50 protein-coding genes and 1 pseudogene are annotated in these 57,671 nt (G+C 53.2%); 16 read left to right on the top strand and 35 right to left on the bottom strand.

The window, feature by feature from the left end:
* Positions 1-11: 11 nt before the first annotated feature.
* Positions 12-554, top strand: coding sequence for a YaeQ family protein (locus ACF8PK_RS12375; protein WP_392441584.1), 543 nt, complete (start codon positions 12-14; stop codon positions 552-554).
* 6 nt (positions 555-560) lie between these two features.
* Here ACF8PK_RS12375 and ACF8PK_RS12370 read toward each other — a convergent pair whose 3' ends face one another.
* The 3 genes and pseudogenes from ACF8PK_RS12370 to hmpA form a co-directional block, all read right to left on the bottom strand.
* Entirely contained in the window at positions 561-1,076 is a 516-nt protein-coding gene (locus ACF8PK_RS12370) for a hypothetical protein (RefSeq protein ID WP_392441583.1), read from the bottom strand.
* A 162-nt stretch (positions 1,077-1,238) separates the two neighbouring features.
* Positions 1,239-1,684: pseudogene (gene tnpA, locus ACF8PK_RS12365) on the bottom strand (IS200/IS605 family transposase).
* Positions 1,685-1,851: 167 nt separating this feature from the next.
* Positions 1,852-3,036 carry an NO-inducible flavohemoprotein gene (gene hmpA, locus ACF8PK_RS12360; RefSeq protein ID WP_392441581.1) on the bottom strand — a complete coding sequence of 395 codons (1,185 nt, stop codon included), beginning with the start codon at positions 3,034-3,036 and terminating at the stop codon, positions 1,852-1,854.
* Positions 3,037-3,278: 242 nt separating this feature from the next.
* Here hmpA and norR point away from each other — a divergent pair, with 242 nt between their 5' ends.
* On the top strand, positions 3,279-4,865 hold the full coding sequence (norR, locus tag ACF8PK_RS12355; RefSeq protein WP_014257651.1) for a nitric oxide reductase transcriptional regulator NorR: 1,587 nt from the start codon (positions 3,279-3,281) through the stop codon (positions 4,863-4,865).
* A 60-nt stretch (positions 4,866-4,925) separates the two neighbouring features.
* Here norR and ACF8PK_RS12350 read toward each other — a convergent pair whose 3' ends face one another.
* The 5 genes from ACF8PK_RS12350 to ACF8PK_RS12330 form a co-directional block, all read right to left on the bottom strand.
* Positions 4,926-5,795: a mechanosensitive ion channel family protein gene (locus ACF8PK_RS12350; RefSeq protein ID WP_004727115.1), complete on the bottom strand. Its 870-nt coding sequence runs from the start codon at positions 5,793-5,795 to the stop codon at positions 4,926-4,928.
* Between the two features lie 277 nt (positions 5,796-6,072).
* Entirely contained in the window at positions 6,073-7,308 is a 1,236-nt protein-coding gene (pepT, locus tag ACF8PK_RS12345; protein WP_004727116.1) for a peptidase T, read from the bottom strand.
* Positions 7,309-7,521: 213 nt separating this feature from the next.
* Positions 7,522-8,730: a NupC/NupG family nucleoside CNT transporter gene (locus tag ACF8PK_RS12340; RefSeq protein WP_014257652.1), complete on the bottom strand. Its 1,209-nt coding sequence runs from the start codon at positions 8,728-8,730 to the stop codon at positions 7,522-7,524.
* A 632-nt stretch (positions 8,731-9,362) separates the two neighbouring features.
* A complete protein-coding gene (locus tag ACF8PK_RS12335; RefSeq protein WP_154179582.1) occupies positions 9,363-10,322 on the bottom strand; it encodes a DUF4382 domain-containing protein in 960 nt (319 codons plus the stop codon).
* A gap of 240 nt (positions 10,323-10,562) precedes the next feature.
* Positions 10,563-11,936 (bottom strand): alpha-amylase family glycosyl hydrolase, encoded by a 1,374-nt coding sequence (locus tag ACF8PK_RS12330; RefSeq protein WP_392441579.1) that lies wholly within the window; start codon positions 11,934-11,936, stop codon positions 10,563-10,565.
* Positions 11,937-12,251: 315 nt separating this feature from the next.
* On the opposite strand from ACF8PK_RS12330, the gene ACF8PK_RS12325 reads away from it, so the two are divergent.
* Complete coding sequence (locus ACF8PK_RS12325) at positions 12,252-12,905, top strand: DsbA family oxidoreductase (protein WP_004727121.1); 654 nt, start codon at positions 12,252-12,254, stop codon at positions 12,903-12,905.
* A gap of 106 nt (positions 12,906-13,011) precedes the next feature.
* Here ACF8PK_RS12325 and ACF8PK_RS12320 read toward each other — a convergent pair whose 3' ends face one another.
* Together ACF8PK_RS12320 and ACF8PK_RS12315 are read right to left on the bottom strand one after the other, a co-directional pair.
* Entirely contained in the window at positions 13,012-13,212 is a 201-nt protein-coding gene (locus ACF8PK_RS12320; protein ID WP_004727123.1) for a restriction endonuclease subunit S, read from the bottom strand.
* 62 nt (positions 13,213-13,274) lie between these two features.
* On the bottom strand, positions 13,275-15,191 hold the full coding sequence (locus tag ACF8PK_RS12315; RefSeq protein ID WP_014257655.1) for a methyl-accepting chemotaxis protein: 1,917 nt from the start codon (positions 15,189-15,191) through the stop codon (positions 13,275-13,277).
* Positions 15,192-15,492: 301 nt separating this feature from the next.
* Here ACF8PK_RS12315 and ACF8PK_RS12310 point away from each other — a divergent pair, with 301 nt between their 5' ends.
* The 7 genes from ACF8PK_RS12310 (at position 15,493) to ACF8PK_RS12280 (ending at position 23,214) form a co-directional block, all read left to right on the top strand.
* A complete protein-coding gene (locus ACF8PK_RS12310; protein WP_014257656.1) occupies positions 15,493-16,449 on the top strand; it encodes a MoxR family ATPase in 957 nt (318 codons plus the stop codon).
* 9 nt (positions 16,450-16,458) lie between these two features.
* Positions 16,459-17,382: a DUF58 domain-containing protein gene (locus tag ACF8PK_RS12305; protein ID WP_392441576.1), complete on the top strand. Its 924-nt coding sequence runs from the start codon at positions 16,459-16,461 to the stop codon at positions 17,380-17,382.
* A 7-nt stretch (positions 17,383-17,389) separates the two neighbouring features.
* Positions 17,390-17,875 (top strand): DUF4381 domain-containing protein, encoded by a 486-nt coding sequence (locus ACF8PK_RS12300; protein WP_014257658.1) that lies wholly within the window; start codon positions 17,390-17,392, stop codon positions 17,873-17,875.
* Positions 17,862-18,830 (top strand): vWA domain-containing protein, encoded by a 969-nt coding sequence (locus ACF8PK_RS12295; RefSeq protein ID WP_392441573.1) that lies wholly within the window; start codon positions 17,862-17,864, stop codon positions 18,828-18,830. Before ACF8PK_RS12300 ends, ACF8PK_RS12295 begins: the two co-directional genes overlap by 14 nt.
* On the top strand, positions 18,823-20,760 hold the full coding sequence (locus ACF8PK_RS12290; RefSeq protein WP_392441572.1) for a VWA domain-containing protein: 1,938 nt from the start codon (positions 18,823-18,825) through the stop codon (positions 20,758-20,760). Before ACF8PK_RS12295 ends, ACF8PK_RS12290 begins: the two co-directional genes overlap by 8 nt.
* 2 nt (positions 20,761-20,762) lie before the next feature.
* The gene (locus ACF8PK_RS12285; protein ID WP_392441570.1) at positions 20,763-22,421 is read left to right on the top strand and encodes a BatD family protein; all 1,659 of its coding nucleotides are present in this window, start codon (positions 20,763-20,765) and stop codon (positions 22,419-22,421) included.
* 73 nt (positions 22,422-22,494) lie between these two features.
* Positions 22,495-23,214, top strand: a complete 720-nt coding sequence (locus ACF8PK_RS12280) for an SIMPL domain-containing protein (RefSeq protein ID WP_004727131.1) — start codon at positions 22,495-22,497, stop codon at positions 23,212-23,214.
* A gap of 25 nt (positions 23,215-23,239) precedes the next feature.
* Here the strand turns inward: ACF8PK_RS12280 and ACF8PK_RS12275 are convergent, their stop codons facing one another.
* The gene (locus ACF8PK_RS12275; RefSeq protein ID WP_392441568.1) at positions 23,240-25,366 is read right to left on the bottom strand and encodes a diguanylate cyclase domain-containing protein; all 2,127 of its coding nucleotides are present in this window, start codon (positions 25,364-25,366) and stop codon (positions 23,240-23,242) included.
* A 303-nt stretch (positions 25,367-25,669) separates the two neighbouring features.
* Between ACF8PK_RS12275 and ACF8PK_RS12270 the strand changes: the two genes are divergently transcribed.
* The 3 genes from ACF8PK_RS12270 to ACF8PK_RS12260 all read left to right on the top strand — a co-directional run bounded on the left by ACF8PK_RS12270 (position 25,670) and on the right by ACF8PK_RS12260 (position 31,181).
* Positions 25,670-26,149: a murein L,D-transpeptidase family protein gene (locus ACF8PK_RS12270; protein ID WP_014257663.1), complete on the top strand. Its 480-nt coding sequence runs from the start codon at positions 25,670-25,672 to the stop codon at positions 26,147-26,149.
* 288 nt (positions 26,150-26,437) lie between these two features.
* A complete protein-coding gene (locus ACF8PK_RS12265) occupies positions 26,438-30,244 on the top strand; it encodes a response regulator (protein WP_392441565.1) in 3,807 nt (1,268 codons plus the stop codon).
* Entirely contained in the window at positions 30,234-31,181 is a 948-nt protein-coding gene (locus ACF8PK_RS12260) for a diguanylate cyclase (protein ID WP_038151690.1), read from the top strand. The genes ACF8PK_RS12265 and ACF8PK_RS12260 overlap by 11 nt, the downstream gene beginning before the upstream one ends.
* 110 nt (positions 31,182-31,291) lie before the next feature.
* On the opposite strand, the gene astE is transcribed toward ACF8PK_RS12260, so the two are convergent.
* The 12 genes from astE to ACF8PK_RS12200 all read right to left on the bottom strand — a co-directional run bounded on the left by astE (position 31,292) and on the right by ACF8PK_RS12200 (position 44,639).
* A complete protein-coding gene (astE, locus tag ACF8PK_RS12255; RefSeq protein WP_392441564.1) occupies positions 31,292-32,284 on the bottom strand; it encodes a succinylglutamate desuccinylase in 993 nt (330 codons plus the stop codon).
* A gap of 9 nt (positions 32,285-32,293) precedes the next feature.
* Positions 32,294-33,643: an N-succinylarginine dihydrolase gene (gene astB / locus ACF8PK_RS12250; protein ID WP_392441562.1), complete on the bottom strand. Its 1,350-nt coding sequence runs from the start codon at positions 33,641-33,643 to the stop codon at positions 32,294-32,296.
* Positions 33,644-33,666: 23 nt separating this feature from the next.
* A complete protein-coding gene (gene astD, locus ACF8PK_RS12245) occupies positions 33,667-35,139 on the bottom strand; it encodes a succinylglutamate-semialdehyde dehydrogenase (RefSeq protein WP_392441560.1) in 1,473 nt (490 codons plus the stop codon).
* Positions 35,126-36,169: an arginine N-succinyltransferase gene (astA, locus tag ACF8PK_RS12240; RefSeq protein WP_172562608.1), complete on the bottom strand. Its 1,044-nt coding sequence runs from the start codon at positions 36,167-36,169 to the stop codon at positions 35,126-35,128. The genes astD and astA overlap by 14 nt, the downstream gene beginning before the upstream one ends.
* 37 nt (positions 36,170-36,206) lie before the next feature.
* Positions 36,207-37,220, bottom strand: a complete 1,014-nt coding sequence (locus ACF8PK_RS12235) for an arginine N-succinyltransferase (RefSeq protein WP_392441558.1) — start codon at positions 37,218-37,220, stop codon at positions 36,207-36,209.
* A 3-nt stretch (positions 37,221-37,223) separates the two neighbouring features.
* The gene (locus ACF8PK_RS12230; protein ID WP_392441556.1) at positions 37,224-38,438 is read right to left on the bottom strand and encodes a bifunctional succinylornithine transaminase/acetylornithine transaminase; all 1,215 of its coding nucleotides are present in this window, start codon (positions 38,436-38,438) and stop codon (positions 37,224-37,226) included.
* Positions 38,439-38,568: 130 nt separating this feature from the next.
* Positions 38,569-39,534 (bottom strand): GlxA family transcriptional regulator, encoded by a 966-nt coding sequence (locus ACF8PK_RS12225; RefSeq protein ID WP_392441554.1) that lies wholly within the window; start codon positions 39,532-39,534, stop codon positions 38,569-38,571.
* Positions 39,535-40,267: 733 nt separating this feature from the next.
* On the bottom strand, positions 40,268-41,254 hold the full coding sequence (gene dgcA / locus ACF8PK_RS12220; protein ID WP_392441552.1) for an N-acetyl-D-Glu racemase DgcA: 987 nt from the start codon (positions 41,252-41,254) through the stop codon (positions 40,268-40,270).
* On the bottom strand, positions 41,247-42,269 hold the full coding sequence (gene dgcN / locus ACF8PK_RS12215; protein ID WP_392441551.1) for an N-acetyltransferase DgcN: 1,023 nt from the start codon (positions 42,267-42,269) through the stop codon (positions 41,247-41,249). Before dgcN ends, dgcA begins: the two co-directional genes overlap by 8 nt.
* 82 nt (positions 42,270-42,351) lie before the next feature.
* Complete coding sequence (locus ACF8PK_RS12210; protein ID WP_014257674.1) at positions 42,352-43,071, bottom strand: ABC transporter permease; 720 nt, start codon at positions 43,069-43,071, stop codon at positions 42,352-42,354.
* A 10-nt stretch (positions 43,072-43,081) separates the two neighbouring features.
* Complete coding sequence (locus ACF8PK_RS12205) at positions 43,082-43,798, bottom strand: ABC transporter permease (RefSeq protein ID WP_014257675.1); 717 nt, start codon at positions 43,796-43,798, stop codon at positions 43,082-43,084.
* 61 nt (positions 43,799-43,859) lie between these two features.
* Positions 43,860-44,639, bottom strand: a complete 780-nt coding sequence (locus tag ACF8PK_RS12200; protein WP_392441549.1) for a transporter substrate-binding domain-containing protein — start codon at positions 44,637-44,639, stop codon at positions 43,860-43,862.
* 233 nt (positions 44,640-44,872) lie between these two features.
* Here ACF8PK_RS12200 and ACF8PK_RS12195 point away from each other — a divergent pair, with 233 nt between their 5' ends.
* Positions 44,873-45,871: a LysR family transcriptional regulator gene (locus ACF8PK_RS12195; protein WP_392441548.1), complete on the top strand. Its 999-nt coding sequence runs from the start codon at positions 44,873-44,875 to the stop codon at positions 45,869-45,871.
* Positions 45,872-45,900: 29 nt separating this feature from the next.
* Here the strand turns inward: ACF8PK_RS12195 and ACF8PK_RS12190 are convergent, their stop codons facing one another.
* The 5 genes from ACF8PK_RS12190 to ACF8PK_RS12170 all read right to left on the bottom strand — a co-directional run bounded on the left by ACF8PK_RS12190 (position 45,901) and on the right by ACF8PK_RS12170 (position 48,333).
* Positions 45,901-46,503, bottom strand: a complete 603-nt coding sequence (locus tag ACF8PK_RS12190) for a DJ-1/PfpI family protein (RefSeq protein WP_154179567.1) — start codon at positions 46,501-46,503, stop codon at positions 45,901-45,903.
* Complete coding sequence (locus ACF8PK_RS12185; protein WP_392441545.1) at positions 46,478-47,056, bottom strand: GNAT family N-acetyltransferase; 579 nt, start codon at positions 47,054-47,056, stop codon at positions 46,478-46,480. The genes ACF8PK_RS12190 and ACF8PK_RS12185 overlap by 26 nt, the downstream gene beginning before the upstream one ends.
* Positions 47,053-47,490, bottom strand: a complete 438-nt coding sequence (locus tag ACF8PK_RS12180; RefSeq protein WP_392441544.1) for a GNAT family N-acetyltransferase — start codon at positions 47,488-47,490, stop codon at positions 47,053-47,055. Before ACF8PK_RS12180 ends, ACF8PK_RS12185 begins: the two co-directional genes overlap by 4 nt.
* Before the next feature lie 35 nt (positions 47,491-47,525).
* Positions 47,526-47,924, bottom strand: coding sequence for an SRPBCC family protein (locus ACF8PK_RS12175; RefSeq protein ID WP_172562617.1), 399 nt, complete (start codon positions 47,922-47,924; stop codon positions 47,526-47,528).
* Positions 47,925-48,000: 76 nt separating this feature from the next.
* On the bottom strand, positions 48,001-48,333 hold the full coding sequence (locus ACF8PK_RS12170) for a YggL family protein (RefSeq protein WP_154179563.1): 333 nt from the start codon (positions 48,331-48,333) through the stop codon (positions 48,001-48,003).
* Positions 48,334-48,569: 236 nt separating this feature from the next.
* On the opposite strand from ACF8PK_RS12170, the gene ACF8PK_RS12165 reads away from it, so the two are divergent.
* Complete coding sequence (locus tag ACF8PK_RS12165; RefSeq protein WP_004727156.1) at positions 48,570-48,989, top strand: universal stress protein; 420 nt, start codon at positions 48,570-48,572, stop codon at positions 48,987-48,989.
* Positions 48,990-49,070: 81 nt separating this feature from the next.
* Here ACF8PK_RS12165 and arfB read toward each other — a convergent pair whose 3' ends face one another.
* Together arfB and ACF8PK_RS12155 are read right to left on the bottom strand one after the other, a co-directional pair.
* Positions 49,071-49,484 carry an alternative ribosome rescue aminoacyl-tRNA hydrolase ArfB gene (gene arfB, locus ACF8PK_RS12160; RefSeq protein WP_004727157.1) on the bottom strand — a complete coding sequence of 138 codons (414 nt, stop codon included), beginning with the start codon at positions 49,482-49,484 and terminating at the stop codon, positions 49,071-49,073.
* 4 nt (positions 49,485-49,488) lie between these two features.
* Complete coding sequence (locus ACF8PK_RS12155; RefSeq protein WP_004727158.1) at positions 49,489-49,704, bottom strand: DUF3820 family protein; 216 nt, start codon at positions 49,702-49,704, stop codon at positions 49,489-49,491.
* A 106-nt stretch (positions 49,705-49,810) separates the two neighbouring features.
* Between ACF8PK_RS12155 and ACF8PK_RS12150 the strand changes: the two genes are divergently transcribed.
* Positions 49,811-50,215, top strand: coding sequence for a cystatin domain-containing protein (locus ACF8PK_RS12150; RefSeq protein WP_392441541.1), 405 nt, complete (start codon positions 49,811-49,813; stop codon positions 50,213-50,215).
* A 103-nt stretch (positions 50,216-50,318) separates the two neighbouring features.
* Here ACF8PK_RS12150 and lhgO read toward each other — a convergent pair whose 3' ends face one another.
* The 5 genes from lhgO to ACF8PK_RS12125 form a co-directional block, all read right to left on the bottom strand.
* A complete protein-coding gene (gene lhgO / locus ACF8PK_RS12145) occupies positions 50,319-51,554 on the bottom strand; it encodes an L-2-hydroxyglutarate oxidase (RefSeq protein ID WP_392441539.1) in 1,236 nt (411 codons plus the stop codon).
* A 9-nt stretch (positions 51,555-51,563) separates the two neighbouring features.
* A complete protein-coding gene (locus tag ACF8PK_RS12140; protein WP_392441537.1) occupies positions 51,564-53,684 on the bottom strand; it encodes a TRAP transporter permease in 2,121 nt (706 codons plus the stop codon).
* A gap of 105 nt (positions 53,685-53,789) precedes the next feature.
* A complete protein-coding gene (locus tag ACF8PK_RS12135) occupies positions 53,790-54,797 on the bottom strand; it encodes a TAXI family TRAP transporter solute-binding subunit (protein ID WP_014257683.1) in 1,008 nt (335 codons plus the stop codon).
* Positions 54,798-55,160: 363 nt separating this feature from the next.
* Entirely contained in the window at positions 55,161-56,549 is a 1,389-nt protein-coding gene (locus ACF8PK_RS12130) for a sigma-54-dependent transcriptional regulator (RefSeq protein WP_392441535.1), read from the bottom strand.
* Positions 56,550-56,835: 286 nt separating this feature from the next.
* Complete coding sequence (locus tag ACF8PK_RS12125) at positions 56,836-57,507, bottom strand: LuxR C-terminal-related transcriptional regulator (protein ID WP_004727620.1); 672 nt, start codon at positions 57,505-57,507, stop codon at positions 56,836-56,838.
* Positions 57,508-57,671: the final 164 nt, after the last annotated feature.

Genomic DNA, 57,671 nt, shown 5'->3' with positions numbered 1-57,671 from the left:
GAGCCGTATTCATGGCATTGAAACCAACCATTTATAAATCCCGTATCGCTCTGACGGACATGAACCGTGATCATTACGATACACTTAACCTGACCGTTGCCCTGCATCCTTCGGAGACTGAAGAACGCATGATGGCACGCGTATTGGCCTACTGCCTGAACGCCCATCCGCAATTGCAGTTTACAAAAGGCATTTCCACCGCCAACGAACCCGATATCTGGCAACAGGATTTATCCGGTCATCATGAACTGTGGATTGAATTGGGTGAACCGGATGTGGAGCGAGTGAAAAAAGCCACCCGTCTCGCTGACACCGTGAAAGTGTACACCTATCAAAATCGCTCAGACATCTGGTGGCAACAAAACAAAGGCAAGCTTGGCTACCTCAAGGCCGAGATTGTTCGCTTCGACCCAGAAACGATCAGCGCCATGGCGCAACATCCTAAACGCACCGTGGACCTGTCGGTCATGGTGACAGGTCACACGCTGTTTGTGGAAGGTGATTTAGAGAGCCACGAGATCAACTTCGATCTGCTGCAAGCGTTACCAGACTGACTGTATTTACTTCCAGTGGATTGTTCCATCACCACTAACTTCGCGGAACACAAAGAGATTATCTACACCAAAATGACGCAATAATTTGTAATCGAAACCTCTTTTCTGCAAATAAGGGATGATCCATCGTTTATATAAAACAATATGCTCTTTGGTTTCAGGTTCAGCGAGAAATGTGCAATTAGGATAAGAACGATGAACGGCTCTCACCTTTTCACTAACTTGAATACAAAGAGCGCGTAATTGTTGAACTGATAGCTTGTTGTCTGAAGATTTGGCAAATGGAGTCAAGTTTCTCAAGTTTTCGTCTGTGTCAAAATCAATCACAAAGCTAGGTACTGTCTCAAGATTGATTTCTTGTCTCACTCGGTCAAAGTCGACCTTAGTTTTTTCTATTGTCGGTACATAAGAGAACCAACAGACATATTTATGTTCATCAATTGAAATGGGATATTCAAATGTCATAAGTGTTGAGTCTTTAGACTTTTCACCATCATCCAAATCATTAGAGCTATTAAACAACTTCTGTTCCTAACCTAAATATATACTTATTTATGGAGCGTTTAGTCAAAATAATACGCCTTGCATAAATTATTACAACTCTATATTTTTCATTAGATTAGAAGTAAAAATCCACCTGCATAGCAGGTGGCTTTGAATAGCCCCCTATAAGGGGGCTCACTGTTAGTTATCTAACCCTAAAAGCATTTGTCGCTCTTCTTCTTCCTTTCCCACACGATCTTGGTGCCCGACATATCTTCGTATAATTTCCTCATTAATTCCTACCGAATCAACAAAGTAACCTCGTTGCCAGAAATGATTTCCCCAAAGCTTTTCTTTCTCAAATACGGAAATTTGTTAAATAAACGTATCGCTGTACGCCCTTTCACAAACCCCATGTAGCCTGAGATGCTTAAGCTTGGTGGGAGCCTTACGACTAAATGCACATGATCTATCTGTACATTCAACTCAACTACCCTGCAATTCTTCATGTTGCTGTATACGTAGATACTTTTGTACAGCTCTTTGGCTATATTGCCCTTGAGAATCTTCAGCCTATATTTAGGCGTCCAAACTATGTGATACTGACATCTATAGTAAACATGTGAGCTTGAATCATATCTGCTCATGTTCTTTATCTCCTTGATTTGCTGGTTACAAACACGGATATATTGAACATGAGCGTTCTTCGGGCATAGCCCAAAGGAACGATCACCACCTTCATAGACGGTGGTTTAGGGATAGAACCCCAAAGGCCCTACTGGGCCTTTTGGGGTTCTTGATGATGCCTCAATAATTAGGCATTAAGCGTAGCGTGGGGGCCAAACACTTCGTAGTGTATACGCTCGCCACTCACGCCCAAGGACATCAGTTGTTTGACGATGCTTTCCATGAACGCCAATGGGCCACATAGGTAAAAATCGGCCTCAGCCAGCGGTAAATCCACGGCGTTGAGATCCATCGCACCCCGGCGCGATTTTCCCTGTTGACCGTCGAGGTACCAAACGTGCTGCTGCCACTTTTGGGCTGCAATCAGGGTCGCCGTTTCATCCACAAACGAGTGTTGCGCAGGAGAATTGCAAGCATGCAAATACGTCACAGACGGCTTATCGCCCTGCGCCAGCGTTTGTAGCATCGCTTGTACGGGCGTTGCGCCTACACCAGCGGAGATCAGCACCACAGGCCGCTCACGTTCAACGTAGAAGAAATCCCCCGCGGGTGCGTACAAAAATACGCTGTCACCTGTCTGCACATGATCGTGCAGGTAGTTCGACACCAGCCCTTCCACCTCACGGCCTACGCCTTCGCGTTTCACTGAAATTCGGTAGTCCTTTCCATTTGCGGCCTGCGACAGTGAGTACTGACGAATCTCTTTGTATGCGCTGTTCGTCGGTGTCACCTCTATCCCGATGTACTGACCCGGTTGGTAGCCCAGCACCGGCTGACCATCTTTCGGCACCAGTATGAAACTGATGACCAACTCAGATTCCACGCGTTTGTCGGCCACGATAAATTCACGTGCGTTCGCCCAGCCGCCCACCGCGTGTTTACGCTGTAGGTACAACTCCCCTTCGCGGTCGATAAACACTTGGGCGAGAAACAGATACGCCGCCGTCCACGCCTCTTCAACCTCGCGTGTAAACGCTTCGGGAGCCAGCTCACGCAGGGTTTCAATCAGGTGATGTCCCACGATTTGGTAATGCTCTGGCTGAATGTTAAAACTGGTGTGTTTGTGCGCGATTCGCTCTACCGCTGCGGTTAATGCCGCCAAATTTTCAATATGTTTGGCGTACGCAGCAATCGCTTCAAACAGCGCAACACTTTGACGCCCCGTTTTCTGGTGCGTCATATTAAAGATGTCTTTCAGTTCCGGATTGTGGTGAAACATACGCTGATAAAAATGCTGTGTCAGAGCCGGGCCGGCCGACTCCAGCAATGGAATGGTACTTTTAATTACAGCAATCGTGTGGTTGTTGAGCATGAATCCAAATCTCCTCACTCTCGGATAATGGTATTAAAGGTGGCTACAGCCACTCTGTTTGAGGTCAAGCATGACTTTCTCAATCTGACATTGCACTATCCGTACCAACAAGCATAAAAAACTATCTTATTGATTTTAATTGATTTGGTTAGATACCTACCTCTTTATTCGTGTCAAATTAACCCTTTTCAATCGGGTCACTTTGACACTAAACTATCCAAAACGAACAGTTGGACGCAACGATGCAAGATTTCTCTATTTCAACCTTAGTCGACATGACCATTGGTTTGGCGAGCGGGCTCAATGATGAAGACCGTTTCAACCGCCTGCTCGATGCGGTACGAAAAACCATTCAGTGCGATTGCGTGGCGCTGATGTCCCTGCAAGGCGACACCTTGGTGCCACTGGCCATGCAAGGGCTCACGCGGGATACGCTCGGCCGTCGCTTTTTGATTCACGAACACCCGCGCCTTGATCAAATCTGCGCCTCCACCACGCCGGTGCGCTTTGACGCAGACAGCCCACTGCCCGACCCGTTTGATGGCCTGTTGATGGATCACGATGATGACCTGCCGATGCACTCGTGTATGGGATTACCCTTGATCTTCGGTGACAAGTTGCTGGGTGTGCTCACGCTCGATAGCCTCATGCCCAATGCGTTTGAGCACATTCCGTTGCGCAGCTTAGAAGTGCTCGCGGCCATCGCGGCCTCAACCCTCAAAATGGCGCTGACGTTTTCTCAGTTAGAAACGCAAGCCAAGCAAACGCAGCAACGCTTGGAAGAGCTCAATGAAGAGGCATGGGTGCGAGATGGCGGCGAAATCATTGGCTCCAGTGAAGCCATGCAAGTGATGAAAGCAGACTTGGAAGTGGTAGCACCGTCGAATTTTAATATTCTGATCCACGGTGAAACAGGCGTGGGGAAAGAGCTGGTTGCCCGCACGATTCATCATCTCTCTCCCCGCAAACGTCAGCCGCTGATTTACGTCAACTGCGCCGCAATTCCCGAGAATCTGGTGGAAAGCGAACTGTTTGGCCACGTGAAAGGCGCCTTTACCGGCGCGGATCGCAATCGCTTGGGTAAGTTTGCCTTAGCCGATGGCGGCACGCTGTTTATGGATGAAATTGGCGAACTGCCACTGGCGGCGCAAAGCAAAATTTTGCGGGCGCTGCAAAACAACGAAATTCAGCCTGTGGGTCAGGATCAGGTCCAAACCATCAATGTGCGAATTCTGGCCGCCACCAACCGCGATTTAAAACAAGAAGTCGACGCCGGACGCTTTCGCGCCGACCTGTATCACCGCCTCAGTGTCTACCCGATTCACGTACCGCCGCTGCGCGAGCGCAATGGCGACGTGACGTTGCTGGCGGGCTACTTTCTGGAAGTCGCGCGGCGCAAACTGGGGATCGTACAACTGAAGATTCATCAGCAAGCGTTGAGTCATCTGATTTACTACACTTGGCCGGGCAACGTGCGAGAGTTGGAACATGTCATCAATCGCGCGGCTTTGAAAGCACGTGCCAAGCACCCGATGCAAACGCTCATCACCGTGAGCGCCGAAGACATTGGCGTGTTGGAAGGTGATGCACACACCCCCGCCAAAGCGGTGCCATCTGCCCAAACTGAGCCGGTGATTGATTTGTCGAAAGGGTTACGTGACGCCACCGATGACTTTCAGCGCCGCCTTGTCAGTGAAGCGCTGACGCAAGCCGAATTCAACTGGGCAAAAGCCGGGCGATTGCTGCAAGTCGACCGAGCCAACTTAACACGCTTGGCAAAACGCTTGGGCATCAACGTTACCAAAACCCACAAGATTGAACCCCGTTAACTCGCGCGCACAAAAAAGGGATAACTGCGGTTATCCCTTTAAGCGATCGACGCGTCGAACTTACGCCGCTGCGGATGATTCGGCCACCACCGGCTGACGCGGAAACGCCTTCTCGTACTCTTCCATAAACGCGCAGCGAATCAGTTGCTCCAAATGCGTGGCGCGCTCCGTCGGGCAGAAAATCATAAAATGCACAATCTGCTCGCCCGCTGGCGCGCTGGAGATCTCGATGTGCGGTTCAGCGTTCGGCAAATCGACGCCCGCGTGCTTTTCAATCATGCTGTTGTAACGGCGCGCGACATCGATAAAGTGCGAAAAGTGCTCTTCAATACGTTCATGCATCACCGGCAACAACGGGTATAGATTCACAAACTCGGGCACCACAACATGAAAGTTATGGAACACGTAACGCTTCATGAAGTTGAGATTTTTGACCGGATAAGTGAAAAACATGCTGTTGGGCAGCGTCGCCGTTTTGCCAGTGTAGTGGTACTGGCCGTGTTGCAGGTCAATCTCTTGAATCACCGTCGCCATCATATTGTGTTCAATCACTTCACCGCTGAGTTTGCCCACTTCAATCCAATCGCCAATGCGAAACGAACGCGAACTGGCGCGTTGAATCGAGCCGGTAAAACACAAAATGATCTCTTTTGATGCGACCACAATGGCAACCGCAATCGCCGTAACCGATAAGGCGAACTGGCTGATCTCTGGCTGCCACAGGACAAACATGACCAACAAGGTGGCCGCAAACGTGCCGTTTTTGGTGCTCGACATCCATTTACGCTGATGCTCGGTTAAAAACGCCGCGTCACCACGGATCTGAGACAGCACCATGCGACGCATCATCACCGCAAACAGCAATATCAATAAAGTAAAAATCAGTTTATGCGTTAGCAGATAATCGATGACCGCGTTGAGCTTCTCCATTACCCTCTCCTACTTCGTCATGTACAGCAACTTGCCTATTCATCTCTGCGGATGATGAAACGCTGTGATTCAGTCAAATGTGCGACATTGTAACCAAGCATCGCGGGAGTGTCGGTACAGGCTGCTCGTTCTATGCGCCCTGTCAAAAGTTTCTGCCTCTGCCGCCTAAGTTGTGTACACCCACGGGCGAGCCGCTTGCGCCAGAATGTCATTGGCACAAAAAAGCCGCCATGCGTGAGCACAGCGGCGTTGAATCAAACTCGAAGATGGCGGTGAATTAGGCGTTGTGATAATGGCGCGCAGTCTGCTCCGCCAATTTCACGATCACTTGTACGGCCTGTTCCATGCCTTCGATGGTGATGAACTCATGGATACCGTGGAAATTGTAGCCACCGGTAAAGAGGTTCGGACATGGCAAGCCCATGAACGAAAGACGCGCACCATCGGTGCCGCCACGAATCGGTTTGATCAGCGGTTGAACATCGCACGCTTCCATCGCAGATTTCGCCAGCTCGATGATGTGCGGATGCGGTTCAATCATCTCTTTCATGTTGGCGTAGTTGTCATTGATCACCAGCTCAACATGGCCTTTTTTCAGCTGACGATTCAACTCATCAACGGTTTTTTGCAGGAATGCTTTGCGCGCTTGCAAGCCGTCGCGCTCAAAATCGCGGATCAGGTAATCCAGTTGCGTCTTCGCCACACCCATTTTGGCCGATTTCAGATGGTAGAACCCTTCGTAGCCATCAGTGCATTCCGGTGTCTCTTCTTCCGGCATCATCAAGGCAAAACGCGCGGCGATGTGCATCGCATTGACCATCTTGCCTTTGGCCGTGCCCGGGTGAACGTTCACCCCATGGCAGATCACTTCTGCGCTGGCAGCGTGGAAGTTTTCGTATTCCAGCTCTCCCACAGGGCCACCATCAACGGTGTAAGCCCACTGCGCGCCAAATTTTTTCACATCAAAATGATTCGCGCCGCGGCCAATCTCTTCATCCGGTGTAAAGGCAATACAGATGTCGCCATGCGGGATCGATGGATCCGCAATCAACATCTCAACAGCAGTCATGATTTCCGCAATGCCGGCTTTGTCATCTGCGCCCAGTAAGGTGTTGCCATCGGTGGTGATAAGGTTGTGGCCGTGCAGTTGGTGCAGATCCGGGTATTGAATCGGAGACAGCACTTCATCGCCTTTGCCCAGCGCAATGTCGCCGCCCTGATAATCTTCAACGATCTGAGGCTTTACATTCTTGCCTGACGCATCGGGTGCGGTGTCCATGTGTGAAATAAAGCCGATCGGCGGCACCGCGTAATTCACATTGGACGGCAGTTTCGCCATGACATAACCATGTTCGTCCACACTGACGTCGCTCAAGCCGAGTTCCAGCAGCTCATCATGCAGTGCTTGAGCAAAGACCTTCTGCCCCGTCGAACTTGGGCAGTGGTGGTTTTTCGGCTTCGATTGAGTGTCGTAGGTTACGTAGCGCAAAAAGCGCCCAACAAGATTATCCATAGCAAGTCTCACTGTCTGTCAAAACGCAGTTGAGCTTCTCCTCAACTGAAAGAAAACGCGGTCTATCCCTGTTGGCAAGGCGCCGAAACAGAGATACGCAGTCAATTGCAATCCATAGTACGGATTCTTCAGAGTGATGATTTGCTATAAATCAGTTTTTGGTGGATTAAAAAGAGAAACGCCCTACTCACAAATGAGCAGGGCGTGTCAGCATTACAGCGAGATAAAGATGCCTGCCAAGCAAGCGCTCATCAGGTTGGCAAGGGTGCCTGCCAGCACCGCTTTGATGCCCAGATTCGCCACTTCGGAGCGGCGCTCTGGTGCAATCACCCCAATGGAACCCAACTGAATTGCGATCGAACCGATGTTGGCGAACCCGCACAGCGCAAAGGTCACAATCACTTGCGAGTGCTCGGTCAACAGTGCGCGGTGGTCGACAAAGTCAATGAAGGCCACGAACTCGTTCATGACAATTTTCTGGCCAATGTAAGACCCCGCCAGCAACACATCACTGCTTGGCACACCAATCACCCACGCCAGTGGTGAGAACAGGTAACCAAACAGCGCTTGCAGCGTGATACCGCTAAAGCCCAGTACTTCGCCCAAACTTTCTAAGCCCGTGTTCACCATGGCAATCACGCTGACAAACGCGATCAACATCGTGCCCACAGCCACCGCCACTTTCATCCCGTTCATGGCACCGCTCGCCAACGCGTCAATCACGTTGCTGTCGTTCGCGCTGTCCATTTCGATGTCGCTTTGATCGACGGGTGTATCGCGCTCCGGCACGATGATTTTTGCCATCATCAAACTACCCGGCGCCGCCATAAAGCTCGCCGCAATCAGGTATTTCAAATCAACCCCTAAACCGGCGTAGCCACCCAGCACACTGCCAGCAACTGATGCCATCCCGCCAGCCATCACCGCAAACAGTTCAGAGCGCGTCATACGTGACAAAAATGGACGTACCAACAGAGGCGATTCGCCCTGCGACAGGAAAATATTCCCGGTGGCCACCAGCGATTCCGCTTTACTGGTGCCGAGAAACTTTTGAATGCCGCCACCGATGAACTCAATCACCTTTTGCATGATGCCCAGATAGTACAGGGCTGAAATCAGCGCGCTGAAGAAAATGATGATTGGCAACACGCGAATGGCGAAGATAAAGCCTGAATTGGCAAGGTCACCGAACAGGAAACTAATGCCCGCATCAGCAAAGCCCAGCAAGCTTGATACGCCGCTACTTAGCGATGCCAGCGCGCTCTGCCCCCAAGGGAAATAGAGCACCAGCGCGGCGAAACCCACTTGCAGCAACAGCGCGCGCGAGACGGTTTTCCAATTGATTGATTGACGGCTTTCAGACAGTGCGAAAGCGCACAGCACCAGCACCAGGACACCGATGAATCCAAATAAAATTGTCATTGTTTTACCCAGTTAAAAGTTTGTAATAAAAGGAAAAACCAAAAACTTGGTAAAGGAGGAAACATGCACGTCATCGGCACGGTCAGCAGACAGCGCACCGTGAAGTGTGAACAGTGTGTTCATAGAGAGATCACCTTATACAAGCGTTGGATGGATCGTAGCTGGTCCGGTCCGTGGGGTCATTCACAGTTCCATGTGACGGCTTGTATTGGCTGAGCACCGGCTCATAGCCGGGCGGAAAGTATAGCGATCGAAAATAGAACTTCATCACATTTTTTGACGCAAACGTTCAAGCGTTCAATGTATGAACAATCGATCAACAAATTAAGTAATGGGAGAACCCATCACGCAGCGTGATACCACCGAAGTGCCACCTTGCTTCCAGAAGTGAACAAAAAAGACGCGATCGCCACACGGACATTTGCAGTCTGGCTGATCGCGTCTACGCTTATCGGAGTCTCTCTAAATCCCTTAGATACTAAAACGCTAACAACGTCATTGCCTCTTGTGATCTGTCTTCAGGTCCTTGAGGCGTTTTTATATGTCGTCATCACGACCGCACTCCAATTTAAGTGCCCCACTTTTAGCGATTCAACTTTAGCGCCTCAATGTAAGCACTTCAGTCTCAGCGCTTAGATCACCGGGGAGAAATCCACGGTTTCCGCACCGCTCGACAACGTCACTTCCGCAACTTGGTCTGCTGGTAGTGGCAGCGTTAACCCATCGTACTGCACCGGATCATCGTCATCCCCGTTGCACGTAAAAGCCACGGTGTAATCGCCCAGTGGCAGGTAACCAAACGCATAACTGCCATCATCCCCCACCGCAGTGGAGGCATACGGCGTCACCACGCCATCGGGCACCGGAACATCCGTGTCAAAACTCGCATCGCTTTCATCCACCAAGTCGCCCAGCGTTGACGCCGCGACGCTGCCTTCATACAAATACACGTAATTGCCAGTATCCACGGTGCAGCCCGTACCTTCGGTAAACAGGGTTTGGTCCACCGTACCAGACAAGCTGGCGACATCGCTGTTGTTCAGAATCGAAACACCGTGAGGTTTGAGAATGTAGCCATTGCTCGACCCGCTGTTCCCGCGCATCACCAGCGCATAGCGGAGGTCAAACTCGATGGTAAATGCCTGCGTCGATTCGTTGCTGACGGTAAAGCTACCCAAACGCAACTTATTGCTCGGCTGTTTGAGCGCCTGCGTGCCATCACCATCCACCACAAAATTGACGTTCGATTCGGTACTGACATGCAAAATCAGGTTCTGATACGTCCCGACCGGAATTGACTGGTCGCTGATAATCAGCGCAGCATCGCTTCCCTGATACGCCATCAAGTCAATCTGCTCATAATCCATGCTCGGATCCGACGGATTCACATCAAGGAAAATCGACGAACCGTCAGACTGCACCAACTCGACCTGTGTAAAGCCGACCGTGACAGAACTCGCGCTGTCAACCGGCGCATCCGACACCGAAAAAGAGACTTTAGACGTCTGTGTGGACGTGTCGCCATCACCGCCACCACAACCGACCAAGAGAAGTGCGGCACTGCTGAGTGCCATCCAAGGTAAAGTTTTCATGTTCACACCACTTATTGACATACAGCTCAATTATAGAACAGTAATTTTGTGATTCATGGAAACAATAAATAAACTGGCAGGAGCCTGACAAATTGACGCTTTTTAACAGAACGCTGTCACTAATAAAGCACAAACCATTTTTCAGACGAATAAAATCAATCACCTATCCTCGCTGATAAGGATATGACCTCCCTGTCTTTTCGATCGTTGTCGAAATTTAAGCCGCAGCCACCGCCGCGGCTATTTTTTTGTCTGCGCGTCCGGCGCAACCCACAACATGCGACTCGTCATGGGCGCGGTGTCAATCTGCACGTGTGTACCGTTCGATGCGAACACGTCATCACTCAACACATCGGTTAACGCCTGTGGCCAATTCAATTCAACCGTCTGGCTGCGGGACGATTTATTGATGATCACCACCCCTTGCTCACCTCGGCTGAACACCAACAAATCATCATTGGCTTCAAGATTGACCATCGGCAGTCCGTGCATGCGGTTATGAAACGCAATTCGCGCCACCATGTCTGCCTCGTGCCAGCTCTGTTGCCAGCGCGGCTCACCTTGCGCATTGCGAATGCCGCTCGGATCCAGATCGGTGTAGATCAACGGCACCCCGCCATCTCGTCCCAACACATAGCTGTAAGCCAACGCTTCGCGTTCAGGAGACATCACCAAATTGGCGAACACGTCGTTGTTGGGAATGTCATGGGTAATCGCAAACGTGATCGCCCGCTCTTTCGACAACGCATCCCCGAAACAATACGGATCAATCAACCCTTTTAAGCTACCGCTCGGTTGCAGAGCATTAAACAGCGTTTGAAATAGCGGAAAGTCATACGCACCCAAGCGCGTCTCGGCCAAATATGGCTGCAAGAACAGTTGATACTCTTCTTTGGTCGCCCCACCATCGGTGATGATCTCGCCGAAAATATGCACATCGTGCGCAATCGCGTCGGTCCAAACCTTCTTCAAATGCGCAATGGTCATGTGTTTTGCGGCATCAATGCGAAAGCCTTTGACGCCCAGCTTTTTCAATGCCACCAAGTAATTTTGTTGCTGCGCGACCACATGGTCGTTATCACGCAGCGTTGGCAGACCTTGGTCATGCGGGCCGCCCGTGATCCGTCCGTTTTGCACCTGCCATTTGTCTTTCCAATCGTTGATGCCAAAGGCTTCGACGAAGTCGTCTTCTTCAAACAGCGGCTGAGACAAATCGCCAAACAGGCACTGGTTTTGGTAGTAATCCGGCCGCTGGCGATAGGCCGCCATGTCCGCGTCACTCGGGTATTGTAGATCCAAACGCTGTTTGGATTCGTTGGCCATGTGGTTAAACACCACATCAGCGTACACCCACAAGTCTCGCGCGCGCAGCGCATCCACCATGCGAATGAAGTCTTGCGTGTCCCCCAGCTGATTGTCGATAACGCGATAATCCTGTGGCTGATAGCGCTGCCACCACGGTGTGCCCGATGGGTGTTGGTAAGATTTCATCGGCGGTGACACCAACACGGCTTTATAGCCCGCCTGTTCAATCGTCTCGGCACGTTCTGCAATCAGAGAATATGGCCAGTCGAACGCATGCAAAATGACATCCGTTGGATGAGAACTGATCATGATTTATGCTCCTTCTACGTCAGCAAGCGAAGAATACGGAAAATAATGAATGCAGCTTGCTAATATTGTTGCTGATTATAAATCGACCAATCGCGGCGCAATCCCCCTTGCACAAATAATTTGTGGGTGAGCGACAGGGCGTAGACTCACTCGATTGCACCGATTTGGTTAAACTTTGACTCACTCCCAAGTAACGCATGATGCAAAAGCTATACTGAGTTGCAAGCTTCTAACCCTTTCTGGCCGCCAATTCTGCTCATCATTGAGTCAATTCAAGCGGTTAGGGTTTCATTCATGGTTACGACGGAGATGGCTATGCGTACACTTCGAATTGACATCGTCTCCGATGTTGTTTGCCCTTGGTGCATCATCGGTTACAAAAGGCTGCAAGCCGCACTCAGCATCCTGTCAAACGAAGTTCAGGCCGAAATTTATTGGCATCCTTTTGAACTCAACCCGACACTGGCGCCGGGCGGCGAAAATCTGCGCGAGCATCTGGCGCGCAAATACGACACCACACCGCAAGCGAGCCAGCAGGCGCGCGACTCGCTCATCCGTTTTGGGCAAGAAGTCGGCTTTACCTTTCACTTTCACGATGACATGCGCATCTACAATACCCGCAAAGCACACCAATTATTGATGTGGGCCAACCGGCATTATAAGCAAGCCGCCTTAGAAATGGCCTTATTTGAAGCCTATTTCTGCCACGGGCTGGCAATGGATGAGGACGACGTGCTACTCAGCCTTGCCGAGCAAGTCGGCCTCAGCCGCAGTGAATGCGCGCAAGTGCTGGCCGATGAATCGTGGGCCACCGCGGTGGCCAACACCGAGCAGCAGTGGTTACAAGCCGGGATTCACGCCGTGCCCGCGATCATCATTGAGCAGCGGCACATTGTCTCTGGCGCGCAAACGACCGAGAGTTTACTCAAACTGCTGCGCGAAATCCTGAGCAAGTCCCCCACGCATTAAGGGTGATTCACCGCCGGTTGAGTCGCGCTCGCGCACACCCTGCCCCTGCGCTGAAAAAGAAAAAGGCACCGCGAGGTGCCTTTTCAATTCAAACGTGCCACTTCGCTTAGTGAACTGGTCGGTCTGATTTTGCGAAGAACTGACCGAAGTACTGTTCCATCACTTCCGGGGTCAGTTTGCCTTCGGCTTCCAGCTTTTTCAGCTCAGCCGCAATCGCTTTCTGTTCTTCTAGGCTTGGCAGCGCCACTTCCGGCTCATCACCCATTTCCTGAGACATCAGCTCCAGTTCTTTCTCAAAATCGCTCATTGTACTTACCTAATCATTCAAAAATCACTGAGGGGGAGTTTACCCAACTCCCCCGCCGGATTCTAGAGCTTAAAGCTACCAACCATCTTATCCAGACGCGCAGACAGGTCACGCAGCTCCTGGCTCGCTTCCGCCAACTCTTCCGCCGTGCTGGTGGTGACTTCGTTGATAGCATTGATTTCTTCGATGTTTTGGTTGATGGTGTGGACCACCGTTGATTGCTCCTCGGTCGCGGTGGCCACTTGCGTGTTGCGATCCGAAATGTCGTGAATGCGATCCGAAATGCTCACCAGCACCTGCACCGCTTCATCCGATGAGGAAACGCCCTCAGACGTCACCGCAATCCCCGCCGACATCGCCGACACCGCATCTTTGGCATCGCTTTGCAGCTGGTTGATCATCTTTTGAATCTCTTCGGTCGATGAGGCAGTACGACTGGCCAGATTGCGCACTTCATCCGCCACCACCGCAAAACCGCGCCCTTGTTCACCGGCGCGCGCCGCTTCAATCGCTGCGTTGAGCGCCAACAAGTTGGTTTGGTCTGAAATGTCGCGAATCACGTCCAGAATCGAGCCAATATCTTGCGTGGTTGACGCCAGTTGCTGTACAACCTGACCGGTGCTTTCAATGTCAGCCGCCAATCGGCTGATCGCATCTTTGGCTTTGTTCACCACCACGCGGCCTTCGTCCGTGTTGCCCGACGCCTGATTTGCGGTTTCTGCCGCCGTCGCCGCATTGGATGCAATTTCAGAAATCGTCGCGCCCATTTGGTTAATCGCCGTCACCACCTGAATGGTTTGGTCACGCTGCTGCTGACTGTTGTCGTGTGTGGTATTGGCTTTGTGCGACACCGTTTCTGCCGCCACTTGCAGCGAATGACTGGTCGATGCCACCTCTCTCATCGATTGATGGATCTTCTCAATGAAACCGTTAAAGCCCAACGAGAGCTGCGCAATTTCATCTTTGCCGTCGATCGCAATGCGCTGCGACAGATCACCGTCACCTTTACCGAGATCCGTAAAGCGCTGCGCGATTTGGCGAATCGGGTTGGCAATGCTGTTGGCCAGCACAATCCCCATCACGATGAAGATCGCCGCAACCACGATGGTGATGATCAGCATACGCTGCGCCATTTGATCGAGGTCGGCAAACACTTCATTGACCGGCACGGTGCCAATCACGAACCAGTCCATTGATTTGATGTACAGACTGGCGACAAACACTTGCTCGCCTTGGTAGTCGGTGGTGATCAAGTTAAAGCCAGATTTGTTCAGCAGCTGGTTGGACGCTGCGCCGTACAAGCTGTTCAACGACGCTTTGGCCTGGCTCTTTTGACGGTGAATTTGGATGTTGCCTTTGGCATCGGTCAGAAACACAAAGCCGCTGTCTTCAATCTTAAAGCCGTTTAGAAGCTTCACCATGTCATCCATCGATTTCGACAAACCCGACATGCTGACACCGTTCACCACCTGATAGTTGGCAAACATTTTCACTTCGCCCGTTGCCTCTTGGAACATGCTGACCATGGTCGCATTGCCCGATGACGTAAAGCCAAAGAACCAGCCATCCTGCTGCTGATTCAGCTTGCGTAGAAAACCATTCTGGTTCCAGTAATTCGCGGTGTTACGGTTCGCCACAGACGCGTCATTCAACTTGTATTGGCTACGCACGTTGTTGAGCTGTTGAATCAGCACCGCTTGCTGTGTCGGGTCGATGGACTCGTTGGTGATCGCTTGTTTGATGAATTCGTTGTTCGCAATCTGTTCCGACGCCTGCAGCAGCGTACTCACTTCACGATCGATTTGCGCGCTGATCTGCTCCAACATCGACGGCAGCTCAATGTCTACCAAACGATGTTCAAGCACATCACGCGCCTGACGTTGCGCCATCACCCCTAAAATGATGGTCGAGGCGAGCACGGCAAGGGTAATCCCGAGCACCACCTTTTGTTTAATGGTCATTGTGTTGAATTTGAACATCTTCTCCGCCTTCTACTCTGGCTCATGCTGTTAACGAACAACTTGTCGGCCACTTGAATGAAATCTTGAGAGTTATATCTGATTTTTATGTAAGAATTTTCTTATGTTTCACAAATTTGCAGGTATGGCATGACGAAATTTCTCATCCGTCCCCACTAAGCATGGTCGATGTACGTCATAAACGGCTAACTTTTCGCCAAACGATATCTGCGTCGAAGTTTTTCGGAACTTTTTCAGACAAAACACTCACTAAATGCCCAGAGTAAGCAGGGTAGATAAGCTCCAAGGAGAGTTGGGTTTCATGCAGTCACAGACTTTTCAAACATTACAGACCTATCTAAATCAACAAGTCATCGGCCAAGCATCGCTGGTGGAACAACTGCTCGTCGCGCTGTTGGCCGACGGCCACATTTTGGTGGAAGGGCCTCCGGGGCTGGCAAAAACACGCGCCGTGAAATCCCTTGCCGATTGCATTGAAGGGGACTTTCACCGCATTCAGTTCACCCCCGATTTGCTGCCCGCCGATTTAACCGGCACCGATATCTACCGCCCAGAAACCGGTGAATTTACCTTTCAATCCGGGCCGATTTTTAATTCGCTGATCCTCGCCGATGAGATCAACCGCGCACCTGCCAAAGTACAGGCCGCCATGCTTGAAGCGATGGCGGAAAAGCAGATCACCGCGGGGCGCCAAACGTACCCGTTGCCCGAGCTGTTTTTGGTGATGGCAACGCAAAACCCGATTGAGCAAGAAGGCACTTACCCGCTGCCAGAAGCGCAGCTTGACCGTTTTCTGCTGCATCTAGATGTGGATTACCCCAGCGCCGAACACGAGCTGGCGATTTTGCGCCTTAATCGCGGCGAAGCCCAAGGCAGTGCAACAGCGACGCCGCCAGTCGTGACGCAAGCACAGATTTTTGCCGCGCGTCAGGAAGTATTGGCGATCCACATGTCAGAAGCGATTGAGCATTACGTGATTCGTTTGGTGATGGCCACACGTCATCCCGCGCAATACGACAGCAAACTTGCCGAGTGGATTGAACTGGGCGTCAGCCCCCGCGCCACCATTGCGCTCGATCGCTGCGCCCGCGCCCATGCGTGGTTAAACGGGCGTGATTTTGTCAGCCCCGACGATGTGCAAGCGATGCTGTTCCCAGTGATGCGCCATCGCCTGCTGCTGACCTATCAAGCGCAGGCCGAAGGCGTGCATCCCAATCAGGTGATTGCGCATCTGCTCTCGTTGGTTGGCAGCGCGTAAGGTCGACCCATGGCTACCTCCCCTCAAAAATTGCCCCCGCACGCCAACGGCGTGACACTGTGCCTTGAAGAACTGCTGCCCTATCAACAGCAGAGTGTGCGCTGGCTGCCGCCGGCGCGCAGCCTGTGGACGCAGATGGCCGGTCAGCACCAAAGCCGCAGCTTGGGTCGCGGCATGGACTTTGCGGAAGTGCGCCAGTATCAACCCGGCGACGACATTCGTACCATCGATTGGCGCGTCACGGCACGCACGGGCAAACCGCACACCAAGCTGTTTACCGAAGAGCGCGAAAAACCGGTGGTGCTATACATCGACTTAAGCGCGTCGATGCAATTTGGTTCGCAACTGATGCTCAAATCGGTGCAAGCGGCGCATGTCGCCAGCCTGATCAGTTGGCTCTCCGTGGCGCAAAATGATCGCGTCGGTGCGGTGATCGATTTGGGGCATCGACAGATTGAACTCAAACCGACCAGTCGCCGCCAAGGGCCACTGCAGTTAATGGCACAGTTAGTCACCGCGCAGCAAGAAGCGCTCAGCGGTCATTCGCCGGAACAAGCGCCGCTGCACAACGCACTGCAAGTGCTCAACCGCCTGTGCCCCAAAGGCAGCGAAGTCATTTTGATCAGTGATTTCGTTCGCTACGACGACTCACTCAAACCCTTATTCAACCAACTGCGTAAGCATAACCGCGTCCGCTTGGTGCATATTTATGACCCGCTGGAGCAAGGGAACACCGCATTTCGCGGTGTCGAACGCGTCACAGATAACCAACAAACGCGTTGGCTCAACTTTTCGATAAATAGTACGCGTTCAGGTATCAAAAAAGCCTTTGAATCTCAAAAAGAAAAACTAAAATCATTGAGCCAATCTATGGAGATGGATTATCGCTCACTGACTTGTGAGATCCCTTTGCTGCAACAACTGTCCGGATAATAAATATATGAAGGAAACATCGTCGACACCGCTTGAATTGAATGCACTGCATCTGCCTGACGCACCCACTTGGTGGCCTTTGGCCTGGGGATGGTGGGCTGGTGCGGCAAGCATTGTTTTGGTTGTCGTAATTATCATGTTGGTGATTCGCTGGAAACGTAAACGCATGGCACCGAAGAAAACGGCGCTGCGTCTGCTCAACCCGCATCTGAAGCAAACGCCGTCGTCGGCGATTGAACTGCTCAGACAAGCGGCGCTTTGTTATTTTCCACGTGAAGAAATCGCTCATCTGACGGGCAACGCGTGGTACACCTTCCTCGATACGCAGGTGGGTCGCCCCCTATTTGTGCCGAATGAAACTGTGTGGCAGCAAGCCTTGTATCAAAAGCAGAAAATCGCCGACGCCGACGCGTTGGTCGCAGACTGCTATCAATGGGTGAATGATGCGTTGCCGCCAAAGAAAAGGAGACCCGTAAGCGTTGGCAAACATTGAATTTGTATGGTGGTGGCTGTTTGTTCTGTTGCCACTGCCGCTGATTGTGTATCGTTTTTTACCGCCGGTAAAAGAAAGGGCAGCCATTCAACTGCCCTACCTTCCTCAACAACATCAAACCATCGCGCCGCGACAATGGTTCACCAAAGGCTTGGTGATCACACTTTGGATCGGGTTAGTGACCGCGGCGGCGCGCCCGGTGTGGTACGGCGACCCCGTCACCACCTCGCCCAAACACCGCGACATGATGTTGGTGGTCGATTTGTCCTACTCCATGAGCCAGCAGGACATGAAATCCGGCGATCAATTCATCGATCGTCTCAGCGCCGTCAAACAGGTGCTGTCTGATTTTATTGCCAAGCGCCAAGGCGATCGTCTCGGGTTGATTTTCTTTGCCGACCACGCGTATCTGCAAACACCGCTGACACTCGATCGTCAAACCATCGCTCAGCAGCTCAACCAAGCTGTCCTGCGCTTAATCGGCACCCAAACCGCGATTGGTGAAGGCATTGGTTTGGCCACCAAAACGTTTATCGACAGCGATGCGCCGCAACGCGTGATGATTCTACTCAGTGACGGCAGCAACACCTCAGGCGTGCTCGATCCGATGGAGGCGGCCAAAATCGCCAAGAAATATCACACCACCATTTACACCGTCGGCGTCGGTGCGGGCGAGATGATGGTCAAAGAGTTTTTCATGACCCGTAAAATCAACACCGCCGAAGATCTGGATGAAAAAACCTTGCAAGCCATTGCTGATGAAACCGGCGGCCAATACTTCCGCGCGCGCAATCAACAAGATTTGCAACACATTTACGACACCATCAACCAGCTTGAACCGATCAGCAAAGCCAGCCAAACCTGGCGCCCGCAAAGCGAATGGTTTGGTTATCCATTGGCGTTCTCACTGTTGCTGTCGGTGGTGCTGATTCTGGTGAGGAGAAACCATGTCTGATTTCGTCTTCCTCTCGCCACAGTGGTTCTGGGCCCTAATTCCCTTGGGCGGACTGGTGCTGTGGTTAAGCCGCCGAGCGAAAAACCAAACGCTGATTGCGCCGCACCTGGCCACAGCGTTGGGCCTTGCCAGCCCCAAAAACCAACGCGGCGCGTTGCACCTCATCGCGCTCGGCTGGCTGATTGCCGTGACGGCATTGGCAGGCCCGAGTTTTGAGACCCAGGCACGCCCGAGTTACAGCGCCAACAACGCGCGTGTGGTGGTGATGGACATGTCGTTGTCGCTGCACGCGACCGACATCAAACCCAATCGATTGGCACAAGCGCGCTACAAAGTGCTGGATCTCCTCAAAGGCTGGCCAGAAGGCAGCACAGGCTTGGTGGCCTACGCGGGTGATGCCTACACCGTCAGCCCGTTGACCAGCGACAGCGCAACGATTGCCAATTTGGTGCCCAACCTATCGCCGGAAATCATGCCGTTTCCCGGCGCCAATGCGGCAACGGGCGTCCAACGGGCAATTGAGATGCTCAAAAACGCCGGACTCAATCGCGGTGACATCATTCTGCTGGCTGACGATCTCGATGCAAGCGAAAGTAAAGCCATTCGCGCGCTGCTTGAAGGCACCCAGTGGAAACTGATGATTGTCGGCATTGGCACCCAAGCGGGCGCGCCGATCCTGCTGGATGACGGCTCGCTACTCAAAACCGATGCGGGCCAAACCGTCGTCGCCCGAACCGACTTTGCCACCATGCAGTCGCTTGCGTCTGCGGTGAATGGCGTGTTTACGCCTTATCGTGCGGACGGTTCGGATGTTGAACGCATTCTCGCCGAAACGCGCAGCGAACATCCGGTCACTGGCAGCAAAAATGCACAAACCATCCGCGATCATGTCAATCAAGGCTATTGGCTGGTCCTCATTCTGCTGGTGCCTGCTCTGCTACTCTTTCGCCGTGGCTTTGTGTTCGTCGCGCTGCTTGGCGTGACGTTCGGATTGCACACCCCAACGGCTGAAGCGTCGCCTTGGCTCAACCGCGATCAACAAGCCATGCAAGCCTTTGAGCAGAAAGATTATCAGCATGCCGCCGAGCAATTTACGGACCCGCAATGGCAGGGCATTGCTCGCTATGAAGCGAAAGATTATCAAGGTGCAATTGACGCATTTTCGCAAGTCTCGGCACCCGACAGCCGCACCCAATACAATCTGGCCAATGCCTACGCCCAAGCCGGTCAACTGGAACAAGCGCGCGACCGCTACCAACAGTTACTCCAAACCGACCCTGACAACGCGGATGCCAAACACAATCTGCAAGTGGTTGAGCAGGCGCTGAAGCAGCAACAGCAACAGCAACAGCAACAGCAACAGCAACAGCAACAGCAACAGCAACAAAAATCGTCGCAGGGTTCTGAGCAAAAGCCAAATCCATCGTCTTCAAACGGCGATCAAAGTACGGATGCGCAAAACTCGTCATCACAAACAGCCAAAGATGAGCAGAACCCGTCCCAGCCGTCGAATCAGTCGTCGAATCAATCGGCGCAAAACTCAGATTCTGCCAACCCGTCTGAGGCGCAGGCCAATTCGCAGCAAAACCCGCAGAACGCACCTGAGCACTCCCAAGGGCAGAATTCAAAGCCACAACATGGCGAGCAAAATACGCCGAAAGGATCGCAAGCCAAAGCTGATCATGAGCAGCCAACGCAAGCAAGCCAAGCCCAAGCCCAAGCAGAGTCTGCCCCAGCGTCCGACCCGCATGCACAGCCGCCAACGGACGTCGCTGCTCAGGCGCAGCCGACAACTCAGAGCGTTGATCCGCAGCTCAGAAAACTCGAACAGGTCGAAAGCGCACGCGATCCAAGCCAATTGCTGCGCGCGCAACTCTATTTGCAGGCGCAAGACAGAGAGCCTCCACAAACTCAAGGTAAGAAGTGGTGATCATGAAATTGTTACAACCTCGTCTCTCCCCGCTCAATCGTCTTCTTGTCGGATTGAGCACCCTGCTGATGTGCCTCATCAGTGTGTCAGCACACGCTGCAACGGTTTACGCCAGTGTCAGCAAAAACAAAGTCGTCAAGAACGAAGTGTTCCAATTGACGGTGGTCAGTGATCAGAAAGCGTCCGGTGACGACCTGGATTTCAGGGCGCTGGACCAAGATTTTTTTATGAGTCGTCCGAGTTTCAGCTCATCCATGAACATCATCAATGGTAGCCGCAGCAACCGCAGCGAATGGACGGTGTCGTTGGCGGCCAATCGCCTCGGCGTGGTGACCATTCCGAGTTTTGAACTCCATGGCGCTAAAACACAGCCGATTGCGATTCAAGTGACGCAGGATGAACAAGCGCCCAGCAGTGACGATCTGGTTGAAGTTCGCAGCCAATTGTCGCGTTCGACGCTGTATCCAAACGAAAGTGCACTCTTGAAAGCACGTTTGATCATCAAAGCCGATCCACGCCGTTTGCAAGATCCGAAAATCGCGCCACCGACCATCGACGGCATGGAACTGAAAGCGGCGAGCGAGCCCAACCAATATCAAACCGTGATGGATGGCATTCAGGTCACGATCGTCGATCAAGATTTTCGCATTACCGCAAGCCAAGCGGGTGACTTCACCCTCACCGAACCGAGCCTGCAAGGCGCGCTGATCTACGGCAGCAGTTACAACGGCGGCACACGAATTCTGCCACTGAAAACCACGCCAAAGACCTATACCATTCATGTGGAACCCAAACCCGCCGACTATCAAGGCACCTGGCTTCCCACCAGCCAACTCACCTTGCGTGAGCAGTGGCTCGACAGTCAAGGCAAGCCGATTACCGGCAACCGCTACGCCACCAAAGTGGGCGATTCGATCACGCGTGAAGTGACCGTGCAAGTCACCGGTTTGACACAAGAGCAACTGCCCAACATTCATCTCACCTACCCCGATTCGGTACGGGTGTATGACGAAAAGCCGCAGTTTGCCACGCTTGATAACGGCGATGTCACCATGACGCTCAAACAGGTGCTGATCCCACGTCAAACGGGCGACATCACGCTGCCGAAAGTCGCGATGCAATGGTGGGACACCGTCACCAAAGCGCAGAAAACCGCCAGCGCTGATGGCCTCACGTTGAGCGTGGCGGCAGGTGAACCGAGCACCGTGACCGCATCAACGCCGCTGCCTGCTGCGCCCGCGCAAGTGCAAACGGTCACCGTCAACGATGCTGGATTTTGGCCTTACTTGACCGCGCTGTTTGCCCTGCTCTGGCTCCTCACGCTGGGGCTGGCTTGGCGCTGGAAATCCTCGCCCAACGTGACGCAACAAGCGCCCGTTTCGCCTGCGGACCTGAGCGCCTATGCACAATTGCAACAAGCGCTGAAAAACGACGACGGCATTGCCATTTCACGCGCCCTCACGGTGTGGATGCAACAGGCCACGCTGACCGATGCAGAAACGGCGCAATTAACCTTGGCGCTGCACGAACTCAACCAAGCGCGCTATTCCGCCCAGCCGAGTACCTATCGCAGCGGCGAACTGAAACGTGTGGTGAAAGCCATTGAACAGCAGCAGCTCAAACGTAAGAAACAAGTCAAATCACCGTTAGCCAATCTATGAACGTGATCTGACGCCTAACTCAACGCCGATGGTTTGGTCTACGCTGTCGGTGTTGAGTGGAAAGGAGACCAACATGACGCAATTCAACACCAAATCAGCGCTGACACTCGGCGTCAGCCTCTTACTGGGGCTCGGGCTGCTGGGCTACTTCGTGCAACAGGCAGCGGTGAAGTTCAAGGAATACGACCGCATCGTCACGGTCAAAGGCCTCTCCGAGCGAGAAGTACCTGCCGACACCGTCATCTGGCCCATTCAGTTCACCTTGGCCGACAACGACCTGCCCAACCTATTGACCGCTTTGGATGCTCAAACCCAACAGGTGATGCAGTTCCTGGCGCAGCAAGGTATCGATGCCGCTGCCATTTCGCTCTCGGCGCCGTCGGTCATCGACAAAAAAGCACAGCAATACGGGGGCGAAGCGCGCATTGAATATCGCTATCTTGGCACGCAAACCGTCACCGTCTATAGCACGCACGTGGAATTGGTTCGCCAAGCCATCAGCCAAATCGGTCAATTGGGCAAACAAGGCATCGTGTTTAATCACGACAATTACAACAATCGAGTGGAATATCTGTTTTCTGGTTTGAACGACATCAAACCGGCGATGATTGAAGAGGCGACCAAACAGGCGCGTGATGTGGCCGAGAAGTTTGCCTCTGATTCACAAAGCAGCCTCGGCAAAATAAAGCGCGCGACCCAAGGTCAGTTTTCGATAGTCGATCGCGACAACAACACGCCGTATGTGAAAAAAGTGCGCGTCGTGTCAACGGTCGAATATTTTTTGTCTGATTAGTGACTTGCTGTCTGACGAATGCACTTCAGGCCTGTGCGTGGGCGCAGGCCGTTTGATGCGCCCCAACCACACGGTTACGCCCGCGATTTTTCGCGTCATACAAGGCTTTATCCGCCTGGGTGTACATTTGATCAAACTGAATTTCACTTGGCTGAATGCGCGCCACGGCAAAGCCAATCGACACCGTCAACCAATCGCCATCAGGATTACAACCGTGCAAAATCCGTTCATTCTCAACGCTGGCACAAATGCTCTCGGCCAAGGCTTCCACTTGCTGCGGTGAATGATCCGCCAGCAGCAAAATAAACTCTTCACCGCCAATACGGCAGAACCCTTCATCGTGCGCCGCCGTGTGCTGGCTGAGAATATTGCTGATACGCATCAATGCAATGTCCCCTTCCAAGTGGCCATATTGGTTGTTAAACAGACCAAAGTGGTCGATATCGAGCAGAATCACCCCAAAGTCGACACAGCACGCCTCACGGCGTTCGCACGTTTGTTCTAACAGATGAGTCAACATGCGGCGATTGCCAAGGCGAGTTAACGGGTCCATTTTGGCCAGCAGGTCGAGCTTCTCGTTGGCTTTTTGCAGATCGCGTGTGCGATTACGCACCTCGCGCTCCAGATTCTCGTTCAGCTCGCTAATGGCCTGCTGCGCTTTGGCGCGCAGTAACACTTCGGTGAGGTTGGACGCAAACATGCGAATCACATCGCGCAACTGCGACGATAAAGGAGAACGACGAATCAGGTTGTCCGCCGCAATAAAGGCGATCGGTTTGCCTTTGTCGGCCAGCATGGTCATCGCAGTCCAACCAAAGCCGACAATACGGCTGTCGTGATAAATCGGCACTTGCTCTTTGAAGACCACATCGCTCGGGTGGCTGCGCGCCAACGCCACGATGTCGTTGTGTTCCACCGTTGAGCGAAAATAGGATTCATCCACAATGTTGCCCTGAATGTTGGTGCCCCAAGTCCCTTGCAGATAGGTGCACGCTTCATCGGTCAGAAACACCGCCATGCGATCAATGCCCATGCGGTTGATGGCAAACCCCACCGCTGATTTACACACATCGCTGACCGTCAAACAGCGCGACAATTCCACCATGCTGGCGTGCAACATACGCACGTTCTGCTCCTGACGTTTGCGAATGTAGATTTGCGCCAACAGCGACCCAAACGACTCCAGCATCTGTTTTTGATACGCATCGATCGGCTGACGATGCAGGAAGTTATCCATCGCGATCCAACCAAACACATCCTCGCCATCGCGCAGCAGCAGCATGCCATTCCAACCTTGGCCAATCACCTGCCCCGCGGTATACAGCGGTGCATCGTCAATCACCACCAAGGTGGAATTACCGTCGGCCATCGCGTCGAGATAGCGCGCTTCCAACTGATGTAAATCGTACTGGCTGTGATGTTCGCTGATGGTTTGGCCGTGTTCATCGGTGCCATAAGTACCAATGAAGCAGCGCTTTTTCATGTCGAGCAGAAAAAACGCCACGCGGTCAAAGCCCAAACGGTCACGCACCGCCTCCACCGCTGTGCGATGCAATGCATCTAAACTGTCGGGGTTCGCCAGTTCCAGCGTCAGTTGGTGCACCAGCTTCATGTTGTCGATAAAGGTTTCACGCTGGGTGATTTCATCGCGGTATTTGGCTTCACGAATGTCACGATGTTTGAACTCTTGCGCCGCATCCGATTCGGCGCGAATGCACTGCCAGCGAGTTGCAATCAGGTGCACACTATCCAGCTCGCCCCCATTGAGCATCTGCGTCACGCGATCCTCATCCACGGCTTGAATCAGTAAATAGCGGCGCCGCTCGGTATGGTCATCGAGCGTGAGTAGGTAGCTTTCGCCGCCCATCAAAGCACGATACTCCCAGCCACACGTATTGGTCGCCAGAGGAATGAGGCTATCAGACGTCTCGAATTGTGCCGCCCACGACCAAAATGTATCGGGGAACTCGCTTAACGGCGTCGCATCGCCGCACGCAAACAGTATTTCTGGGCGGTGTGATGAAGACGGCGCGTAGCAGATCGACATCGCACGCGGTGTGAGTAACGGTTGCAGAAATGCAAACGTCGCGTCAGCCAGCATCTGATCGTTGCGGCAGGAAGAGAGCGATTTCAGCAAAGTCCGTGAAAGCATAAAAAAGCCTGAAAGTGGAAGTCTTAACCAAGAGCTTAAAAAATCCACCCAAAGCTTCAATCATTCGCCGAAACCGATGTTAAGCACGCCGCAAATCAAGACCGCGAATTTTTGCATTCTGGAGCCAAACGGCATTTTTGGGATGTTGTTTCCAATTATTTTCATCCTCAGATCGCCCGTCATACGCCAATCTCAGAAATAAGACAGGATAAATTCACACTTTTCGAGCCAAAGCAAATCATCGCTGGCTCAAACATTCGCTTGCCACGCATAATAGCGGGCACTGTTTGCGGAATCCTGTGTATGCTCAAAATCGTCTGGCTTTGCCTCTTCTCTCTGTTGAGTACCACCGCCTTCGCCGATGTAGAATTGGTGAAAGTGGACAAATCGAAACGTCGCATGTATCTCATCGACGACGGACACGTGATCCGTGAATTTCGCATCGCGCTGGGAAAATCCCCCAAAGGCCACAAACAACAAGAGGGCGATCAACGCACGCCGGAAGGACGCTACTACCTCGACTTCATCACCGAGCATTCCAATTTTTATCGTTCGATGCACATCAGCTACCCTAACCTGCGCGATCAGCGCCATGCGGAAAGCTTGGGCGTTGACCCGGGCGGCGAAATTAAAATTCACGGCTTAAAGCTGGATTATCAAGGTCGCCCCGAGTTTATTCAGAGCTTTGACTGGACCAACGGCTGCATTGCCATCACCAATCAGGAAATGGATGAATTCCTGCGCTTAGTTAAAATTGGCACTCCCATTGAAATTCAATGGTAAAGCGAACGTCAACACGACGTCAGCCAAAGCCATTGTGTGATTCCTATTCACTTTCTCCGCCACAAAAACCACCACTAATCCTCTGATTGAGCTACAGTATTTGTTAACAACAGTTGCCAATGATGTGTTACAAAAGAACAACATCAAGAGGTTCTCCCTCTGCACATCGATCATGTTTGGTTGTGTGGTGCACCCGCAAGACCGGTTCCTATCACTGGACACTGGCCATTGCCGACGTCATGAAATGCACGACATGCCATGTTCAACAGGGAAAGGTTGAAGGGAATAATGCCTAAGCAAACGCCCCCCATTTACAAAACTCTGCTCAATGTTCTCTGGTTACCGCTGATCATTTTTGGTCTCGGTTATCTGGTCGCCACCTATCTGGATAGTCAACAACAGCAGCAAAACCGTCAGACCATTCAACGCGAGCTGGATGTACGCCTCAAGCAAATCAGCGAAGGGGTGGTCGAACGCGTGACCCTCTACCAATACGGCATTCGCGGCGTGCGGGGCGCGGTCATGACTGCGGGGCTAGACAACTTCGATTACGATCAAATGCAAACCTACACCAAAACGCGTGACTACCCGTTGGAGTTTCCCGGCGCGCGGGGGTTTGGCTTGATTCGCTTTATTCTTCCCGATCAAAAAGACGCGTTTGTCGCCAAAGCCGCGGCGGAACGTCCAGATCAACACTATGACATTCGCACCCTCACGCCGCACAACGATAGCCTGTTTTTGATTCAATACATTGAACCAGAAAATCGTAACCGAGAAGCCGTCGGGCTCGACATCGGTTCGGAATCGATGCGACGTGATGCAGCGCTTAACGCAGCGCGTTATAACGAAGTGCGCCTCACCGCCCCGATCACACTGGTACAAGCGAGTAAAAAAACCAAACAGGGCTTTTTGATTCTGATGCCGATCTACCAGCACAACGACGTGCCGGCACGCATCGACCAGCGTTTACAAGAACTGGCAGGCTGGAGTTACGCCCCGATTCTGATTGATGAAGTGCTCAGCTCGGTGTCTGGGCTCAAAGACGATGTCTCCCTGAGCATTGCGGATGTCACCAACGGCGCGCCGCAGCCGTTTTTCTCACGCGGCACCAATGAAGCCGATACGCCCTATCAAACCCAACAAATTATCTGGCTGTTTGGCCGTGACTGGGCGCTGAACCTGACCGCCAAACAGAGTTTTGTCGATTCGCTGCCGTTGCCGCCCAATGAGTATATTTATCGCGAAATTCTTGGCAGTACCTTGGTGATTGTGTTAATCGTCTTCAGCTTGCAACTGGTCACCACGCGTCGCGCGCAAGCCGCGAAGCATGAAGCAGAACTGGCGCTTGCCACCGAACAAGCGCTAAAAGAGGCCAACGCCAAGCTTGAACAACAAGTTGCCGAACGCACCGAAGCGATGGCGCAGATCAACGCCATGCAGCGTACCATTCTCAGCAGCGCCGGTTACGCCATCATCGCTTCCGACCTTGATGGCATCATTACCGTGTTTAACCCGTCGGCAGAAAAACTATTGGGCTACACCGCCGCCGAAATGGTCGGCGTGTGCACCCCGTCCCGCTTCCATCTGATGGAAGAAGTGGCCACGCGCGCCAAGCAATTGTCCCAAGAGCTGGGCGAAACCATTCACCCCGGTTTCGATGTGTTTGTCGCCAAAGCGCGCCTTGGTTTTGTCGACATCACCCGCTGGACCTACGTGCATAAAAATGGCCATCACATTCCGATTCGCCTGATCGTCAGTTGCCTGTTGGATGACCATCAAGAACCGGTGGGTTACCTGGGCATCGCTTACGACTTAACCGAAACTTTGCAGCGTGAAAAAGAGCTGGCAGAAGCCAAGGAACTGGCTGAGCAAGCCAACCGCGCTAAATCCGACTTTTTGGCCAACATGAGCCACGAACTGCGCACGCCGATGAATGCCATTCTCGGTTTGCTGCAAATTGCACAGAATACCGATCTCAACAAACAGCAGCGTGATTACCTCAACAAGACGCAAAATGCCGCGCAATCGCTGCTGGTGCTGCTCAACGACATCCTTGATTTCTCCAAAGTTGAAGCGGGCAAAATGGAGATTGAGCAGCAACCCTTTTCTCTGCCCGAACTGATGCATGAAACCGGCATTCTGCTCTCCTCCAACCTGCAGCATAAGCATCTGGAGATCATCTATCAGATTGATGAAGACGTGCCGACGTACCTGATTGGCGATAGCTTGCGTCTGCGTCAGATCCTGCTCAATTTAGCGGGCAACGCGATCAAATTCACCGAAGCCGGTGAAGTCAAAGTATCGATCCAAACCGAATCTCACGACGGCGATCGCTGCGTGCTGCGCATCACGGTCTCCGATACCGGCATTGGCATGACCGAAGAGCAACAGCGCATCGTGTTCCAAGGCTTTAGCCAAGCAGAATCCTCCATCAGTCGCCGCTATGGCGGCACGGGGCTTGGACTTTCCATTGTGAAGCACTTGGTCGGCTTAATGGAAGGCAGCGTGCAGGTGAAAAGTAAGCAAGGTGTGGGCAGCGAATTTAGCTTTACCGTCAACCTTGGCTGTGTTGATGAGGAGCGTCAACCCGAGCCCAGTGCGGATTTACCCGACGGCCTTCAAGTCCTGATCGTGGAAGACAACAACACCGCGCGCCTGATTTTCGACGATCTGTTGCAACGCTTGGGTTGCCATGTCACCGCGGTTGCCGATGCAGAACACGCCATCGACACCATTGAACAAGCGGATGCCAATGGCCAGCCGTTTGATCTGCTGTTTATCGACTGGAAACTGCCCGGTATGGACGGCCTGAGCCTGACGCAATCAGTGCGCCACGGCATGGCGCTGAGTAAAACGCCGTTGGTGGTGATGGCGACTGCGTTTGGCCGTGAGCTGTTGGATGAGCACTTGGAAGAGACCCAGTCACTGCTCGATGCGCTGTTGGTGAAACCAGTCACGCCCGACATGGTGAAAAATACCCTGCTGGATGTGGTCAACAACCGCAATCAGCCACGCGATGAGCAACTCGGCTACAGAGCACAATCGCAAGCGCTATTAGGCTTGAAACTGCTCTTGGTGGAAGACAATCCGACCAATCGCTTGGTCGCCACCGAACTGCTCAGCCAGCAAGGGGCCACCATTGTCGAAGCGGAAAGTGGCGTGGAAGCGCTGGCGGCACTCGACCAACAGGAATTTTCGCTGGTCTTGATGGATGTGCAGATGCCGGATATGGATGGTTACGAAACCACGCGGCGCATTCGCCAAATGGCGCATTTTGCCGACCTGCCGATTCTGGCCATGACCGCCAATGCCATGCCGGAAGACAAGGTGGCGTGTCTGAATGCCGGCATGAACGATCACATCGCCAAACCCTTCCACATTGGTGAAGTGGTCGAAAAAATCCTGCAATACACCAGCGCCGTGCAGCAAGAAGCGCCTTCGGTCGCAGCCGAAGAGACGCAGTCGGCGCGCCCGTTACAGGCGATTGCATACGGAGAGACCCATCATATTGATGTGACGACCGCCATTGAACGCCTTGGCGATCGCAGCATTTACGCACGCGTTGTGCAGCAATTTGCCGATGACATTCAGCAGGCGATTCCACAATTTCAGCAACCCCAGCTGCCCGCGAAAACGGCGCGTTTGCTGTATCACAGCCTGAAAAGTGGTGCGGCCAGTTGTGGGCTGGCCTCTCTGGCGAAAAAACTGCAACAGGCCGAGCAATACTGCGCGCAAGATCCCGACAGTGTCATCGCACGCAACAGCAGTTTGCTGGCAGAGGTCTTGGTGGCACATTCTCGCTTGCGCAACCTGCATGACTTGCTGCTCGCCGACCAAGCCGACTCAAATTACCCTGACACCACTGGGGTTAAATTTTCTGAACTGGATTCAAAAATCGAGCAACTTTTCCATTGTTTGAAGACATCGAACATGGCTGCAATGAGTTTATTTGATGAAATTCATGAGCAACTTCAATATATTGATGCATATCAGACAGAGGAACTGTCTACGCATATGCAGAATCTGGCGTTCGAACAAGCCGCTGCAATTTTAGGACAAATCAAAACGAAAAAAGGCTTAGCCGATGCATCATAACTCTTTTTCTCCAGAGTTAATGGCAGAACCCAAATTCACCGTGTTAGTGGTCGATGATCAGCCCACCAATATTCAGTTGATCTACCAATTACTGAAAAAAGAGTACGATGTTCTGATGGCCACCTCCGGCCAACAAGCGCTCGCGGTATGCCGCGAACACAAACCGGATCTGATTTTGATGGATGTGTTGATGCCAGACATGAACGGCTGGGACACCTGTCAAACCCTCAAACGCGATCCGGACATCGCCACCATTCCGGTCATTTTCGTCACCGCCCTCACCGATCAAGACGATGAAAATGCCTGTTGGGATGCGGGCGCGGTCGATTTTCTACAAAAACCGATCAACGCCAATACCCTTAAACACCGCGTTCGCGCGCATCTGACCTTAAAGCATCAATCCGATTTGCTGCGCTCACTGGCTTATGTCGATGGCCTGACGGGGGTGAGTTCACGCCGCCATTTTGATCAGTACCTCGACACGCAATTGGGCCATGCCTTTCGTAAACAGGAAAGTTTGGGCGTGCTGTTAATCGACATCGACTTTTTCAAGCAGTACAACGATCGCTACGGCCATATCGCCGGAGATGACGCGCTGCGCCAAGTCGCGCAAAACCTCAAGCAGAGCTGCCTGCGTTCGACAGATCTCGTGGCACGCTACGGCGGTGAAGAGTTTGTGATGGTGCTGCCCGATACCGACGAAGCGGGGCTGGCGCACATTGCCCAGCGCATCAAACATCAACTTGAACAGCAGGCGATCGCGCACACCGGTTCGCCAACTGCGCTGCTCACCGTCAGCGCGGGCGGCGCAATTTATTGGCCGGGAGAGCAACCGGGCAGCACCGAAGCGATGTTGATGCTCGCCGACACCATGCTCTACAAAGCCAAAGCGCAAGGACGCAATCAAAGCTGCGTCGAAGCGCTTCAGCTCAAATAACGCCCCGCAAAATAGCGGACAAAAAACGGAACCCTCAGCCTAGCTGGGGGTTTTTCTCTAGACAAAAAAGAGCCACGACAAAGCGTGGCTCTCGGTGACCGTGATGCGACTCAGGCAATCCATTCATCTAGCGACGAGCGGGTCAGCATCAATCCAGCACGTAAGCCCGGACGAACGCCGCTATTCGGGAAGATCAGCCATTCCTTTTCCTGCTGAACGCGGTATTCCGTGTCCCCATCTTGCGCCAGCAGTTCACCCCGTTCAAACGCGGTAAAGTTCTCGACGCTTTCGGCAAAATTGAGCCTGAACGCTTCCGACCGTTTCGTCAGTTCCTGACTCACTTTGTACACCGGCATGGCCTCGGCGCTGTGATCTGGCGTGACTTCATCGCTGACCAGCGCCTGCAACCCCTGCTCGATACCGACAAACTGACTGAGGTCGTTTTCGCCAAACGGTAATGCTTTACCCAGCTCCAATGTGCAGCTGTCTGCACCACATTGCTGGCTGGAGAAGTAACTGAACGTCGCGGCAGGTGCATGGTTAATCACCAGCGCTTCGAGGCCCACACAGCGCAGCCATTCGAGGGTGTCTGCCGGATATTTGCCACAGTCGACATGCGGCATCAGACCAAAGCGGACATGGAACGACGGTTTGCGCGCGGTGTGCAGGTCAAAGTGCACCCTTTGCGTCTCTGGCTCAGCCTGATAAAAGGCGCTCACCAGCGTTTCAATCAGCGCGGCGCGACGGGTTTCGTCACACGGCTCATAATTGTGATGCTTGCCACTGAACAAACGATTCATATCCACATCCAGATAGCGTTCACCACGGCGCAGCGCCGGCAGATTCCCCAGAATCACCAGCAAACGAACCGCCAGTTTTCGCTCGCCACTAAGCAGATCCTGCACCAGTTGCGCCACGATCTCGACTGGTGCCGTTTCGTTGCCGTGAATACCGGCAGAGATCACGACACTCTTTTCGCACGCGGCTTTCGGCGTGAATTCAATCACGCCGGGCGCGCTACGCTGCCAATGTAGAGCTGGTGTTTCACCAGACTGCGGGGAATAAACATCCCCCGCCAATGTTTCGTGCAGAAATTGCATCATCGCAACCTCTTAGCGCTGGAACGGATAGATAGAACCCAGACCCATGATTTGAGTCAGCTCGTCCAGTGCAGTGCGGTTTTCCACCAGCAATTGTGGGTCTGCCAGATCCGCCTCGGTCAGACGATCACGGTAGTGTTTCTCTACCCACTGCGTCAGGGACAGATACAAGCCATCGTTCATCAGTGCTTTGGGATTCGCCGCGCGCAGTTCGTCGTCGTTTAAGACCACACGCAGACGCAAACACGCAGGACCACCGCCGTTGCACATGCTTTCACGCAGGTCGAACACTTTCACTTCGTTGATCGGGCCGCCGCTGGTCACCAGTTCATTAAGGTACGTCCACACGCGCTCGTTCTTGCGTGACTCTTCCGGAACCACAATCATCATGCGACCGTCAGCTTTGGTCAGCAATTGGCTGTTAAACAGGTACGTCCCGACCGCATCTTGCACCGACACTTTCGCGGACGGCACTTCAATTGGAGTGAATTCACAGTCAAAACGGCCCAATTTGTGGCGAATTTCGTCAAACACTTGCGCTTGATGAATAAACGCTTCCTGATGGTGGAACAGCACCGGACCGTTGCTCACCGCGATCACGTCGTTGTGGAACACACCTTGGTCGATCACCTGCGGATTCTGCTGCAGGAACACAGTTTGCGATTCATCCAGTTGATGCAGGCGCGCCACCGCTTCACTCGCTTCACGGGTTTGACGCGCCGGGAATTTCTGTGGTTCAACCTGACCACCAAACGCCTGACGCCCATAAACAAACACTTCCACACCCTGCTCACCGTAGCTGCGGCACAGACGGTTGTGGTTCGCAGCGCCTTCGTCGCCCATCAGCGCTTGCTGAGGCAGCGCCGCGTGGTGCGCAAAGTGGTTTGCATCGGCAAAAATCGCCTGCAGCGCATTGCCGGTGGTGATGTCTTCAATCGAGCGGTGGAACTTGTTGTTCAGGTTCGCCACGGTAAAGTGCACTTTGCGATCCGCCGTGTCAGCTGACGGTGACACCGTCGCCGCGTTTGCGACCCACATGGAAGAAGCCGAGCTCACGTTCGCCAGCAGTTGCGGCGCTTTCTTCGCCGCCTGCGCAATCACTTCGGCATCGGTACCCGAGAAGCCCAGTTTACGCAGCGTGTGCACGCATGGACGTTCTTGGGGTGGCAGTACGCCTTGTTTGAACCCCATGTCGGACAGGGTTTTCATCTTTTGCAGACCTTGCAGCGCCGCCACTTTCGGGTTCGCAACTGCATTTTTGTTCGAGGTCGAGGCCACGTTGCCAAACGACAGACCGGCATAGTTGTGCGTTAAACCGACGAGACCATCGAAGTTCACTTCATACGCTTGTTTCACTGACATAGGGGAGTACTCCTTCTCGCCTTTTAGTTAAATTGGAGGCCGGGTAAATGTTTTTCTGGCAGGGTCAAATGATCCTGTTCCAGTGACGCCATCGGCCAAGAACAGTAATCCGCGGCGTAGTACGCGCTCGGGCGGTGGTTACCGGATGCGCCGGTGCCACCAAATGGCGCATTGCTGGACGCGCCGGTCAACGGTTTGTTCCAGTTCACAATCCCGGCACGCGCTTCAATCAGTAGTTGTTCGTATTTTTCACGTTGTGGCGAAATCAGGCCGGTCGCCAGACCGAAACGGGTACGGTTCGCCAATTTGATGGCTTGATCATAGCTGTCGTAGCGAATGATGCTCAGCAGCGGACCAAAATATTCGTCATCCGGCAGCTCGCTGACCGACGATACCTCAAGAATGCCCGGCGACAGCATGGCGCTGTGATCATTGAGCTTTGCCATACGCAACAACGGCTCAGCACCAAGGGCAATCAGTTTGTCCTGCGCCGCCAACAGTTGCTCTGCCGCCGCGGTTGAAATCACCGGGCCCATGAATGGCGCCGGATCGTCGTTCCACTGACCGATGCGAAGATCACGCGTCACGGCAATCAGGCGACGAATTAGTGCATCACCTTGCGCGCCAGCGCGCACCAGCAAACGACGTGAACAGGTACAACGCTGTCCGGCACTGATAAAGGCCGATTGCACCACGATGTTCACGGCGGCATCCAAGTTGTCGTATTCATCAACGATCAGCGCGTTGTTGCCGCCCATTTCTAGCGCCAGAATCTTCTCCGGCTGGCCGGAAAGCTGACGGTGGAGCAGATAACCGGTATTGGCTGAGCCAGTGAACAGCAGACCATCGATATCCTGATGCGAAGAGAGGGCAATCCCAGTCTCTTTTGCGCCCTGAACGAGGTTGAGTACGCCAGCCGGTAGACCCGACTGCTGCCAGATTTCCAGCGTGACTTGCGCCGTCCACGGCGTCAGCTCACTTGGCTTAAACACCACGCAGTTCCCCGCAAGCAGCGCGGGCACAATGTGACCGTTGGGCAAATGGCCCGGGAAGTTATACGGACCAAACACCGCCAGCACGCCGTGAGGACGGTGGCGCAACACGGCCTGACCTTCAGCCATCGCCGTCACTTTCTGCCCACTGCGTTCATGATACGCCTGCACGGAGATCTGCACTTTGTTCATCATCGCCTGTACTTCGGTCAGCGCTTCCCACTTGGGCTTACCGGTTTCTTGAGCAATCACGTCCGCCAGGCGGTCGCGCGCTTCATTCAGGTTGGCAACAAAACGGTTCAGAATCTCGATACGCGCTTCAAGCTCCGTGCGCGCCCAGCTTGGGAACGCTTCACGGGCGGCTTGGACCGCTTGATCCACCTGCGCATCGCTGGCCGCATTGCCCGACCAGAGGGTTTGCAGATCGCCCGGGTTGTATTTCGACAAAGCAGCGCCTTGGCCTTGCAGCCATTCGCCGTCAATCAACAGATCACGCGAGGTCATGACGTTTCTCCTTGGCAAACAGCGGCGCAATGCGCACGTGGTCACCATCGCTCACTCGCAGCGCTTTCGCCTGCGCTGCCGACAGCACAATGTCCGTCTCGGTGCATGGCTGATTGCCAATCAGCGCGCGGTAGTTCTGGTAGCTTTCGTTGCCGATCAGTAACGTGGTTTCAGTGTCTTCGATGTGCTCAGCAATGACGACTTTACGGGTTTCAAAATCACGCACGATGCGCAGATCTCGGGTGTACGCTTCCAGCGTTGGGCCTGCATCAAAGATGTCGATGTAGCCTTCGTAACGCATGCCTTCGCCTTCCAGAATCTTACGGGCTGGCAGCGTGTTTTCATGCACTTCGGCAATCACGGCTTTGGCTTCTTCCGTCAGGAAATCGACGTACAGTGGGTGCTTTGGCATCAGTTCGGCAATGAAGGCTTTCTGGCCGATCCCCGTCAGGTAATCCGCTTCGCTGAAATCAATCGCAAAGAAATGGCGGCCCAAACTTTCCCAGAATGGCGAGTGGCCGTTTTCATCCGACACGCCGCGCATTTCAGCGATCAGCTTGTCGGCAAATTTGTCCTGAAACGTCGCCATAAACAGCATGCGCGACTTTGACAACAGGTGACCGTTCTTACCCTGGCGGTAATCCGGGTCAAGGAACAGCGTACACAGTTCGCTGTAACCGGTGTGGTCGTTACTCAGAAACAGCGTCGGCATCTGCGTATACACATTCAGTTCTTTGGAGGCATGAACCAGTGTGCCGACACGAAAATCGTACCAAGCTTCCGTCAGGCCAATCGCGACTTCCACGCCGCTGATCCCAACCACTTCACCGGTTTCGGTTTCTTCCAGCACAAACAGGTAACCCTGATCGTGCAGTGGCGCGTCCCCTTCCCAGGTCGCCATCATCCGTTCGATCCGATCGGTCAGACGCGCTTCGTTGTTTGGCAGAGACGTAAATCCTACCCCGGTTTTGGTCGCCAGCTTCAGCAGCGCCTGTTTGTCATCCCTCGTTACCGGGCGAATTACCATCATAGTCCTGATTCCTTGTTCCTTGTTGACGATGAAAGTGTTACAGCGAGACGATCCACACCGGCTGGCCAGATTGCAGCCCCGCTTCTTCCATCATTCCTTGCTCGATACTCAACTGGTTCCCTGACAACGTGCCTTCAGCAATCATGGCGCTGAAGCCGTGCAAACCTTCAAAGCCGACCAAAAATGGCATGCCTTTTCCACCGAGTGGTTGCGCTGCAATTTTGCTGCGCTGCATGCCATGCCACACCGACAACGTATTGCGCGGTGCGGTCAGGATTGGACCTGCATCGAAGATCTCAACGTATTTATCTGGTTCAAACCCCTCATCGCTCAGCAGCTGGCACTGCAATTCCGCATCCGGGTGAACCTGCCCCATCACCGCTTGCGCTTCTTCATCAATCAGCGGCACGTACAGCGGGTGGTGTGGCATCAGCTCGGCAACAAAGGTTTTGTCGCGCGTGCCGTTGTAGTACTCGACTTGGTTGTAATCCATGCCGAAGAATTTTCTGCCGACATGCTCCCAGAACGGGGCTCGACCGTTCTTGTCTGCAATACCGGGCAGAACCGCCATCCACTCACTGGCAAAACGAATCGGAAACGCGCTCATATAGAGCAGACGACCGAGGGTGATCAGTGAGGGGTAGGTGGTCGCTTTGAGTGAGGGAACCACATAAAACGAGCACAATTGGGAGTGATCACTCAGATCGTGATTCAGCGTCAGCGCATGGATGCGGCTGTGAACATTCAACGCTCGTGATGAGTGGATCAGAATGTCATTGCGAAACGCGTAAAACGGTTCGCGGTAGCCCGCCAGTGCGTTGATCGCTCCCGTGCCCAATAAACTTCCGGTTTGAGTCTCTTCCAACACAAAGAAGTAAGACTCTTCTCCCGGACAAATGACGTCCTGCTCAAAGGCGGAAACCGAACGTTCCACTTTTTTCATCAGATGATCACGCATGGCGGGCAAGGTGCACACCATCGGCCCACTGTCGTGTGCCAGACGCTCGATCTCGTTCAGATCACCTAAGTTTGCAGGACGCAATAAAATCATGATTTATTCCTTATGCGTAAAGGCTTCCAGTGCCTGTTCCAATCGATCCAGACCGGTATCGATTTCGTGGGTTGTGATATTCAGTGCCGGTGCAAAACGAACCACGTTCGGGCCGGCAATCAGCGTCATCAGGCCATACTCGGCCGCCATGTTGCTGATGGTTTTCGCCTGCCCCGCGTGCTCTGCAGTCAGTTCGCAGCCGATCAACAGACCGAGGCCACGCACTTGCTTGAACACGCCAAGCTTGGCATTGAGACTTTCCAGACGCGTTACAAAGTGATCGTGCTTGGCTTTCACGCCTTGCAGGAACGCGTCCTGATTAATCTCGCTCAGCACGGCACCCGCAACAGCCGCAGCCAGCGGGTTACCGCCGTAGGTCGTGCCGTGCGTGCCAACCGACAGCGCCGGAGCAAATTGATTGGTGGTCAGAATACCGCCAATCGGGAAACCGCCACCCAGTGCTTTGGCCGTCGACAGCACATCCGGCGCCACGCCATAGTGCATGTACGCATACAAGTGTCCGGTGCGGCCAACGCCCGTTTGGACTTCATCGAAAATCAGCACGGCATCGTGCTCATCACACAGCGCGCGCAGGCCTTGCAGGAACTCAGGCGTTGCCGGAACGACACCGCCTTCGCCTTGCATGGGTTCCACGATGACCGCACACGTTTGTGGGCCGATCACCTGTTTCGCCGCATCCAGATCGTTGAAATCAACGTGGTGAATCCCCCCTGGCAGCGGCGCGAAATCTTGTGAGTACTTTGGCTGACCGCCCGCGGTCACGGTAAACAGCGTGCGACCGTGGAACGCATTGCGAAAGGCGACAATCTCGTTCTTATCACTGCCGTGTTTATCCAGCGCGTACTTACGAGCCAATTTCAGCGCCGCTTCGTTCGCTTCCGCGCCCGAGTTACAAAAGAACACTTTGTCTGCGAAAGTGCTTTCCACCAGCGTGCGAGCCAGCGCCAGCACTGGCTCGTTGGTGTAACCATTGCCGAGATGCCACAACTTGTCCGCTTGCTCGGTCAGAACCGCTTTCAGCAGCGGGCTCGCATGACCCAGTGCGTTCACCGCAATGCCGCCAGCGAAATCGATGTATTGTTTGCCTTGCTGGTCGTAAACGGTCGAGCCTTCACCGCGAACCGGAATAAACGGTGCAGGAGAAAACATTGGGATCATGTATTGGTCGAAATCGGTTCTGTTTGGCGTGAGCGTCATGTTGTGTGCCTCATTGTGTTATTCCATTCCCACCAGATTACTCAATCGATTACCAGAATTCGTTCGGATTTCCGACCAAAACTTATAGATTTTCACCCCCGATTTAAACGGACGACTTAAACGGACTGCTTTAAAACGTTTTGAAGCGTTTTGCCCGCTCATCCCTCGGCGTCATGTCGTAGTGCGCCTTATAGGCCGACGAAAAATGAGGCCCGCTGGAAAAGCCACACATCAGGCCAATCTGCACCACCGACTGGTTGGTGGTTTGCAGCAGATGACGCGCTTTTTTCAGCCGCAACTGCAAGTAGTAGCGCGCTGGCATGGTATCGAGGTAACGCTTAAACAAGCGTTCTAGCTGGCGACGGGAAATGTGCACCAGCTCTGCCAGTTCATCGCTCGACAGCGGCTCTTCGAGGTTGCTCTCCATCAGCGCGAGCGCCTGTTGCAGCCTCGGTTGCATCTCTGCGCCGCTGGTGACGCGCTGCTTATCACTGCCCGGCCTGACCCGTTCAAGACACAATGCATCTGCCAACGTTTGAATCGTCTCTTCGCTTTCAAAACGGCTGAGATAGGCCAGCAGGCAATCGAGCGCGGCCGCCTGACCGCAGCCACTACTGAGGCGTTCACTGAGCACGTAAAGTTCGTGATTGAGCGCCAGTTGCGGATAACGCTGCGCCGCCGCATCCAGCGTGTGACCGTGCCACGCCCACGTCGCGTCCAACCCGATGCCACTCTCCAGCAGCCACCAGCCGCCGTTATCCAGCGCCAGCAGGTGTGAATCACCGCGGGCGGCATACACCGCCAGCGCTCGTTTGACGTCATCGCTCAACGCCGCTTGCGGCGCATGGCTTGCCAGTACAATCAACAGTTGGCAATCGAGCGCGTCGCTGATGGCCTGTTCGGCAGGAAGCGTCAGCCCCGCCGCTATCGTCACGGGTTGGTCGGTTTGTTCGGCGATGTAAAAGAGCGTGTATTTTTCTTCGTCCAGAATCTGGTTGATGCAGGCCAGCGACTCGGTGATCGCACCCAAGGTCAGCAGTGAGCAAGGTTGAGGGACATAGAGTCCGATTCTGTGAGGCGAAGAAGATGAGGTCATATCGTGATTACTACGTTCCATGTTGAGTGGCCGGCTCGCGCACCCATTTTCGGTTGACCATTCACCTTCACTCACCGCAGCAATCTGCTTGCTCGGCCAAGACGGGGCAACACACCGAAAGTCCTTTCGCATCGATTTGCATGAGCGGTGATCGAATCACCTAGGCTGTGACCTAGGCTGTGACCTAGGTTGCGACCTCAGTCCAGCCTGAACCGATTTGACCAAGAAAAAGCGAATAATTAATCAGCTTTATTTCTTCATCATGAAAACTCATGCAAATAAAACAAATAAAATGAATTTTTATATTCCATTCCGCCCATAATAAATACCCACAGGGCTCGTCACATAGTAAATTTAAACACAATAAAATATCAACATATTAAACAAAATCGAAACATATTCCTTTGAAATTACTTCAAATAAATTTAATTAACTGATTGTTTTATAATAATTATTTATAGAATAAATCGAGAAGAGAAACGCAATGATAAGATTATTTTTAACTTGCGTATCAATGCAACACTTTGATTAATTCAAATTCAGATTTTTATTTAATTATTTTGAATAAAACATCAAATTAAATATGAGCTCTAAATAACAGCTCAATCCGAATGGCGATAGATTCAAGAGTGGACGTCACGGCGAAAATTCATCCGCAAAAACAAAAAAGCCATGGCGAATACCATGGCTCAAGGGGAACAACAAACAATCACACCGTGGCAGGCAATCCGCCTCAGCCCCACACGCCTTCGCTCGGTTCCACCACACTGTCACGGTAGTGGAGCGAGGGAGAGCGATCTTCGGACAACAATAAAGGCCCGTCGATGTCCACCCAGCGCGCTTGCTGCGCCAGCAGAAGTGCCGGAGCCATCGCCAGTGACGTCCCAATCATGCAACCGACCATCACCTCAAAGCCCATCGCCTGCGCCTCTTTGAGTAGTGCCAGCGCTTCCGTCATGCCGCCCGTTTTATCCAGCTTGATGTTCACTGCCTGATAGCGTCCTTTGAGCGCCGCCAGCGAGGTGCGATCAATGCACGATTCATCAGCGGTGATCGGCAGAACCGGCGTGATGGTTTCCAGCAGATGCTCTTCTTCAAACGCCAGCGGCTGCTCCACCATTTCCACCCCCAGTTTTGCCAGCTCAGGCAGATAGTCGCATAACTGAGCAAAGCTCCAGCCCGTGTTCGCATCAATCACTAAGCGCGTATTGGGCGCGGCGGCGCGTACTGCACGTACCCGCTCTAAATCGCCGCTGCGGCCCAGTTTGAGTTTGAGGATCGGTCGATGCTTCTGCGCGGCAGCGGCGCGGCCCATATTCTCCGCGCTGTCGAGTGACAAGGTAAAAACGGTCGTCACAGGGTGCGGTGCGGCATCAAATCCGGCCACCTGCCAAGCGGGCTGCTGCTGCAACTTGGCTTCAAGTTCAAACAGCGCGCAGTCAATGGCGTTACGCGGTGCGCCGGAAGGCAGCAGTTCGCGCAGTGCATCACGGCTGATGCCGCCTTCAACTGCGGCCACCGCAGATTGCACATCCGCCAGCACATCGAACGGATAATCGGGCTCAAAAATGTCCATGCGCTCGCATTCGCCGCGCCCCACACAGCCATCCTGCTCAATTTCCACCACCACGACTTCGCCATGCAGCATCGGCGCCATGCGAGAAATGACGAACGGTTCGTGCAGCGGCCATTGCTCAACGCGTACACTCATCTTACGCATAACACACCTCAGTCAGGCCATCGACGATCTTCGCCACGCCTGTACGCACTGGATCAACCACGGGTACACCAAACTGCTTCTCAACGCGGGCGATTTCAGCCAGCGCTGCTTCCTGAGTCAGATTGACCGTGTTCAGCGCAATACCACCTAAACGAATGTTCGGGTTCGTCACGCGGCCCATGGTCAGGTTGATGTCGATGGTGGTTTGTAGATCCGGCACGCTAAAGCCCGGCATCTCGTCCATCTGCGTGCGGCCCGCTTCGTGGCACACAATGATCACATCCGCCTGCGCGCCATGCAGCAGACCCAAACTCACGCCCGCGTATGCCGGATGCAGCAGCGAACCCTGACCTTCAATAATGTCCCAGTGCTCCGGTGCGTTGTCCGGCGACAGGTTTTCCACCATGCCGGAGATAAAATCAGACACCACGGCATCGACCGGAACACCGCTGCCTTCAATCAGAATGCCGGTTTGACCGGTCGCGCGAAACGTCGCGGCCACGCCACGTTGTTCCAGTTCACGATGAATCGCCAGCGTGGTGAACATTTTGCCTACACAGCAATCGGTGCCGACACTCAGCAGACGTTTCCCACCACGGGGTAACCCCGTGCCACACACCATCGGCCCTTGGGGAACACGCACATCAATCAGTTTTTGCCCGGTGCGCTCAGCCGCCGCCACCAGCTCAGGGATATCGTTGAGGCGCATATGCAGGCCGCTGGCGATATCCATGCCCGCTTCCATCGCGTCAATCAGAATATCCAACCACGCCATCGGCAAAGTGCCGCCCACCGGCGCAAGCCCCAGAATGAAGGTTTTGGCGCCGCACGCCGCCGCTTCACGCGGTGACATTTCCGCTATGCCCAAATCGGCTTTGGCACCCGGCAGACGAAATTGCGCCAGGCATTTTTCCGGGCGCCAATGCGCCACACCTTTCGCCACTTTCGCCATCAGCAGGTCATTGGCATCGCCCAGAAACACTAAGTAAGGGGTTTTCAATTCAATCTTGTTCATTGTGTTAGTCCTTTTTAAAGTCAAACGAGCCCACAAGAGCCATCACTCCCGGTGCCATCAGGTGGTGGTAAACGTGGAGAAATCAGGTCGCAGCAGCGGTCACGGGTGTTGCTTCCGGCGTTCGCTGAATCTGGTGTCGGTAGAGGTAACGCTCTGCCTGACGCCAGACCATCACAAACACCGTCGCGATGATGAGGTACAACCCTGCCGCCAAAAAGTACGTCGAAATATCAAAAGTTTGTGAGAAAGCGCGCCGAGTTTGGCCCATTAAATCCATCACGGTGATCACGCTGGCCACCGCGCCGCCTTTGAGCATTAAAATGCATTCATTACCCAGTGCCGGAAACGCAATCCGATACGCCAGCGGCAGCACAATGTGGCGATACAGCAGGCTGTTGTTCATCCCCATCGACTTGGCCGCTTCAATTTCACCGGCGTCGACCGACTGAATCGCGCCGCGCAGAATTTCCGTCTGATAAGCCAGCGAGTTGAACGTGAACGCCAGTAGCGCGCAGTTAAACGGGTCGCGGAAAAAGTGCCACAGCCCCATCTCCATCAGCCACGGACGAAATTGCCCGGAGCCGTAATAGAGTAAAAACAGTTGTGCAATCAGCGGCGTGCCGCGAAAGAACGAGATGAACCACTGCACCGGCCAGCGATAAACGCGCGCACGCTGAATGCGCAGCAGCGACATCGGCAGCGCCAGCAACGCCGCCAGTGACACTGAGATAAAGGTGATTTTGAGTGTCATCCATGCGCCATCCAGCAACATCGGCGCGACTTTAGCGATAAATTCGGTCATGACGGTCTCCTTATCGACTCACGCGAATGCCGCGTTTAGAACGCACTTCCATCGCAGCCAGTACCCGCTCACAACAGACGCACACGGCCCAGTACGCCAGGCACACGGTGAGATAAAACAGGAACGGTTTCTTGGTGGCGCCGACCGCGATATTCGCCGCGCGCATCAAATCATCCAGCGCAATCACCGACACCAGCGCGGTGTCTTTGAGCAGGTTGATCCAGAGGTTGCCCAGCCCAGGCAGTGCCAAGCGCAGCAGTTGTGGGCGCTCAATCAGCCAGAAAATCTGCCCGCGGCCCATCGCCAGTGAATAGCCCGCTTCGCGCTGGCCTTTATCCATGGCTTTCCACGCGCCACGCAGCACTTCCGCCGCATAGCCACTGAAGACCAAGCCCAGTGCAATCACGCCCGCACCAAACGGGTTGAGTTCAAAAAACCCGTTGCTCGGATCAAGCCATTTCAGGGTTTTGTTAATCAGCAGACCGACGCCGTGGTAAATGATGAACAGCGTCAGCAGCTCCGGCAGGCCGCGCAGCACCGTGGTGTACACGGTGGCAAACCAGCGGTGGCCTTTGTGCTTGCTGATCGACAGTGCGGCGACGCCCGTGCCAAGCACCATCCCCACCGGTAACGCACACAGCGCCAACCCGAGCGTAATCGCCAGCCCTTTGAGCAGTTCGTCGCCCCAGCCACTGTCACCCAGACTCAGATACATCAAATCATCCATCGCGTCGCTCTCTTCGTGATTCCATTCAAGTGGCGACTCACGCCGCCACCCGTCGGCTGACTTATTTCAGCGTCAGCAGGTTAATCTTGAAAAACTCGTCGTTGATTTTCTGATAGGTACCATCTTTGATGATGTTCGCGAGCGCCTGATTGACACGCTGACGCAGAGCGTCGTCTTCTTTGCGCAGCGCAATGCCCACGCCGTCGCCTACGTATTTGCTGTCGGTAATCAGATCGCCCGCTTTGTGGCAACACGCGCCGTCGTCTGAGCTCAGCCAGTCGGTCATTGGCATGATGTCGCCCGCCTGCGCATCAATCCGGCCACTGGCCAAATCGAGGTTCACTGCGTCCTGAGTCGGATACAGGCGCACATCCGATTCCGGATAGTTGGCCAGCAGATATTCTGCCTGCGTCGTCGAGCTTTGCGCACCGATGATGAGACCTTTCATCGCTTTCGGCGACACATCTTTGATGCCTGAGTTTTTATCAACCACAAAGGTCATCGCAGAAGCCTGATACGGCGCACTGAACGAGACCTGCTGCTGACGTGCTTCGGTAATAAACATCGAGGCGAGAATCATGTCGTACTTACCCGCGAGCAGCGCCGGAATGATGCCGTCCCAATCCTGAGCGACAAATTCACATTCCACTTTCATTTCGCTGCACAGCGCCTTACCAATTTCAATATCAAACCCAGCCAACTGACCATCAGCGGTGTAGTAATTGAACGGCGGGTACGCGCCTTCGGTGCCAATTTTAATGGTTTCTGCGCTGGCGCTGGTTGACGCCGCAAATGCCAGTGACGTGGCAAGCAGTGCGCCCCATCCTTTTCCTTTTGCCATCATGGATTCCCTTCTTCTATTGTTATGCCCGTACGACGCAAGAGACGTCCGGTCGTTGGGGTGAATGATTTCATTCCAGACTATCGTTTGCCGTGAAGACCGCTTCCTTTCACAACCGCAAACGATGCAAGCTCACTAATGAGTATGTTGAAAGTTGGATAAAATCCATAATGATGAATAAGTATGATATACATAGCGTATCGCTATGGATAACTCATCAAGGACATCACGCCATGCTCAACGCCAAAGATCGCCTGCTGCGCAATCTCGACTGGAACCTGCTCTATACCTTTCTCACGATCGTGAATGAAGGCGGCATCAGTGCGGCGGCGCGGAAGCTGTCACTCAGCCAGCCCAGTGTCAGCAATGCATTGAAGCGGCTGGAAGAGCATGTCGACAAGCGGCTGATCCTGCGTAAAAAAGGCGTGTTCGCCCTGACGCTACACGGCATGCGAGTGTATGAATACGCCTCTTCGGTAGGTCGAATCATCGGCAACATGGCGGATCAGTTTGTCGATCAAACGGATAATATTCAGGGTGAGCTGAATATTGAGATTGCCAGCCATCTACAATGCCCGGCGTTTGACGCCACCCTCGCCCAATACCATGCGCTGTTTCCCAACGTCATTTTCAACGTCAACACGCACCCGAGTGCCGACATTGTCAGCCATGTGGCCGACGGCCTGCTGCATATTGGCCTCAGCAACAAAAAAATCGCCAAAACTGGGATTCGTTGTGATTTTCTCGGCTATGAGCAGATGGGGTTTTACTGTGGCCGCACCCATCTCTGCTTTGGGCGCGATGACCTGACCTTGGACGACATCAAAGGCCTGCCCTATATCTCGTTTGAAAGTGACCAACCCGGCGAAGGCTTGGACGCGATTGCTCACTTTCGCGATCAGCAGCAGTTTTGGGGCAAATTGGTTGCCGTATCGTCGAATTTAGAGGAAGTTCGCCGCATGATTATGGCAGGACTTGGTTTTGGCGCGCTGACGGTGGAAAGCGCCAAGCCGTATGTGGCGCAAGGGTTATTATGGCCGCTACCGCCGTATGAGTCGCTACCGGTGACCGAAATGTATCTGGTGACGCCGGACACCGTTTCGCTGAATGATATCGAGGTGCATTTTGTGCGCCTGCTGAAACAGCAAACCCAAGCGCTGGTGCGCAGCACGCTCAATGCGATTCAGAGCGCGCATCACCAGCCATTGAGTGACTCACCATTGAGTGAATAACCGATGCATACTGTGTGAATATCGCGCAGTTATGCGTCAATAAAGGGCAAAATCACCGACATCGCGTGTTGCACGGTCTGCTCCTTTTCACCAACGGGCGCAACGTAAAACATCGCCTCGCTTGCGGCTTGCGTGCCGGCCAAAGTGGCAATCGCCCACGCGGCGAGATATTGCGACGCTAAGCAGCCACCCGCGGTTGCAATCGACCCTTGGGCAAAAAAGGGTTGATTAAGGACCTCAACGCCCGCCTCGATCACCCAAGGTTTGGTGGTTAAATCGGTGCAAGCTGGCAAGTTTGTCAGCAAGCCCAACTTTGCCAGCAGCAACGCGCCCGAACACTGCGCACCAATAAGCTGCTTGGCCGGATTGAGTGCCAGACGTGACAAGATTGCCTCATCGTTTGCAATATCCCGGGTCAGAATGCCACTGCCAAACAGCACCACATCGGCCTGATTGGCAAATTCCAGAGGCTGCTGCGCATCAATGGTGACGCCATTCATCGAGGTCACCTGCGCCGTTGGCGAGGTGATTTGCACGTTCCACCCGTCGCCTTTCATTCGGTTTAAAATTCCCGCAGCAATGAAAGAGTCGAGCTCATTGAATCCTTCAAACGTCAGTATCGCGACTTGCATGTGTTTCTCCCTGTGGTGTGATTTCAGCGGCGTGATGTGATTTCTGTCGCGGTAAGTTTTTTTCCATGCGCACTAAATGCCAGCAGTGGCCGTTGAATGAGCGCGAGCCTTGCTCCCGCTGTGTTTCGACAAATCCCAGTTGTTGATAACAATGACGTGCTACCGCGTTGTGTTCAAACACGGCGAGGCTCAGCAAACCCGCATTGAGTCGCACTGCGGCGACGTCGATGGCCAGTTCGATCATCGGGCTGGCCAGCCCTTTGCCACGTTGAGAATGAGCGATAAAAATACGACATAACCGCACGTGCTGGCTATCAACCTGATACAACTCAACAAACCCCGAAGCGACACCCTGAACGCGAAACAAAAACGGATGCACCTGTGGCTGCGCACAATGCCCCTCGATTTGTTCGACCGTCAGCTGAAACTGATAATTCGGCCCGCCCCACAAATAATTGAGTTCGTCACTATCGATCCAGTCGATCAATTGCGGATAATCGGCCGCAGTGAACGGGGTCAGAGTGAGGGAGGATTGAGCGACAACATCATTCATGCTGGGCACACCATGTCGTATTCAAATTCAGACTCGCCAGTACGCTGAAATCCAAGCCGCACATACAGGTGCTGCGCCGGATTACTCTTCAGCACGCTCAGACCAACGCTGGCGCCTTCTGTTTTGGCTTGTTCAATGAGTGCAGCAATCAGGCGGCTGCCGATTCGGGCATTCTGAAAATCGGGATGCACCTGAATTTGCACCAGATACCATTGATTGCGATCGGGTAAGAAGGTGGCTTTAAATAGCCCGGCGGGTTGGTCATCAATGAGAACGATTTTGGCGTCATCAAAATGGTAGTGAATTCGCTGAAGAAAGGCCTCGCGCGACGTCGGCGCACCGACTTGTTCAAGGTAATGGCGCATGGTGACATCACGCAGCGTCAGCAAAAATTCCATATCGTTTGGGGTGGCCTGTCGCAGGCTAAAATCCATCGTCGGCTCCTTGACTGATAGATGAGATTAAGGTGTCAGTGGTTTTCCATGCGCTCTTTTAACACGTTGAGATCGTTGATAACCGCCATTTTGTCGCGAAAGAAGGCTTCATCGCTCATGCCATCGCGGCGAAATAGGGTGAAGGTGAATTCGCAGCCTTCGCCATGGGGCACAACGCGCATCGGGTTATACACCCGCTCGCCATCTTCGAGTTCGACCGTGTGGTCCATGACGCCAAAGGGATTGGCCGGAGCGAATTCAATCCGCACCCGACCAAACGGCGCCTCAGCCCACCAGAGGTTGCCCTCTTGAATCACGTTGGACTGCGCCAACCCAGCCGCCCACAAAGGCAGATTGACGGGGTTAGACGCAAATTGATACACCGTCTGCACTGGGCAGTCGATGTAAAGACTGAGGTGGTGCACTTCGTTCATACGACGCCTTTCAAGACTGGCTATTTTAACGCCAGTCTACGAGGTAAAAAGTGCACAAAGCAAGCGAAGAACGTGCTTACTCGCCGTGGTTGATGTCAACCAGTGCTTCCACCTGCACCTGTGAGCACATCGCGTGTTCACTCAGCCACTTTTCAACCGCTGCACGGTCTTCATCCGTTGCTGAATCGTAGCGGCCTTCGGCAACCACAAACCCATCAAACGACTCGTGATTCGCGCCACCGCCCATCACCAGATTACGGCTTTCAATGAAATCGATGAAGCTGTCGAGCAACACGTCGTATTGCGTGTCATCATCGGCGTTCACCTTGCACGAAAACGCGAAGCCCAGTACCTGAAATTCACCCACGTAAAGTTTCTTTCTCAGTCGTTTGCTTCTGTTGGTTGTCATTGTTATTTCCTCGTTACTATCAAAAGTGCAATGCGCTCGTTGTCGCGGTTATCGTGTGGATAATCGCTGTTTTTTCGAGCATTTTTCTTCAATCTGTTACCGCTGCGACACAATTTTTTTTCGCGCGTTCTATGATGACGTTATCGCCCGATCACGCCCCGCAAAAGTTTGCAAAACCAGTCATGGTGCGCAATCTGTTGATCGGCAAACCGTGTCTAAGCATAAGGAGTGTCGTGATGAAATACCAACATATCCTGGTCGCGCTCGAACTCTCAGACGACAGCAAGCCGCTCATCGATAAAGCGGTGTCGTTTGCCGAGGGAACCGGCGCGGATGTGTCATTTATCCATATCGATGGCACCATTGGCGAGATCTACAAAGAGTTGATCGACATTCAGGCCGATCCGAACCAGAAACCGCTCAATGACCACTCAAACAAAATGCTCAAATCGCTACAACAATACAGCGATTTTCCGATCAAACATTTCTATGTCGGCACCGGCGATCTGAGTGACAAACTCGGCCAAGTCATCATCGATAACGGTTTTGATCTGCTGATTTGCGGTCATCACCATGACTTTGTCAGCAAGTTAGTCTCCTATTCTCGCCATCTGATCAACAAATCCCCCATCGATATTCTGGTGGTTCCGATCTGACTTCTGGTCATCAATACGCGAAAAAAAACGATAACCCCAAGCAACCTCAACCGACTTGGGGTTATCGTCTCTTCACTTCATTCAATAATCGACTTTCTTTCTCAAGACTTTGGTTTCGCCACGTTTGGATTTACCATCCATACGGCGGCGTTGTGAGCCCAACGTCGGTTTGGTCGCGCGACGCTTTTTCTGCACGACCATCGCGGACAAGATCAGCTCTTTGAGTCGCTCCAACGCGGCTTCTTTATTCTGCACTTGGGTACGAAATTCCTGCGATTTAATCACGATCACGCCCTCGGTCGTGATACGGCTGTCGGACAATTTAAGCAATCGTTCTTTGTAAACCGCAGGCAGCGACGAACGCTTGATATCAAAACGCAGATGAATCGCAGTGGCAACCTTGTTGACGTTCTGGCCGCCATTGCCCGCCGAACGAATCGCGTTGATTTCGATTTCCCAGTCGGCCAGCGTGACGCTGTTTGAAATCACCAACATGCCGTTACATCCGTTTCAGTGGCTTGACCACACTGTCGAGACCTTCGATTTTCAGCGCCAAGCACAACTGCAACAGTTGCCCCAACTCGCCTTCCGGAAAGCCTTTTTTATCGAACCACAACAGATACTCTTCCGGCAGGTCAATCAGCACACGTCCGGCGTATTTGCCAAACGGCATTTGCATCCGAGCCAGTTTCAGCAGGTTTTCTTTTTCTAACATAAGCTTGACGGCCTTTTGTTTCTGTTCCGATATTGAGGAAGTACAACGTAATGGAGCGAAGGACGCAAGTCTAACCCTTAACGATGTGTAAACCAAAAGGTCTCGTATGAAAAAGTTCGTAATGCCTTGCCTCGGTCTGATTCTGCTGGCCGGGTGCGATCAGGCTCAGCAATCGACAGCAGAAGGCAACTCGACCCAAAATGCAGCGCCGCAGGTGACCGACAATGCCAGCAGTGCCATGTGCAGCAATGAGAAGCTGGCCGGAGGCTGGCACGACGCCGAAGTCTCTCCGGAATCAGAACAAGCGGTAGACGCAGTGCTGGCGCAGATGGGCAACAATGTGCGGCTGAAATCGATTCTTGCCGTGAAAACGCAGGTGGTGAATGGCACCAACTACGCACTGGAGTTCGACACGCAGGATGGTCAAGTGTGGCATGCGGTGGTGTATCGCACGCTTGATGGTGAGCTCACCATCACCCAAGGTGCAACGCTGGGCGACTTGTGTCGCTAATCGGTGATGCGCCATGCGGCTAAACCACTGCAATCAATCCCATGAAGTCAAACGCATGCGATCAAAAAAGGGGCGAACGCCCCTTTTGTCATATTCGGTCAGATTACGCCGCCTGAGATTGCGCGGGCGGCGCTTTCTGTGCGATTTTCTGACAGATGTATTCCCCAATCGGCATCGCCGAGGTCGCGGCCGGCGATGGTGCGTTGCACACGTGCAAGCTGCGCGGGCTTTCGGCAAACAGAAAATCATGCACCAAAGTGCCATCCGACAACACCGCCTGAGCGCGAATCCCCGCCGGATAAGGTTGCAAGTCCGCCAGTTCAATGCTCGGACAATACTTGCGCACCAGTTGCAGATAGCCGGGTTTCCACAGCGAGTTTTTCATCTCCACCAACCCGGTCTTCAGATTCTTCACGGTGACTTTCCAGAAGCCACTGAAACTGAGCATCTCCCACACATCGCGCACGCTGATGTTCACTTTGCCATAACCTTCGCGCTTAAACCCTTGCACCGCATTCGGCCCAACCGTGACCGAACCATCAATCATGCGCGTTAAGTGCACGCCCAAAAACGGCAGTTCCGGATCCGGAATTGGATAGATCAGGTGTTTCACCACCTGATTGTGTTTGGGCGCCAAGCGATAGTATTCACCGCGATACGGAATGATCTGAAAATCCGTCGCCAGCCCCAGCATCTTGGTCATGCGATCGGCCATCAGGCCAGAGCACGACACCAGAAACTGACTGTGGAAGGTGATCGGTGAGCCTTTGTAACGACACTGCACGCTGATCTCCTGATCGGTTTCATTCAACCCCACCACTTCGGTGCTCAGGCACACTTCGCCACCCAATGCTTTGAACTCTTCCGCCATTTTTTCGGTCACTAAACGGTAGTTCACGATGCTGGTCGCTTTAACGTAAATCGCGCCAAGCCCCGTGATGTTAGGCTCCGCCAGTTTCAGTTGCGCGGCATCGAGCAGTGCCACATCGAGTTCATTTTGCAGGCAACGCTCAAACAGCGCCTGCATACGTTCCAGCTCAACCTCGTTGGTGGCGACCAGAAGTTTGCCGCAATTCTCCACCGGAATATCGTGTTTGGCGCAGAACGACAACGTGCGCTCGACGCCACGTTTGCAAAAATCGGCTTTGAGGCTGCCGGGCGCGTAGTAGACGCCCGCGTGGATCACCCCGCTATTGTGCCCGGTTTGATGGCGGGAGAAGCCCGCCTCTTTCTCCACCAGCAAAATCGACTTGTCGGGGTATTGCTGCTTGAGTTGCCAAGCCGTCGAGACGCCCACAATGCCGCCGCCAACAATCACATAATCAAAATGAGTGTTCATGTGTACTCCTTAAGCCGACGCCGCTTTCATCGCGACGTTCGGACGTCGACCACTGTAGATGAAAATCGCCACAAACAATGCCACACACACCACGCGAATCGCCAATGGGATGTTTGGCCACACCAGCGCAATCCCGATCACCGCCAAGACAGCGCGGATCAACCAGTTGAGCGGGCCTTCCAAGAAGCCTTCGATCGCCCCGATCATGGCGTACGTACCCACGATGGCAAAGAAACCGATCGTCATCACGGTGACCGGATCCCAGTCGATCAGCTGCGTGTACGCAATCAGCAACGGCACCAGATACAAGCCTTTGGCAATTTTCCACGCCGTCAGGCCGGTGCGCATGGGCGGTGTTTTGGCAATCGTCGCCGCGGCAAACGCAGTCAGACACACCGGTGGCGTCACGTTACTGTCTTGCGACAACCAGAAGATGATGAGGTGTGCAGAAAGGAGCGCCAAGCCCACCGCTTCAAGACCCAAGCTTTGTTGTAGCAGCGTATCGAGGAAATCCGCCGGCACCAGATCGACCAACGCTTTGGCGTTTTCCAGCGCCATCGGCGCATTGAGCAGTTCCAGTTTATCCGGCGCTGCCAACATGAAGATCGCTTTGGCCTGTTCAGGTAACTGGCCTGCAGCAATCATGTCGACCAACTGGCTTTCTGCAATCAGTTTGTACAGCGCAGGCGCAGAGAGTGTGCCCAACACAATATACGCCGCCGTAACCGGTAGCCCCATCCCGAGCACCAAAGACGCCAGCGTGATCAGCACCAACATGGTGAGTAGATCGCCGCCCGACCAGTTATCGATCATCAGTGAGAAGGTGTTACCGATGCCGGTGGTACTGATCACGTTAATGACCAACCCGATGCCTACCAAAAGCACGGCGGTCGTGGCCATGTTCTTCGCGCCTTGCTCCAGCGCATCAATGATTTCCTTGAAGCCCATACGATGCTCTTTCGAGAACCAAGAGGCAACAATCACCGACAAAATCGACAGGCCCGCGGCATACGTCGGGGTAAATCCTTTGATCAACAGCGTCACCAACACCACCAAGGGGATCAGGTTATGCCAACCCGAGACCAAGACTTTGAGGAACGATTCCTCACTGGTGGTCACCTTCTGCACGCCGCTGCGTTTGGCTTCAATACGGACGAAAAAGGCCACAGACAAGAAATAGATCAGCGCCGGAATAAACGACACCGCAACAATATCGACATACGGAATTTGCGTGTACGACGCCATGATGAACGCCCCCGCGCCCATCACCGGTGGCATCAACTGCCCACCCGTGGATGCAGCCGCTTCAACCCCGGCGGCAAATCGCGACGGGAAGCCCGCTTTCTTCATCATCGGAATGGTGATCACACCCGTCGAGACGGTGTTCGCCACACTAGAACCCGACACCGATCCCATCAAGCCCGAGGCAAGCACCGCAATGAATCCCGGGCCGCCAATCACTTTACCCGCCGCCGCTCGGGAAACGTTGATGATGTAATCGCCCACCCCAGAGCGCACCAAAAAGGCGCCAAACAGGATGAACATGAAGACAAAGCTCCAACTGATACGGGAAATCGACCCGAACATCCCTTCCGACGAGTAGAAACTGCGGTATAGCAGCGTTTCCATACTCAGTCCCGGAAAGTGGAAAATGCCACTCGCCCATTTGCCCCACAACACCACGTAGCTTAAACACACGAGGATTAACATCGGAATAAACCAGCCCATGGTGCGGCGAATCATTTCAATCACAATCACAATCGCCAGAATGGCAAACACCCAATCGCTGGTGACGAATTTCACGCCGCGCGCATAGAGTGCATCTTCCGCCAAAGGGATATAAATCAGACACGCCAACGCCGCCAAGGCGATGATCACATCAACGCCAAGCGCGATTTTGCTATCGCGCCAACGAATATTGGCCGGGTACCACAGCGCGCAGATCATCGCAAAGCCAGCAAAGTGGGTGGCAGAGATCCACAGCTCCGGTAAGGTTGAAAAGGTATTAAACCAGATGTGCGCCAGCGACAGCAGCACCCCCAGCGTAGCAATGGTTTTAGCAACCCACGGAAACGCATCGCGGGTCGGCAGTTCATATTTTTGTAGTTCTTGATCCAGTGGTTCACTCATCATCATACTCCACGGCTCTACAGCTAATGCCCGTTGCACGCTGGGCACAATTAACCATAGAAAATGAGAAATACCGCCTCGCACGACACGAGGCGGCTTGCAGCATTACTCAGCGATTAACTGAGCCGGGATGTTGATACCCACTTCTTTGTAGTAACGCGCCGCGCCTGGATGCAATGGCAGTGGCAGACCTGCGATGGCTTTTTCAATCGCCATGGCTTTGGTTGCTTTGTGAATGCCTTGCAGGAACGCGAGGTTTTCGTACATGGTTTTGGTCAGTTGATATACATCTTCATCAGAGACGTCGTCACGCACCGCCAGGAAGTTTGGCTGCGCGATGGTGGTGATCGGCTTATCCAAACCCGGGTAGGTATTGGCTGGAATCACATATTTGGTCCACAGCTCATAGTTGCCGTTCGCCTGTTTAATTTGCTCATCGGTGAACGACAGAATTTTGATGTCGTTGCCCAGCGCCGCAAACGCCTGAGTCACCGCGCCCACAGGCACACCCGCTGGCGTGTTCATGCCATCAATCGTGCCGTTTTGTAGCGCGCTCGCACTGCCGCTGTAGCCTAGATAGGCCAGATTGAAGCTATCGGGATCAACATTCAGCCCTTTCATGATCTGACGACCAGAAAATTCCGTGCCGGAGTTTTTTGACCCGATGGAGAACTTCTTGCCAGCCATATTGCTCATGTCAGCAATGCTGCCGTTGGGCGCTAAATCAGAACGCACAATGAAGTGCTCGACGTTTTGCCACAGCATGGACACTGAACGCAATTGAGTTTGACGCTCTTTGTAAGGGCCTTCACCCGCCCAAGCCCACGCGCCGTACAAGCCTTGCAGAATCGCAAATTGCGCTTCATTTTCGTTGAGCATTTTGACGTTTTCGCCCGACCCCGCAGAGCTGATCGCAGAAAGGGAGAAGTGGTAAGTCGGGCTAAGTTTAACTTTGCTCAGTGTCGCCAGAGCAACACCAACTGGGTAATAGGTTCCGCCCGTTGAGGCAGTCGCCATAATGTAGCTGCGTTCTTCTGCCGCGTGCGCGCCAGCAAGCAGGCCAAAAGAAGCGGCGGCAGCCAGTAGGGTTTTGGCAAGGCGTTTGTGTTTCATCTTTACTCTCCGTGTCATTCTTGTTGTTCGCCGGAAATAGCGAGTCACCCTTCCGATCGACCGTGCGGTGATAGGCTGAAAACGAATGCCCGCCGCCCGAGTCGATTGTTTAGGTCTATCCCGATAGAGCAAAGAAGATGCCAAAAACTAAGTGATTGAATTGATTTGAAATGATGAATATCAAGTAGCGAAATGAGCAAAAATCCGCTGATTCGCCCGATGAGGCATAAGCAAAATTTCGCCGATGGGGACGCATAAAAAGCCGTGCTGATTGCGGTTTTTGATCACAACTCATTAACGAATTGTGATCAATGTTAATAAATACCTCAAAATCTATATGAGCAAAATTTTGCCTATCCCAAATTACTTTCCGTTGGATTGGGAACGCGGCTCCTCTTCATCCTGCGTATAATCGCTGCGATTGAGGCCATACTTCTGCATTTTCTGATTGAGCGTGCGGCGCGGCAGATCCAGCTCTCTCATGGTGTCACTGATGCTGCCGCGATGGCGAGTTAATGCGTCGTGAATGACTTTGCGCTCAAAGGTTTGCAACTGAATCGACAGCGGCAGCCCGGCGCTGGCCTCTTCGGTGGTGGTATTCGGGCGACTGGCCAGAATTTCCCCCACCGTTAGCGATTCATCCAGTGCGAAACGAATGGCCACGTTGCGCAGTTCACGCACGTTGCCCGGCCAGGCGTAGCTGAGCAGTGCATGCTGATCCGCTTCGCTGGCGACGCGGGTTTGCGGATTGGCTTGCAACGTGAAGTGTTCAAACAGCAATAACGCATCTTCGTCGCGTTCACGCAGCGGCGGCAAATAGAGCTGCGCCACGTTGAGACGATAGAACAAGTCTTGACGAAATTCCGGATGCTCCAACAGATCGTCTTTGGCCGCCGCAATCACACGTAAATCGATCGCCACTTTCTGATTCCCGCCGACGCGCTCCACCACATGCTCTTGCAGCACCCGCAGCACTTTGACCTGCATCGACAGTGGCATACTTTCGATTTCATCGAGAAACAGCGTTCCCTTGTCGGCAAACTCCAACTTGCCGATGCGCTTTTTCACCGCGCCGGTAAACGCGCCCGCTTCGTGGCCAAACAGCTCGCTTTCAAACAGACTTTCCGGAATAGCGCCGCAGTTGATCGGCACAAAATTGAAATGTCGGCGCGGACTTTCCTGATGCAAGCACGTCGCTACCAGCTCTTTACCACAGCCGGTTTCGCCGTAGATGATGACGTTGGTATCAATCGCCGCCACTTTGGCGATTTGCTCACGCAGTGCCGTCATCACTTTGCTGCGCCCGATCAGGACTTGCTCCAGCCCTTGCAGCGTGGAGAGATACTGGCTTCGGTCTTGCGACTGCGCTTCACTGTGAAACTTGTTGACCGCATCCGCCACCGTGCTCGACAGGCGATCCGGATTGAACGGTTTTTCAATAAAATCGTAGGCGCCTTTTTGCAACGCTTTGACCGCCATGTCCACATCGCCATGCCCGGTGATCAAGATGACCGGCGTATGCGGCTGCAAGCGGTTCAGTTCAGACAGCATCTCGACGCCATCGTAGTCCGGTAAACGCACATCACTGATGATGGTCGCAAAGCGCTGCGCAGCCAACCCTTCCAACGCCGCTCGCCCATCGGCAAACCCGCACACATCAAACCCTGCCAGTTGCAACCACTGACTGGTGGCCTGACGGACAATGTCATCATCTTCAATTAACGCGATCGGTAATGCGTCCTGACTACTCATGCCATGCTTCCTTTTCTTATCTCGCGATACGGTAAGGAAAAAGACGCCGCAAAGAAAGGAGCTGCTTCTCACTTCTGGGTTACCAAATACAAAGCCGCGAATCACCCCATGCGCCGAAAAGCAAAAAGGCAGCCGATGCTGCCTTTACCCTGCCCGATAGACGCCCCTGAAACATCACGCCACGTCGAATATCATTTGCCAGTCACGCGGCTATTTATCCTGAGTGCTGTGTATTGAACACCGTTGTATCACGCGCGTCGTGTTTCAACTCTGCAAATAGCAAAAATTAACTCACTTCTTCCATCGCAATATTATTCTTCGCCCAGATTAATGCTTGCAGGCGATTCTTCGCATTAATTTTCTTAAACACATTGTGTAGATGTGTCTTCACCGTATTTTCGCTTACATACAACTTGTCGGCGATTTCGATATTGGATGCCCCACTGCCAAGCAGCTTAATAATTTGCTGTTCGCGGCGAGTTAATTTTGTATATGCTTGCGACGTCACGGCCGGGGCGCCCGCACGATAGTGCATGATGTACTCTTGCGCCAGCTTGCGCGTCAGCCACATTTCATCTTCCAACACTTTGTTCATGCCTTTCACGAGCGCATCAATGTCGTCATCGGCGAAAAACACACCCGAAAGTTTTTGCCACTTAAACAATGACTTAGAATCCGCCTCTGGGGGGCAATTAATCACAACTTCTTTGGCTTCCGGGCATGACATCTGTTTAAAGGTGTAGTAATCGCTCAGTGTGGTGCTGTCGATGCACGAATAGTCGATGATGATAATTTTAACGTCGTGACACGCGGGATCATTTTCGTGCTGCCACAATTCATTAAATGGCGAAATGTCGATGCCAATCGGAAGCCGCGATTCTAACGCGTCTTTTAATAATCTCGATTGCATGCATACGTCAGAAAGTAATCGTACGTTTAGTCTTTTTCCTTCGCTCATTACAAATACTCCTAAGCCTTATGACTGACATAAGTAAAACTAACCTTCAGAAAGAGGAAGTCAATGTGCCTATTTTGGCGTAGCGTATTTATATACGAATGGCGCGCACTTTAGTTGAAATAATTCATCAACTTAATAGTACGTCTTAAATATGAGAAGCATTG

Origin of the sequence: Vibrio sp. CJQ_6 (assembly GCF_043106745.1) — a bacterium.
In the GTDB taxonomy this organism is placed as follows: domain Bacteria; phylum Pseudomonadota; class Gammaproteobacteria; order Enterobacterales; family Vibrionaceae; genus Vibrio; species Vibrio furnissii.
Note: the sequence above shows the minus strand (reverse complement) of the source record. Positions and strands in the feature narration are given on the sequence as shown.

Bases quoted from the DNA above. Each gene is read 5' to 3' on its own strand.
- ACF8PK_RS12305 (WP_392441576.1), top strand. From the start codon at position 16,459: ATGGCTACCTCCCCTCAAAAATTGCCCCCGCACGCCAACGGCGTGACA.
- ACF8PK_RS12340 (WP_014257652.1), bottom strand. From the start codon at position 8,730: ATGACAATTTTATTTGGATTCATCGGTGTCCTGGTGCTGGTGCTGTGC.
- ACF8PK_RS12280 (WP_004727131.1), top strand. From the start codon at position 22,495: ATGACGCAATTCAACACCAAATCAGCGCTGACACTCGGCGTCAGCCTC.
- ACF8PK_RS12130 (WP_392441535.1), bottom strand. From the start codon at position 56,549: ATGAGTAGTCAGGACGCATTACCGATCGCGTTAATTGAAGATGATGAC.
- norR (WP_014257651.1), top strand. From the start codon at position 3,279: ATGCAAGATTTCTCTATTTCAACCTTAGTCGACATGACCATTGGTTTG.
- ACF8PK_RS12285 (WP_392441570.1), top strand. From the start codon at position 20,763: ATGAAATTGTTACAACCTCGTCTCTCCCCGCTCAATCGTCTTCTTGTC.
- ACF8PK_RS12180 (WP_392441544.1), bottom strand. From the start codon at position 47,490: ATGGATTTTAGCCTGCGACAGGCCACCCCAAACGATATGGAATTTTTG.
- lhgO (WP_392441539.1), bottom strand. From the start codon at position 51,554: ATGAACACTCATTTTGATTATGTGATTGTTGGCGGCGGCATTGTGGGC.
- ACF8PK_RS12230 (WP_392441556.1), bottom strand. From the start codon at position 38,438: ATGACGCTCACGCCAAACAGAACCGATTTCGACCAATACATGATCCCA.
- ACF8PK_RS12260 (WP_038151690.1), top strand. From the start codon at position 30,234: ATGCATCATAACTCTTTTTCTCCAGAGTTAATGGCAGAACCCAAATTC.
- ACF8PK_RS12330 (WP_392441579.1), bottom strand. From the start codon at position 11,936: ATGATCAGTTCTCATCCAACGGATGTCATTTTGCATGCGTTCGACTGG.
- ACF8PK_RS12275 (WP_392441568.1), bottom strand. From the start codon at position 25,366: ATGCTTTCACGGACTTTGCTGAAATCGCTCTCTTCCTGCCGCAACGAT.
- astB (WP_392441562.1), bottom strand. From the start codon at position 33,643: ATGTCAGTGAAACAAGCGTATGAAGTGAACTTCGATGGTCTCGTCGGT.
- astE (WP_392441564.1), bottom strand. From the start codon at position 32,284: ATGATGCAATTTCTGCACGAAACATTGGCGGGGGATGTTTATTCCCCG.
- ACF8PK_RS12195 (WP_392441548.1), top strand. From the start codon at position 44,873: ATGCTCAACGCCAAAGATCGCCTGCTGCGCAATCTCGACTGGAACCTG.
- ACF8PK_RS12190 (WP_154179567.1), bottom strand. From the start codon at position 46,503: ATGCAAGTCGCGATACTGACGTTTGAAGGATTCAATGAGCTCGACTCT.
- dgcA (WP_392441552.1), bottom strand. From the start codon at position 41,254: ATGCGTAAGATGAGTGTACGCGTTGAGCAATGGCCGCTGCACGAACCG.
- ACF8PK_RS12155 (WP_004727158.1), bottom strand. From the start codon at position 49,704: ATGTTAGAAAAAGAAAACCTGCTGAAACTGGCTCGGATGCAAATGCCG.
- hmpA (WP_392441581.1), bottom strand. From the start codon at position 3,036: ATGCTCAACAACCACACGATTGCTGTAATTAAAAGTACCATTCCATTG.
- ACF8PK_RS12185 (WP_392441545.1), bottom strand. From the start codon at position 47,056: ATGAATGATGTTGTCGCTCAATCCTCCCTCACTCTGACCCCGTTCACT.
- ACF8PK_RS12150 (WP_392441541.1), top strand. From the start codon at position 49,811: ATGAAAAAGTTCGTAATGCCTTGCCTCGGTCTGATTCTGCTGGCCGGG.
- ACF8PK_RS12170 (WP_154179563.1), bottom strand. From the start codon at position 48,333: ATGACAACCAACAGAAGCAAACGACTGAGAAAGAAACTTTACGTGGGT.
- ACF8PK_RS12350 (WP_004727115.1), bottom strand. From the start codon at position 5,795: ATGGAGAAGCTCAACGCGGTCATCGATTATCTGCTAACGCATAAACTG.
- ACF8PK_RS12125 (WP_004727620.1), bottom strand. From the start codon at position 57,507: ATGAGCGAAGGAAAAAGACTAAACGTACGATTACTTTCTGACGTATGC.
- ACF8PK_RS12165 (WP_004727156.1), top strand. From the start codon at position 48,570: ATGAAATACCAACATATCCTGGTCGCGCTCGAACTCTCAGACGACAGC.
- ACF8PK_RS12375 (WP_392441584.1), top strand. From the start codon at position 12: ATGGCATTGAAACCAACCATTTATAAATCCCGTATCGCTCTGACGGAC.
- ACF8PK_RS12300 (WP_014257658.1), top strand. From the start codon at position 17,390: ATGAAGGAAACATCGTCGACACCGCTTGAATTGAATGCACTGCATCTG.
- astD (WP_392441560.1), bottom strand. From the start codon at position 35,139: ATGACCTCGCGTGATCTGTTGATTGACGGCGAATGGCTGCAAGGCCAA.
- astA (WP_172562608.1), bottom strand. From the start codon at position 36,169: ATGATGGTAATTCGCCCGGTAACGAGGGATGACAAACAGGCGCTGCTG.
- ACF8PK_RS12235 (WP_392441558.1), bottom strand. From the start codon at position 37,220: ATGATTTTATTGCGTCCTGCAAACTTAGGTGATCTGAACGAGATCGAG.
- ACF8PK_RS12135 (WP_014257683.1), bottom strand. From the start codon at position 54,797: ATGAAACACAAACGCCTTGCCAAAACCCTACTGGCTGCCGCCGCTTCT.
- ACF8PK_RS12175 (WP_172562617.1), bottom strand. From the start codon at position 47,924: ATGAACGAAGTGCACCACCTCAGTCTTTACATCGACTGCCCAGTGCAG.
- arfB (WP_004727157.1), bottom strand. From the start codon at position 49,484: ATGTTGGTGATTTCAAACAGCGTCACGCTGGCCGACTGGGAAATCGAA.
- ACF8PK_RS12320 (WP_004727123.1), bottom strand. From the start codon at position 13,212: ATGAGCGATTTTGAGAAAGAACTGGAGCTGATGTCTCAGGAAATGGGT.
- ACF8PK_RS12200 (WP_392441549.1), bottom strand. From the start codon at position 44,639: ATGGCAAAAGGAAAAGGATGGGGCGCACTGCTTGCCACGTCACTGGCA.
- ACF8PK_RS12335 (WP_154179582.1), bottom strand. From the start codon at position 10,322: ATGAAAACTTTACCTTGGATGGCACTCAGCAGTGCCGCACTTCTCTTG.
- ACF8PK_RS12210 (WP_014257674.1), bottom strand. From the start codon at position 43,071: ATGACCGAATTTATCGCTAAAGTCGCGCCGATGTTGCTGGATGGCGCA.
- ACF8PK_RS12140 (WP_392441537.1), bottom strand. From the start codon at position 53,684: ATGAGTGAACCACTGGATCAAGAACTACAAAAATATGAACTGCCGACC.
- ACF8PK_RS12225 (WP_392441554.1), bottom strand. From the start codon at position 39,534: ATGACCTCATCTTCTTCGCCTCACAGAATCGGACTCTATGTCCCTCAA.
- dgcN (WP_392441551.1), bottom strand. From the start codon at position 42,269: ATGAACAAGATTGAATTGAAAACCCCTTACTTAGTGTTTCTGGGCGAT.
- ACF8PK_RS12265 (WP_392441565.1), top strand. From the start codon at position 26,438: ATGCCTAAGCAAACGCCCCCCATTTACAAAACTCTGCTCAATGTTCTC.
- pepT (WP_004727116.1), bottom strand. From the start codon at position 7,308: ATGGATAATCTTGTTGGGCGCTTTTTGCGCTACGTAACCTACGACACT.
- ACF8PK_RS12325 (WP_004727121.1), top strand. From the start codon at position 12,252: ATGCGTACACTTCGAATTGACATCGTCTCCGATGTTGTTTGCCCTTGG.
- ACF8PK_RS12315 (WP_014257655.1), bottom strand. From the start codon at position 15,191: ATGTTCAAATTCAACACAATGACCATTAAACAAAAGGTGGTGCTCGGG.
- ACF8PK_RS12310 (WP_014257656.1), top strand. From the start codon at position 15,493: ATGCAGTCACAGACTTTTCAAACATTACAGACCTATCTAAATCAACAA.
- ACF8PK_RS12205 (WP_014257675.1), bottom strand. From the start codon at position 43,798: ATGGATGATTTGATGTATCTGAGTCTGGGTGACAGTGGCTGGGGCGAC.
- ACF8PK_RS12270 (WP_014257663.1), top strand. From the start codon at position 25,670: ATGCTCAAAATCGTCTGGCTTTGCCTCTTCTCTCTGTTGAGTACCACC.
- ACF8PK_RS12290 (WP_392441572.1), top strand. From the start codon at position 18,823: ATGTCTGATTTCGTCTTCCTCTCGCCACAGTGGTTCTGGGCCCTAATT.